We start from the raw sequence: 40,817 nt of genomic DNA, 5'->3' as shown, positions 1-40,817 counted from the left end.
AATGAAACGTTTTTTCATTCACGTCTTGCTTGTTCAGTTTTCAAGGTTCATTTTTATATCATCGTCGCATCTATCAGAAGCAACTTTTATATAATATCATGTCGTGCTTTTTAAGTCAACTACTTTTTTAAAAAAGTTTTTTAAGAAAGAATTACTTATGCATCGCAGCGACTTAATAAATAATATCAAACATTTCACATAAGGTCAATACTTTTTCAAAAAAATATTAAAGCAATTACGCTAAGGCGTAATTGCTCAGTAAACATTACTTAATCATCCGCCTTTGTAATAACACGTGATATATAGAAAGAACGTACTGTTGCTAGATCAATAATTTCACCAGTGCTTGTAATTTTCACTAATGGTCTTGTCGGTGCATACTTATTAATAAACATTACTTCCGCCCGCTCTTTATTGGATAACTCCACTCTAGTACCAATTGGCAATTCAGCTACAATCGCTATTAAAGCATTCACAACTTTTATATCAAACTTTCCAAACTCGGATTCTTTAATCATCTCTATTACTTGAAACGTTGCTTTTTTCTCACTATATAGTCGCTCACTCGTCATTGCATGATAGACATCGGCGACTGCAATAATTTGTGAGAAAATAGAAATATCTTCACTCTTAATACCCTTTGGATAACCACTACCATTTAATCTTTCATGGTGTTGGAAAATGGCCTTCTTCATTTCTCCCTTTAATGCACCTAAATCTTTTACCATGACATAGCTATGAACAGGATGCTGACGAATTTCTGCAAACTCATGTGCTGTCAGCTTACTTGTCTTATCGCGAATTCTAGCTGGAATTTTAGCCATTCCAGAGTCTGCTAAAGTTCCAGCAATTGCCATCTGGATACAAATTCCTTTTTCATAGCCCAATTTTTGCGCCATAATCGAAGCAATTAAGCCCGTTGCTATACAATGATGATATAAATAATCTTGTGGATTTGAATAACTGTTTAAATCAAATATATATGAGCGATTTTCAAGCACTTGCTCAATTAGAGGAATTGCCATCCCACGTATTTTAGTCATATCAATTTTCGCACCAGATTCCCAATTGAAAAATTCCTTTTTAAATTGTTGAATTGCATTTGCATAGGATTTTTCAAAGGAAGCTACTTTTTCTGCGAGTTGTATAGAATGACTTTCAACAGCATCTGTTGCTTTACTTTTCCCTGAAAGCTGTTGATAAACAGGAATTGATTTAATATTGAATACATTAAGTATATGTAGATGTTCATATGTGACTTTTGTGTCTTTATAAATAATCGGAAATTGTGTATTTGCAAATATGTTATCTGCTATAGTTTGTCCTACATTTAATTCCGCAACATTTACCTGAGTAGTCTCCAATCTAAAAACCACCTTTATATGTGTACTTTTCTTTTCATTGTATCGTAACAATTTTTATAAATATAGTAGTAATTACATCTTAGTTAATTTTTATTCATATTATTCCAAATATATAAAAATAGCTACATGTACTTACAAATCAAAACAATTAAAAATTGTCGAAAAAGGACTGTCTGAAAGAGGAATTACCTTTTCAGACAGCCCTAAACCTATATCTGTGCTTCTGTAGTTATTCGTCACCAAGGACGTGTCTCAAAATGTCTTTTCAGACAGTATCTTTTACAACTCAAAAAACTTATTCGTTTTCTTCGATATCTTCATCATCTACGATATCTTTTTCCACTTTTGCTACAGTCGCAACATATTCTTCTTCAGCTAAACGGATTAAACGGACACCTTGTGTACTACGGCCAATCACAGAAATATCTTGTACATCCATGCGAATCAGCATGCCGTTAATTGTAATAAGCATAATATCCTCTGTACCATCGACCGCTTTAACTGCGCACATCTTTCCGTTTTTCTCTGTAATTTGCATTGTTTTTAAGCCGACACCACCTCGGCTTTGTAAACGATACTCCTGCTCAGGTGTACGTTTTCCATAGCCTTTTTCTGTAACAACTAAAATTTCTTGGCCAGGCTCAATGATTTCCATACCTACTACATAGTCCCCATCACGCAATTTAATACCGCGCACACCAGCAGCTGTACGTCCCATTGAACGAATATCTTCCTCTTGGAAACGAACGAGCATACCATCTTGTGTCCCGATAATAATTTGCTTCTTGCCATCTGTTAAACGTACAGAAATTAAATCATCATCCTCGCGTAAGCTAATTGCAATTAAACCATTTGTACGTATATTAGCGAATTGAGACACTGGCGTACGTTTTGTAATACCTGTTTTCGTTGTAAAGATAAAGTAAGCATCCTCATCGAATGATTCAACACGAATCATCGCTGTTACTTTTTCATCTTTTTCAATATTTAGTAAGTTAACGATCGGTAAACCTTTTGCTGTACGCCCAAATTCAGGAATTTCATAACCTTTTGCTCGGAATACTTTCCCTTTTGACGTGAAGAATAAAATTGTATCATGCGTTGATGTAAATAATAAATGCTCTACAAAGTCGTCCTCATTAGTCCCCATACCTTGCACACCGCGACCACCACGTTTTTGCGAGCGGTATGTATTTGCGGCTAAACGCTTAATATAACCATTATGCGTTAATGTCAGAACCGAGTTTTCACGTGGAATTAAATCCTCATCCTCGATCATTTCAAGACCACCAGCCGTAATTTCTGTGCGGCGTTTATCGTTATAACGCTCTTTAATCTCAAGCATCTCTTTACGAATAATTTCAACTATTTTTGTTTCATCTGCTAAAATTGCTTTTAATTCAGCAATTAATCTTTGGAGCTCTTGATATTCAGCTTCAATTTTTTCACGCTCTAAACCGCTTAAACGAACAAGACGCATATCAAGAATTGCCTGTGCTTGACGCTCACTCAATGTAAAGCGCTCCATTAATACAGGCTTTGCTTCATCACCGCTACGTGAACCTCGAATAATCGCAATAATTTCATCGATATGGTCAAGCGCGATACGTAAGCCCTCTAAAATATGTGCGCGTTCCTCCGCTTTGCGTAACTCAAATGCTGTACGACGCGTAATTACGACTTTTTGGTGCTCTAAATAATGATATAGTGCTTCTTTTAAGCTTAAAATTTTTGGCTGACCATCTACTAATGCGAGCATATTGACACCAAAGCTTGATTGCATTGCTGTTTGTTTAAATAAATTGTTCAATACGACATTGGCATTTGCATCACGTCGTACTTCAATCACAACACGCATCCCACGACGATCCGATTCATCGTTTAATTTTGTAATGCCGTCAATTTTTTTATCACGTACAAGCTCCGCAATTTTTTCGATGAGTTTTGCTTTATTTACTTGATAAGGTAACTCATGAATTAAAATGGTTTCCTTCCCGTTACTGCTTTGCTCAATTTCTACCTTTGCTCGAATAATAATGGAGCCACGACCTGTTTCATAAGCTCGGCGAATGCCAGAACGTCCCATAATTAAACCACCTGTTGGGAAGTCTGGTCCTGGCATAATTTCCATTAGCTCTTCTGTCGTAATAGCAGGATTTTCCGACAAAGCAAGCACAGCATCAATCGTTTCGCCTAATTGATGCGGTGGAATATTTGTCGCCATCCCTACGGCAATACCGGAAGTACCGTTGACAAGTAAGTTAGGATAACGAGATGGTAATACCTTTGGTTCATGTTCACTACCATCATAGTTTGGTTCATAATCAATTGTATCTTTATTGATATCACGTAACATTTCCATTGCGATTTTTGACATACGCGATTCTGTATAACGCATCGCGGCTGCACCATCACCATCAACAGAGCCGAAGTTTCCGTGCCCATCTACTAGCATGTAGCGATAGCTGAAATCCTGTGCCATACGCACCATTGCATCATAAATAGAAGAGTCACCATGTGGATGGTACTTACCCATTACGTCCCCTACAATACGGGCACTTTTCTTATATGGCTTATCTGATGTATTGCCTAGTTCTTGCATCCCATATAAAATACGACGGTGTACAGGCTTTAAGCCATCACGTACATCTGGTAAAGCACGCGCTGTAATAACACTCATTGCATAGTTTAAAAATGATGTTTTAATTTCAGTCGTAATATTATTTCTTTGAATATTTCCATGTTCGATCTCAGACAAAATATAGACCTCCCTTCCAAACGGCTAAATATCTAAATCTGCATAAACAGCGTTTTCTTCAATAAAATGACGGCGTGGTTCAACGTCATCACCCATCAATTGATCAAAAATTCGATCCGCCTCAATCGCATCATCTAATTCTACACGGATTAATGTGCGGTGCGCTGGGTCCATTGTTGTATCCCATAATTGATCTGCGTTCATTTCACCTAAACCTTTATAACGCTGAACGTTTGGCTTTGGTACACTTGATAATCGCTTTAAAATTTCGCTTAGCTCTTCATCAGAATAGCAATATTCTACATGCTTCCCTTGCTTCACTTGATATAATGGTGGCTTCGCTGCGTATACGTAACCTGCCTCAATTAATGGGCGCATGAAGCGGAATAAAAATGTTAATAACAGCACACGGATATGTGCACCATCAACATCGGCATCCGTCATAATAACAATTTTATGATAACGCGCTTTTTCTAAATTGAATTCTTCTCCAATTCCTGTCCCGAAAGCCGTAATCATGGCACGAATTTCAGTGTTTGAAAGAATGCGATCTAAACGTGCTTTTTCTACGTTTAAAATTTTCCCACGTAAAGGGAGAATTGCTTGGAAATGACGGTCACGACCACTTTTTGCAGAACCACCGGCAGAATCACCCTCAACGATGTAAATTTCACATTCAGCTGGATTTGTAGAAGAACAGTCTGCTAACTTCCCTGGTAAGCTTGATACTTCTAATGCTGATTTGCGACGTGTGAATTCACGTGCCTTTTTCGCTGCCACACGTGCACGAGCCGCCATTAAGCCCTTTTCAACTACTTGACGTGCAACAGTGGGGTTTTCTAGCATAAAACGTTCAAAGCCTTCTGAAAACAGTGAATTCGTAATTTGGCTCACTTCAGAGTTACCTAATTTCGTTTTCGTTTGTCCTTCAAATTGTGGGTCTGGATGTTTAACAGATACGATTGCGACTAAGCCTTCACGCACATCTTCTCCTGTTAAATTGGCATCTGCCTCTTTAAGCAAACCGTTTTTACGCGCATAATCATTAATCACACGTGTCAAAGCTGTTTTAAAGCCCGATTCATGTGTACCACCTTCATACGTATTAATGTTATTGGCAAACGACATGATTGTAGAAGAAAAGCCTGCATTATATTGCATTGCAATTTCAATAGAAATGCCATCTTTTTCTCCATTTACATCAATTGGATCATGGAGTGGCTCTTTATTTGCATTTAAATGCTCCACATATGAGCGTATACCACCTTCATAGTGATATGTAACGGAACGCACTTCCTCTTCACGTTCGTCTGCAATCGTGATACGAATGCCACGATTTAAATAAGCTAATTCACGTACACGTGTAGCTAAAATATCGTATTCATAAACAGTCGTTTCCGTAAAAATTTCCGCATCTGCTTTAAAACGTGTCGTTGTTCCTGTTTCAGTCGTATCACCAATTACAGAAAGTGGCTGTATTGTACGTCCACGCTCAAATTTTATGCTGTGTACATGGCCATCTCGCTTTACATAAACTTCTGTTTCAATCGATAAGGCATTCACAACAGACGCACCTACACCATGCAATCCTCCTGATACTTTATAACCGCCACCGCCAAATTTCCCTCCAGCATGTAGCACAGTCATAATAACCTCAACAGCAGGTATACCCATTTTCTCTTGCGTACTTACAGGAATACCACGCCCATTATCTTCAACGCGAATCCAATTATCCTTTTCAATCGCTACTGTGATATCTGTACAAAAACCAGCAAGTGCCTCATCAATACTGTTATCTACGATTTCCCATACTAAATGGTGTAGACCTTTGGAACTTGTAGAACCAATATACATCCCTGGACGTTTACGAACTGCTTCCAAGCCCTCTAATACTTGTATTTGATCAGCATCATATGCCTGCTGCTGAACGTCTTTTTCTTCTAAAGACACTATGTTCACCCACTCTTTCTTCAAACTCTATATGTCCATTATTCCACAAAAGCTTTATTATTTTACAATATCCCCTTGTTTCACATGGAACAATCTAGCCTGTTCAATCGTTTCATGGTGAATACCTTCAACACTTGTTGTTGTAACAAATGTTTGCACTTCACCTTGAATTGTATTTAATAAATGTGATTGTCTATAATCATCTAGCTCCGATAACACGTCATCTAATAATAAGATGGGTGTTTCTTTCGTTTCTTGTTTAATTAATTCAATTTCAGCAAGCTTTAAAGATAAAGCTGTTGTGCGCTGCTGCCCTTGTGAACCATATGTTTGAACATCATAATCATTAACAAAAAATTGCAAATCATCTCGATGTGGTCCTACTAATGTTACACCGCGCTCCAACTCCCTTTTTCTCGCCTCTAATAGTTTTTGCTCTAAATGTGCCGCCATTTGCTCTGCGCTTTGATCTGCTGCTAGCCCTGAAATCGGTCGATATTTTATGACCAGCTTTTCTAAGCCACGCGAAATCCCAGCATGAATTGGCTCAGCCCATGCCTGTAGTAGCTCCATAAATTGAAATCTTTTACGAATAATTTGAACAGATGCTTGAATGTATTGCTCTGTATAAACATCAAACATCACATCATTTAATGCGTGGCGACCCTGATTGCTTTTTAAAATGTGGTTGCGCTGCTTTAATATTTTTTGGAATGTTAATAAATCATGTAAATATACAGGAGATATTTGACCAATTTCCATATCAATAAAGCGTCGCCGCAATTGAGGGCTTCCTTTCACAACGTGCAAATCCTCCGGCGCAAACATCACGACATTCATTTGTCCGATATAATCACTAAGGCGTGTTTGCTCAAGGTGATTTATTTTACCTTTTTTACCTTTTTTTGATATTGTCAGTTCAATAGGAAGACTGCCATAACGCTTTTGCACAACACCTTCTATTTTACCATAGTCTGCATCCCAACGTATTAATTCTTTATCATTCGATGTACGATGAGATTTGGCCATTGCTAAAACATAGATGGATTCCATCACATTTGTTTTCCCTTGTGCATTTTCCCCAATAAAAACATTGATTTTAGGAGAAAAATCAAGCATTAATGACGCATAATTCCGGTAGTTTACCAGCTTTAATTGCTCAATATTCATTCAGTCGCACCGTTCTCAACAATACGGAAGCGGCCGACACCTGGAATATTGACTACATCACCATTACGTATTTTACGTCCACGGCGATCTTCTACCTCCCCATTGACATAAACCACGTGCTCACTTAAAAACCATTTAGCCATTCCACCGGAGCTTATTGCATCCGTCATTTTTAATACTTGTCCTAATGTTATAAACTCTGCATCAATAAAAATATCCTGCATGCTTGTTCATCCTCCGCTAAATGAAATCTATCTTTCTATCATACCAAAAAATAAGCTTCTGCGTAAGAGAAGCGATTTTAGCTGGAATAGTTCAACTGAACAATCCATTTTCGAGCAAATCATAGTTAATCCAAAACCAACAGATTCTGTGGCATCTATTGAATCAAGATAAAGAAAAGCCTAGAAAATTCTAACGTATAGAACTTTCCAGGCTTTTTAAATTAGTAAGTACGAACAGGTAAAATAAGCTGCAAAATTGCATCATCATGAATTGAACGTAAAATAAATGGACGCATTGTACCAGTAAATTGAATAATAACATCTTGTCCATCAATCGCTCGAAGTGCTTCCATCATGTATTTCGCACTGAAGGAAATTTTCAGCGACTCGCCTTCAAGATTTCCCACAGAAATTTGCTCTTCTACTTTTCCAATTTCCGGTGAGTTAGAAGAAATTTCTACTGTGCTGTTTTCCAATGTTTCAAAACGTACAACATTATTGCGGTCTTCACGTGCTAAAAGTGATGCACGATCAATCGCTTGTAGTAATGCTTTACCATTAATCGTCACATTTGTTTTATATTCTTCTGGGATTAAGCGTGACGTATCTGGGTAATTGCCTTCTAGGAGACGTGAGAAAAATAATACATCATCCGTTTTAAATAAAACGTGATAATTCGTTAAGGCAATTTGCACAAGATCTGTTGTGTCTTCTAAAATTTTATTTAATTCGTTTAAACTTTTACCAGGAATGACAACACTATTAATTTCAGCTGGTAATTGTTCTAGTTGAATTTTGCGACGAGCTAAACGGTGACTATCCGTTGCAACGCATATTAATTCATTATCCAATATCCTCCAGTTTACACCTGTCAACACGGGTCTGCTTTCAGATGTTGCAACAGCAAACACCGTTTCACGTATAACAGATTTTAATAAGTCTGCTGGTATTGAGAATTGGCGATCTTCTGCTACTTCTGGTAACAAAGGATATTCTGAAGCATCAAGTCCAATTAAATGGAATTCAGACTTACCTGAGCGAATATTTGTTGCAAAACCTGTTGATACCTCAATTTCGACCTCGTTTGTAGGAAGCTTTCTAACGATTTCGTTAAACATACGAGCTTGTAATACGATAGAGCCCGTTGCACTAACATTCATCAATTGCTCCCCATCTTCTTCAACTGGGATAAAAGTTTGGATTGTAATATCTGCATCACTACCAGTTAAACGTAAACCTTCATGTGTTACGTCAATTTTAATACCAGTTAAAATTGGAATGGTTGTTTTTGAACTTACTGCTTTCATGACGTCGTTTAATCCAGCTAAAAGCCGGTCACGCATAATATCAAATTTCATGTCGTACCCCCATATATAATGTTATTAAAATAATAAAAGAATAAATAGATATAGTAGTAGGCGCTGTGGATTTGTGGATAAGTGCCTTTTTAACAAGTAAAATCAGTCTATCCACATGTAGATAGACTGTGTATAAGTTTGTACAAAAAATGATAAGTTATCCACATGCAAAAAGTACAGTTATTTACCTAGCATGCTGCGGATTTGTTTAATATCTTGTTGAAGCCCTTGATCATTTTTAAGTTGAGTAGAGATTTTTTCGTGTGCATGAATAACTGTTGTATGATCGCGTCCACCAAATTCTTCGCCAATTTTCGGCAATGAAAAATCAGTTAGCTCACGTGACAAATACATAGCAACCTGTCTAGGGAAAGCGATCGATTTTGTACGTTTTTTAGCAGAAAAATCTTCCAAACGAATATTAAAATGCTCTCCAACTGCATTTTGAATGTCTAAAATGGAAATCATGCGCGGCTTGGCATTTGGAATAATATCCTTTAAAGCAGCGGCTGCAAGTTCTGGTGTTACATCTTCTTTGACAAGTGAAGAATAAGCAACAACGCGGATTAAAGCGCCCTCTAATTCACGAATATTGGAATCGATTTGATTCGCAATATAGAGCATAACTTCATTAGGAATGTCTAAATGGTCAGCCTTCGCCTTTTTGCGCAAAATCGCAATTCTCGTTTCTAAATCTGGCGGTGCAATATCCGTAATTAGGCCCCATTCAAAGCGCGAACGTAAGCGATCTTCTAACGTCGGGATCTCTTTTGGCGGTCTATCACTTGAAATGACAATTTGCTTCGATTCCTCATGCAATGTGTTAAATGTATGGAAAAATTCCTCTTGTGTAGACTCTTTTCCAGCTAAAAATTGAATATCATCAATCAATAAAACATCGACATTACGATATTTATTGCGGAAATCAATCGCTTTATTATCGCGGATTGAGTTAATAAATTCATTCGTAAATTTTTCCGATGATAAGTAGACAACCTTTGCTGAAGGATTATGCTCCAGCACATAGTGCCCAATGGCATGCATTAAGTGTGTTTTGCCGAGTCCTACACCCCCATAAATAAAGAAGGGGTTGTATGCTTTTGCTGGCGCTTCTGCAACGGCAAGAGAAGCTGCATGTGCAAAGCGATTACCAGAGCCGATAACGAATGTATCAAATGTATATTTCGGGTTTAACATGCCAGGTGAAATTTCTTGGTGATCTTGATTGTGCCCGTTAATTCTAGGTGCTGGTAGCTCAAAATCGTCCTCATCCTGCTCGTTTAGAACTTCAAATTTAATGACCAAATCTTCTCCTACTAATTCGTTTAAACTACCTGTCAAAAGATGCATATAATGCTTTTCTAGCCATTCACTTGCAAAAGTATTTGGTGCAGAAAGCGTTATTGTTGTGCCGTCAAAAGCTAAAATTTTCGTAGGTTTTAGCCATGTATCGAAGCTTGGTTTGGCAATTTTTCGTTCTACTTGAGCAAGGACATTATTCCATAATTCTTCTAAATGGTCCAAGCCAATACGTCCTTTCGTTCGAAATTTTATATTAAAATTATTTGTGTTCTCTTAAAAAATAAAGCTATAAATTAATTTATTTCAGCAAATATATAATAGACATACACATAGTCACAGCCTGTGGATAATTGCTATCCAAAGCCTATGTATAATATTGTCCACAGATTATCAACAACTGTGGATAAAATATTTCCCAAGAAAATCGTCCACAAAAGAAAACACATTTATCGTATCAAAAAAAATGAGCAATTACAATACTTTAACAAACTTATCCACATAGTGCAAACTGTTCACAAAAAAGTTGTCCACATGCTATTAGTTTGTGAAAAAGCTGTCAATAACTGATGTGGATAATTTTAAAAGCGAAAAAACTTATTCACATAGTTATTTTCATGAAAGTAGTTTAACTTGTGGATAAGTAAGAAAAAATAGAGGCGTATTTGATTTTCATTAAGGGATTGACAAATAGGAAGGTTTATATATATAATATCCAAGTCTGTATGTCGAAAAAGATAAATAGCAAACTCTCATTAATAGGAGGTGTAATATAAAATGAAACGCACATATCAACCAAAAAAGCGTAAGCACAGCAAAGTACACGGTTTCCGCGCACGTATGAGCACGAAAAACGGTCGTAAAGTATTAGCTGCACGTCGTCGTAAAGGAAGAAAAGTATTATCAGCATAAGTCCACTGAGCCACATCAGTGGTCTTTTTTTTCTATATAATTGGTGAAATGAGTAGATGGAGCTGGTGAAGGAATGAATAAACGCCAAAGAATTAAAAAAAACGAAGACTTTCAAAAGGTGTTTAAGAAAGGAAGATCCTTTGCAAATCGCCAATTTGTCGTTTACTGCTTGACAAAGGAGGCGCAAGAGGAGTTTCGTATTGGCTTATCTGTAAGCAAGAAAATAGGAAAAGCCGTAACACGTAACCAAATAAAGCGCTATATCCGTCAAACATTTCTTGAACTAAAAGATGAAGTAAGACAGGATATGGACTATGTTATTATCGCCCGGCATCAGGCGGCCACTTTAGATTTCCACGAAACGAAAAAAAGCTTACAGCATGTATTAAAAGTTGCAAAAGTTTTGAAGCAGCCGAAGTGATGCTACAAAATAGTGGAGTGCAGATGCCTCTGCATGTTAGAATATCTTCATGACACAAATGAATAAATAGAGTAGTTGATCTAGGGGGAAGAAAGTTGAAAAAAAGACTTTGGATCGTTCTGACACTTGTTGCAGCAACATTATTGCTGTCAGGCTGTACAGAATTTAACGAGCCGATTTCGTCTGAAAGCAAAGGCTTTTGGAATGAGTTCATCGTTTGGCCGTTAGTTTCAGTCATTCAATATTTTGCTGAATTGCTAGGTACGTATGGCTTAGGTATTATCGTTGTAACGATTATTATTCGAACTGCTATTTTACCGTTGACAGTTAAGCAAATTAAAAGTTCTAAAAAAATGCAGGAATTACAGCCAAAGCTAAAGGAGCTACAACAAAAATATAGTTCTAAAGATGCGGCAACACAGCAGCAATATCAAAAAGAAATGATGGCATTAATGCAATCATCAGGTGCCAATCCTTTAATGGGCTGTTTACCTATATTAATTCAAATGCCAATTTTAATTGGTTTCTATCATGCGATTAGCCGTATGAATGCAACACCAACAATTGATTTAGGTACATTTTTAATTTTCCCATTAGCTGAGCCTAGTGTGGTACTAGCGATTGTTGCAGGTTTATTCCAATTTGTCGTATTAATGACAGGTCCAGCAATTGATAACCCACAAATGAAAATGATGATGTACATCATGCCTGTAATGATTATGGGCTTCGGTATGTTTTTACCAGCAGCACTATCATTATATTGGGTAATCGGGAATATTTTCTCTGTGTCTCAAAACCTTGTGATTTATAAGCCTTGGAATAAAGATAAACAAGAAGCTACTACAGGAGGAGCGAAAAAGTGAAGCAAATTACGCAAATAGGCGCAACGGTACAAGAAGCGATCTCATTAGCGTTACAACAGCTTGGCAAAACCCGCGAACAAGTAGATGTTGAAGTTTTACAAGAAGGTAAAAAAGGATTTTTAGGCTTTGGTGCACGCCCTGCTGAAGTGCGTGTAACGATAAAAGAAGAGCAGATAGTTGTAAAAGAGGTACAAATTCAAGAATCACTGGTGGCAACACCAGCTGAGGAAGTTTTCGGGGAGCAAGTTCAAACTGATGACGTGAGTGAAGAGCTGATTCAACCAGCAGAAGAGCAACTAAATGTAGACCCTATACAAGAAGCAAAAGCGTATATTGAAAGCGTAGCAGAAAGTATGGGTATTAATGATTTACACATAAAGCACAAAACAGAGGGCAAGTACACAACATTTAATTTAGAGAGTGAAAAGGCAGCGCTTCTAATTGGAAAACGTGGACAAACATTAAACGCATTACAGCAGCTAACACAGCTTGTGTTAAATAAAAGTGCAAAATCTTTTATGCTTGTAAAGATTGATGTAGAGGATTACCGTGAGCGTCGTCGCATAGCATTGGAGCAACTAGCAGAGCGTATGGCAGATAAAGCAGTTCGCACTGGCAAACAAGTAGAGCTTGAGCCGATGCCATCATATGAGCGAAAAATAATCCATCACGCTTTAACAAATCGTCTGGATATTGAAACATATTCAGAGGGCGTAGAGCCAAATCGCTATTTAGTGATTGAATCAACTAATAACTAATCTAAATGCATACAGATCAATAAAAGCTGTTCGAAAAGCAGGCTAATGCACTGCTTTTCGGACAGCTTTTGCTATTTTTGCAATGCTATTATCACCTTGCTTGTTCCCTTCGTGAAGAATCTGTCTTGAAAGGACTTTTCAGATGGTTTCTCCCTTTATACTTTAGATTTTGCTGAAAATATGTTAATCTAAGTTGTTAGGAAATATCGTTCGGCTACGTTATCCACATGTGGATAATTTTGTTTTGTAAAAGTTATAAACAAGATGAAGTCAGGAGGCATTTTGATGGATTTTGATACAATTGCTGCGATATCCACACCGATGGGGGAAGGCGCTATTGCCATCGTTCGTTTGAGTGGGGATGAAGCAATCGCAATCGCAGATAAAATATTTCAGGCACCAAATGGAAAAAAATTAGCTGAGCAAGCGACACATACGATTCACTATGGGCATTTAATCGACCCAACGACAGGGGAAGTAGTGGAAGAGGTCATGTTATCGTTAATGCGAGGACCGAAAACATTCACACGTGAGGACGTTGTGGAGATCAACTGTCATGGTGGGCTTGTATCAGTGAACCGCGTGTTACAATTGGTGTTGCGTTATGGGGCTAGGCTAGCAGAGCCAGGCGAATTTACGAAGCGTGCATTTTTAAATGGACGGATCGACTTGTCACAGGCAGAGGCAGTCATGGATTTAATTCGTGCAAAAACAGATCGCGCAATGAATGTTGCGTTAACACAAATGGATGGCAAGCTATCGCGTTTAATTGGACAGTTAAGACAAGCATTGCTTGAAACGCTAGCACAAGTAGAAGTAAATATTGATTATCCAGAATATGATGACGTGGAAGAAATGACCGTGCCTGTGTTGCTTGAAAAATGCAGTTGGGTACGTGATGAAATCGATAAATTACTAACCACATCTTCGCAAGGTAAAATTTTACGTGAAGGTTTATCAACAGTTATTTTAGGAAGACCGAATGTAGGGAAGTCTTCTTTGTTAAATAGTTTAGTACATGAAAACAAAGCGATTGTCACTAATATTGCTGGGACAACGCGTGATATTATAGAGGAATATGTCAATGTGCGCGGTGTGCCACTACGTTTAGTAGATACAGCAGGTATTCGTGAAACGGAAGACATCGTTGAGCGCATAGGGGTAGAAAGATCAAGAGAGGCTTTAAAAGGAGCCGATTTAATATTGCTCGTATTAAATGGTGCTGAAAGCTTATCGCCCGAAGATGAGCGTTTATTTGAGACAATTGAGCATATGGATTATATCGTTGTCATCAATAAAACGGATTTACAGCAACAGATCGACTTGCAGCGTGTGAAAGAATTAGCGGGAGCGCACCGCATCGTCACAACTTCGTTACTACAGGAAGAGGGCGTAGCAGAGCTAGAAGAAGCGATTGCTGCCTTATTCTTTGAAGGACAAGTGGAAGGCGGAGATATGACCTATGTTTCCAATGCACGTCACATTGCCCTATTGCATCAGGCAAGAAAAACGGTGGAAGACGCATTAAACGCAGCAGAAGCAGGTGTGCCAGTCGATATGGTTCAAATAGATGTTACACGTACATGGGAAATTCTTGGTGAAATTGTCGGTGATACAGTACAGGAAAGCTTAATCAATCAATTATTCTCACAGTTCTGTTTAGGAAAATAAAAAACGAAAGGAAGTTACATCATGCCTACACAATATGAAGCAGGTACATTTGATGTCATTGTTATTGGTGCTGGACATGCAGGGGCAGAAGCAGCTTATGCCGCAGCAAAAATGGGTGCAAACACATTAATGTTAACGATTAACCTCGATATGATTGCCTTTATGCCATGTAATCCATCAGTGGGTGGACCAGCAAAAGGGATTGTCGTACGTGAAATCGATGCATTAGGCGGTTTAATGGGGAAAGTTATCGATAAAACGCATATTCAAATGCGTATGTTAAATACAGGGAAAGGTCCTGCTGTGCGTGCATTGCGTGCGCAGGCAGACAAAGTACTTTACCAACAGGAAGTAAAGCGCCTATTAGAGGAGCAAGAAAACCTTCAAATTCATCAAGCGATGGTGGAAGAATTAATCGTAGAAGATGATGAAATAAAAGGTGTTATTACACAAATCGGCGGTATTTACCGTGCGAAATCAGTCATTATTACGACGGGCACATTCCTGCGTGGTGAAATTATTCTTGGTGATTTAAAATATTCAAGTGGTCCTAATAATCAGCAACCATCCATCAAACTTGCTGATAATTTAAAAGAGCTAGGCTTTGAAATTATTCGCTTTAAAACAGGTACACCACCACGTGTCAACAACCGAACAATTGATTATTCAAAAACGGAAATTCAACCGGGTGACGATGTACCACGCGCGTTTAGCTTTGAAACGACAGAATTTATTATGGACCAGCTACCATGCTGGTTAACATACACAAGTCCAATGACGCACCAAATTATCGAAGAAAATTTACATTTATCACCGATGTACTCTGGTATGATTAAAGGAACGGGTCCACGTTACTGTCCATCGATTGAAGATAAGGTCGTGCGTTTTAACGATAAGCCACGCCACCAAATTTTCTTAGAGCCAGAGGGACGTAATACGCGTGAAGTTTATGTGCAAGGCTTATCAACAAGTTTGCCAGAGCACGTGCAAAAGAAATTACTTGCCTCAATACCAGGGCTAGAGCAAGCGGAAATGATGCGTGCAGGCTATGCCATAGAGTATGATGCGGTTGTGCCAACACAACTATGGCCAACGCTTGAAACGAAGCGCATTAAAAATTTATATACAGCAGGTCAAATTAATGGTACTTCAGGTTATGAGGAAGCTGCAGCACAAGGGTTGATGGCAGGAATTAATGCTGCTTCTAAAGTGCTGGACAAAGAAGAAACGATTTTAAGTCGTTCAGATGCATATATTGGTGTATTAATTGATGATTTAGTAACAAAAGGTACAAATGAACCGTACCGTTTACTAACATCACGCGCGGAATACCGCTTATTATTACGTCACGATAATGCGGATATACGCTTACTAGATATCGGCTATAAAGCAGGGATGATTTCAGAGGAACGCTATGCTAAATTTACAGCTAAGCGAGCACAAATCGAACAAGAAATTACACGTTTACGTGAAATCATTGTTAAGCCAAATGCAGAAACACAGGCGGCGATTCGCTCTGTAGGTGGGGCAGAATTAAAGGATGGCATTCGTGGGGCGGATTTATTAAAGCGTCCTGAAATGCATTATGACTTAGTTGCTTCTTTAATACCTTCAGAAATAGAGCTTTCAGAGGAAGTAAAAGAGCAAATTGAAATTCAATTGAAATATGAGGGCTATATTCAAAAGGCGTTACAGCAAGTAGAACGTTTACGCAAAATGGAAGATAAAAAAATTCCAGATAACATCGATTATGAGGCAATTTCAGGCTTAGCAACAGAAGCTCGTCAAAAATTAAAATCTGTTCGACCGTTATCGATTGCACAAGCATCTCGAATTTCAGGCGTCAATCCAGCAGATATTTCAATTTTACTCGTTTATATTGAACAAGGGAAAATTGCCCGCGTAGTAAATGATTAATACAAGAAAGAGCGCTCCATAGTGGGCGCTCTTTAACTAAAGGAGAATGGCAGTGAACGAGCAACAATTTATTGAAGCATTGAAGGAAAAGGGCATTGAGCTGACAGATGTCCAAATTGCCCAATTTAAGAAATATTATGCGTTACTTGTTGAGTGGAATGAAAAAATGAATTTAACGGCAATCACTGACTTAGAAGGTGTGTATTTAAAGCATTTTTATGATTCCATTAGCGCTAGCTTCTATTTTGATTTTACAAAAGCGACAACTGTTTGTGATGTAGGTGCAGGAGCAGGCTTCCCTAGCTTACCAATTAAAATTTGCTTCCCTCATTTGCATATCACAATTGTTGATTCGTTAAATAAGCGCATTACGTTTTTAAATCATTTAAGCGAAGAGCTAGGCTTAGATAATGTAGAATTTGTTCATGCACGCGCAGAGGAATTTGGCCAAAATGCGAAGTATCGTGAAAGATTCGATGTTGTAACAGCTCGTGCAGTGGCTAGACTTTCTGTTTTAGCAGAGCTATGTGTACCACTTGTGAAAGTAGGCGGGCAGTTTGTCGCATTAAAAGCTGCAGCTGGTAAGCAGGAGCTAGCAGATGCGAAAAAAGCAATCACAACGCTTGGTACAGCACTCCAACAAGAATTTTTATTTGAGCTACCAGTAGAGCAGAGCGAGCGAACTTTATATGTGTTCAATAAAATCAAGCTGACACCAAAGAAGTACCCACGCAAACCAGGTGTTCCAAATAAAACACCAATCCAATAATCAATTGTAAGAGCTCTAATTTTGGAACTGTCTAGAAAGTTAAAAATAACGAAAAATTTATTTTAAAAGGTTGAACCCTGTGATTTCAACCTTTTAAAAGGAGTAACCATTTTCCAAACAAGGTATGTTTCCATAAAAGCAATCTTTTATGTATCCAAAATGAGGTATAAATCATTGTCTGAAAAGTAGCGTGTTTGACTATTTTTTAGACAAACTCAAGTGAAATCTCGCAAGTAATTTGTATATTTGATAGATATTTTATCGTTTTTAAGCATACATAATGATAGTAGGCATGAAATAATGATAAAATACGAAGATATGTAATTGATTCCAAACTATGTACATTTCAACTTGAATAATCAATAATATTGATAGTGAGTAAGAAGTTTCTTAAAGGTGGTGCCACTCGGATGAAAAGTCCTTTTTCACGTTTTTTTGGAGGCGGAAAAGAGTCTGAAGTAAAAAGTGAAGTAGCAGCTATAGAAGAAAAAAAGGCTACAGAAGAAGTAGTGAAAATTCCTATTGAAAAAATCATACCGAATCGTTTTCAACCTCGTACTGTATTTGATGATGAAAAGATTGAAGAATTATCAAGAACGATTCATATACATGGTGTTATTCAACCAATCGTAGTACGCAAGCGTGGTAGTGAGGACGAATATGAAATTATTGCAGGTGAGCGACGTTATCGTGCGATGAAAAAGCTACAATGGGCGGAAGTACCAGCCATTGTACGTCAACTAAGCGATAAAGAAACAGCATCAATTGCATTAATTGAAAACCTACAGCGTGAAGAGCTAACAGCAGTTGAAGAAGCACTTGCCTACCAGCAGTTACTTGAACTGCATTCGTTAACACAGGAGGCGCTTGCACAGCGATTAGGGAAAAGTCAATCAACGGTAGCGAATAAGCTACGTTTATTGAAGCTCCCTCAATTTGTACAAGAGTCTATTTTGAAGCGTGAAATTACGGAACGCCATGCTCGCGCACTTATTGCTGTGAAGGATGAGCAACTTCAACTACAGCTTATTGCAGCGGTTAAGGAATATGACTGGAATGTGCGTCAGCTTGAAGAACAAATTCAACAAATATTATCACCCTCTATTGAGGAAGAAGAGCCAGCAAAAAAGGAAAAGCCGAAACGTAAAGCAATTAGCAAAGACGTGCGTATCGCCTTGAATACAATTAAGCAATCTTTAACAATGGTGACGAAAAGTGGTATTCAATTAAAAACAGAGGAAGAGGACACTGAGGAATACTATCAAATCACTGTGAAGATTCCGAAGAAAAAATAGTATTGTAAATAACTATTCATATAGAATTGTAGCTATCTAGAAAGGTATTACCTTTTTAGATAGCTTTTTTTATTAGAATAGTAGGATAACTTTAGGAACTACGCGTAAATTTTGATAGAATACTTTTAAAGAGTATTTACTATATTTGATATTGAATTGTGGGAAGTAGGTGGAATTATGGGGAAAGTAATAGCAATTGCCAATCAAAAAGGTGGTGTTGGTAAGACGACAACATCTGTTAACTTAAGTGCTTGTTTAGCTTATTTAGGAAAAAGAGTGCTATTAATTGATATTGATCCACAAGGCAATGCAACGAGTGGCGTAGGCATAAATAAGGCAGATGTACAAAGCTGTATTTACGATGTCATTATTGATGATGAGGATATTACAGCAACAATTTTACAAGCAAAAGTAGAAAATTTATTCGTTGTACCTGCAACGATTTCATTAGCTGGCGCAGAAATTGAACTTGTATCTGCTATTTCACGTGAAGGAAAATTAAAAAATGCATTACAACCAATACGACAAGACTATGATTACATAATTATTGATTGTCCACCATCACTTGGTTTACTAACAATTAATGCTTTAACAGCATCGGATTCAATTATTATTCCTGTCCAATGCGAGTATTACGCATTAGAAGGCTTAAGCCAGTTATTATCAACTGTTCGTCTTGTACAAAAGCACTTAAATCCACAGCTTATGATAGAAGGGGTTCTTTTAACAATGCTTGATGCACGGACAAATTTAGGACTACAAGTAATCGAGGAAGTAAAAAAGTATTTTCAAGATAAAGTATATAAAACAATTATTCCACGTAATATTCGTTTAGGAGAAGCACCTAGTCACGGAAAGCCAATCATTGTATATGATGCAAAATCTAGAGGCGCAGAAATGTATGTAGAGCTAGCAAGGGAAGTGATTAAGAATGGTTAAAGGTTTAGGAAAAGGTATCGGCGCACTATTTCCTGGAGAAGCAGTACAACAGGAAGGAAATATACAGCAAATCGCTTTGGATAAGCTTATAGCAAACCCATTTCAGCCGCGTAAGCTTTTTCAGGACGAGGCATTAGAAGAGCTTGCACAATCAATTAAAGAGCATGGTATTATCCAGCCAATTATTGCACGAAAAAAAGGGCGTAAATATGAGATTATTGCAGGGGAACGTCGATGGCGTGCAGCGAAGTTAGCAGGTTTAGAGGAAATTTCTGTACTTGTTAAAGAAATGACTGAGCAACAAATGATGGAAGTCGCTATTTTGGAAAACTTACAGCGTGAAGATTTAACACCAATTGAAGAAGCTGAAGCGTATAGCAGCTTAATTGAGCAATTGAACTTCACACAGGAAGATTTAGCAAGTCGACTTGGAAAAAGTAGACCGCATATCGCCAACCATATTCGTCTATTACAGCTACCAGAAGAAGTGCGCGTATTAGTCAATGATGGCTCCTTAACAATGGGGCATGGTCGTACATTACTTGGATTAAAAAACAAACGACAAATTGCAGAAGTCGCAAAAAAGGTAATTGCTCAGCAACTAAATGTGCGACAACTAGAAGCACTTGTTCAATCCTTAAATGAAAATGTTTCACGTGAAACAAAAACACCATCGCGTGATATTTTTGTACAAGCTACAGAAGCTCAGCTTCGAGACTATTTCGGTACAAGTGTACAAATAAAAAAACAAAAAGATAAAGGCAAAATCGAAATCGAATTTTACTCAGACGAGGATTTAGAGCGTATTTTAGAAATTTTACGATTAGAGCGCACTGAATAGAGAGAAGGTAAAAATGGTTTTATTAGGTTCATTAATAAATGCCTTGCTTATTATAGTAGGCGCATTTATTGGAAGACTGTTTCGCAATATTCCAGAGAAAATGAAAGAAACAGTCATGCTGATTATTGGTTTGGCTGTAGCCGTTCTCGGTATTCAAATGGGCTTTGCAAGTAGTAATTTCGTTATTGTTATTATTAGTCTTGTTGTTGGAACGATGATTGGTGAATGGCTTGATTTAGAAAAATGGTTTAATCGTTTTGGCAAATGGGTAGAATCATTATTTGGGAAAAATAGTAGTGGTACGATTGCTGAAGGCTTTGTAACAGCCTCGCTCATTTTCGTTATTGGTTCTATGGGAATATTAGGTGCACTTGATAGTGGGCTACGAAATGATCATAGTATTTTAATTACGAAAGGTATTATTGATGGTTTTATGTCTATTATTTTAGCGTCAACTTTAGGAATTGGCGTAATATTGTCTGCGGTACCTGTCTTGATTTATCAAGGATTGATTGCTATTTGTGCCGGCGCAATTAGCAAATATATCCCACAGGAGGCACTTGATTTATTTATTCAAGAAATGACTGCAACTGGTGGCATTATGATTTTAGCGATTGGTTTAAATATTACGGGTTTAACGAAAATTCGAGTAGCCAATTTGCTGCCAAGTATTTTGTGTGTGATGGTTATTATAGCTGGTATTTTTATTTTGCAATAAATGACGTTGCCAGGCTAGCTGTAAAGAGCGAGCAATTTTTTCACTCATATTATACGTTAAATGAAGACGAGTGTTTTGTAATACTTGTGCTTCCATAAAGCCTCCAATGTTGACGACGCCTTTAATGGAAATGTCACCAATTGGAGGTAATTGTTTTTTTACAGCCTTTCCTGGGAACAATGGTCCACTTTCTACTATAATATTTCCTATACGACTTTTCTCGCTCAAGCAAGCATCGATTGCTACAATAAATGGAGACTCATCTTGTGCTTGTAAATCATTAAATGTATCAAGTAAATTTAATGCATGCAATGGTTCCTCTAATGTCCCAACAACATCAAAAGGGAATGCATAGCTTTTCACTAACTGGCTACCAATCAATGGTCCGAGTGCATCACCTGTTGAGCGATCTGTCCCAATACAACAAAAGACGAGTTGGTTATGCTCAAAGGGAATCATTTGTAAAAAAATATCACTTAGTTTCCATACTGCGCTTGATGCTTCATAATGAATAGATTGATTATTCATTTATTTCACTCACTTTCTAAAGGTACGTTATATTAGTGAAGTATAATCAGTTTATTAGTTTGTTATACAAGGAGTGAAAAAATGCAATTAAATTATTTAACAGCAGTAATAGATTCACGTGGAATCGCACGTATTACGCAAAAAACGTGGGATTATGTGACAAGTGAAGAATTATGGGATTTTATTTTAGTCGCTTCCATAAAAATAATTGCGATTATGACAGCATCCTATTTAGCTGTCCGTATTGGAAAGAAAATTATTGAGAAAATATTTCTTGTACGTCTGCGCTCGCCAATTAATCATTCTGAGCGTCGTCAAAAAACAATATTAAAATTATTGCAAAGTGTTTTATCTTATTTAGTGTACTTTTCTGCTATTATGGGCGTTCTATCTGCACTTGATATTCAAATTGCCGGGCTACTTGCAGGAGCTGGGATAGCAGGTTTAGCAATCGGTTTTGGTGCACAAAGCTTAGTAAAGGACGTTATTACAGGGTTCTTTATTATTTTTGAAGATCAGTTTGGTGTAGGGGACTATATTCAAGTTAGTGGTGCAGAGGGAACAGTAATGGAAATCGGTTTGCGCACAACGAAAATAAAGGGCAATGCGGGTGAGCAGTTTATTATCCCAAACGGTTCCATTACAAATGTAAAAAACTACTCCATCAACCATTCGAAATTTATGATTGATATGCAGCTAAATATAGATGCTGATATTGAAAAGGCAGAAAAAATGATTACTGCTTATTTAGATGAGCTGCCGCAAAAGCATCCAACATTGACGAATACACCTGTCTTTTTAGGTGTTCAAAATATGGCTGATAGCGAAGTAACGGTCCGTATTATCGCAGAAACGTTACCATTAAAGCAGTGGGAGATTGCACGAACAATTCGCCAAGAAGTGAAGGAGCTTTTAGAGCAAAATGGAATTGTGACTGAGTACCCTAAAATGATGTTATATGATCGAGTAATGGGACGAGAAATTGAAGGGAGAGAGTAAAACTGGAAGCTAAAGCATTTGAGTTAAACGATATTGTGGAAATGAAAAAGCAACATCCATGTGGAACAAACGCATGGAAAATCATTCGACTAGGTGCAGATATTCGTATTAAATGTGAAGGATGTGGGCATAGTGTCATGATTCCTCGTCGAGAATTTGAGAAAAAGATGAAAAAAGTAATTCAAAAAGCGAATGCACAATAATGCGGTTAGACTTTTAAACGCATAATCAATATAATAGAAAAGGCTATCAAAATATAACAACGAATTGAACATAGAAAGGTTGTGTCTTAAATGGCATTAACGGCTGGAATCGTTGGTTTACCAAACGTCGGAAAATCAACATTATTCAATGCTATTACAAAAGCAGGCGCACTTGCTGCTAACTACCCGTTCGCAACGATTGATCCGAACGTAGGTATCGTAGAAGTACCCGATGCACGTTTGAATAAATTAACAGAATTAGTAGAACCGAAAAAAACTGTACCAACAGCATTTGAATTTACGGACATTGCAGGGATCGTAAAGGGAGCTTCAAAAGGTGAAGGGCTAGGTAACAAATTTTTAGCACATATTCGTGAAGTAGATGCAATTTGCCAAGTAGTACGTTGCTTTGAGGACGAAAATATTACGCACGTAGCAGGTACAGTCAATCCAATCGATGATATTGAGGTCATCAATTTAGAGTTGATTTTGGCGGATATGGAATCTGTAGACAAACGCTTGCAACGCGTTGCAAAAATGGCGAAGCAAAAAGATAAAGAGGCACTTATCGAAGAGCCAATTTTAGTAAAGATAAAAGATGTGCTAGAGGCAGAAAAACCTGCACGCGCGGCAGACCTTTCAGAGGATGAGCTAAAAATCATCAAAGGGCTTCATTTATTAACAATTAAGCCGATGCTTTATGTTGCCAATGTATCTGAGGACGAAGTAGCAGATGCAGACAGTAATAAATATGTGCAAATGGTACGTGAATTTGCCGCAGCAGAAGGTGCACAAGTGATTACAATTTGTGCAAAAATCGAAGAAGAAATTTCAGGTTTTGATGATGAAGAAAAAGCGATGTTTTTAGAGGAACTAGGCATTCAAGAATCAGGCTTAGACCAATTAATTCGCGCTTCTTATAATTTATTAGGACTTGCTACATACTTTACGGCTGGCGTACAAGAAGTACGTGCATGGACGTTCCGTAAAGGTATGAAAGCACCACAATGTGCAGGCGTAATCCACACGGACTTTGAGCGTGGCTTTATTCGTGCAGAAACAGTTGCCTACGAGGATTTAGTAGAATTCGGCTCTATGTCAGCAGCGAAGGAAGCTGGTAAAGTACGTCTAGAAGGTAAAGAATATATCGTACAAGATGGCGATATTATGCTGTTTAGATTTAATGTTTAATTGAAAAGCTGTATGAAAGTGTGAAGTTCACATTTTTCATACAGCTTTTGTGTTCTTGTTGAAGACTAATTACTAAACTAGTTTGCTCTCATTTTCATATACTTAACAAGAAAGAGAAGTTGATGAATTTAGAACAATGGCATACATTTCATGAATACTTGCGAATTTGAATGGAGAAACTTCATCTATAAAGAAACACACCTAGCAAACAAATCTGACGAGGCAGAAAGTAGTTATATTTTATACGGATTTATATCTCGTTTGGGCTATATTCTATTTGGGTGTGTAGCTTTTTATTAGTTAATATACATACAGCTTTGGTAATTCAGGATCATCTTTAATAAGAGCATCCTTTGGAAATTTGCGTAATTCCTTATACATCACAAAATCGCCAATAGCACCTGCGATTAACAAGGCACCTACAATAACGAATGCAATACTTTCGATATAAAACCCTAGAAACGTTGGACAAACCCCAGTCGTCCAAAATGGCAACAATAGAGCCTTTTTCATTGCCCTATTAGGTAACGGTTTAACCGTTGTTGCATAAGCGACACCAAGCTTCAAATTAACCCCGTAATTCAATTCTTTATACTTTGCTCCGCCAAAAATCATAAAGCCAATTAAATGAAAGGCTTCATGTAAGACAATCAAAATAATATACAAAATAGCTATTATTAGTATTGATAAAAATGAAAAATTCGTTTGTCCATACATGATTTTATAAACGATAGTAAAGGCAATCACTAAGATAATTGATAGCCAAATATTTTGTTTCGCTATCTTTTGCATATTTAACTCAACGACTTGAGGTTGTTGCATTTTCAAAAAGAGTACCTCCTAAATATATTAATAAAAGGGTGGAAATTTATTATTTTATATTTGCTAAATTAAGATAAATGACTCGTGAAAAAAGATGGTTTTTAATTTAAAATAAGAACGTATATTCTGTTTGTAGGATTGATTTAATTCAATTTTAACAAAAAATAGAACACTAAAGTGGATTTTTAACTTAATTCAACAATGTTTTATGTACCGAAAGCAAAGATTTTCTGTGCGAGAGCGAAGCGGCAGGTGCAGATAAAGAAGTCCTTCACTTTCATAAGCGATGGGATGAATGTAATAAAAATAATTGATATATTGCATATGCTTTTGAAACATGCTATAATTCACAGTTGTGAGTAATACAAGTTACTTACTCCTTGCTCCCTATAATAATAGGAGAGCCCAAGTCCATAAGGAGGTGCAAAACAAAGATGAGAAAGTATGAATTAATGTACATCATTCGCCCGAACATTGAAGAAGAAGCGAAGAAAGCTGTAGTAGAGCGTTTCAACGAAATCTTAACTTCAAACGGTGCTGAAATCGTCGAAGCAAAAGACTGGGGTAAACGCCGTCTAGCTTATGAAATCAACGACTTCCGCGAAGGTTTCTACCAAATCGTGAAAGTAAACGCTGGTACAGAAGCAATCAACGAATACACTCGTTTAGCTAACATCAGCGAAGACATTATCCGTCACATCGCTGTTCGTGAAGAAGAAAAATAATTTTTAACCATAATGCTGAAAAAGGAGGCTGTATACCGATGATTAACCGTGTCGTACTCGTAGGAAGACTGACAAAAGATCCAGAGCTTCGCTATACACCAAGTGGAGTTCCAATGGCTCGTTTTACAGTTGCTGTAAATCGTACATTTTCGAACCAACAAGGTGATCGTGAAGCTGACTTCATAGGCTGTATTGCTTGGCGCAAACAAGCTGAAAATTTAGCGAACTTTATGCGTAAAGGGAGCTTGATTGGCGTTGAAGGGCGCATTCAAACAGGTAGCTATGAAGGACAAGATGGAAAGCGCGTTTACACAACAGATGTTGTGGCAGATGCAGTGCAGTTCTTAGAACCACGTAGCGGTGGCGCATCACAAGGTATGCAAAACCAACAACCATATGGTGGTGGGAACAATTATGGTGGGGGACAACCAAACTATAATAACCAAAATAACCAGCAATATGGCGGTGGTGCACCTGCGCAAGATTCATTCGGTTCTTATCAGCAGCCACCACAAAATCAGCAAAATTATACACGTATGGATGAGGACCCATTTGCAAATAGCAAAGGGCCAATCGAAGTATCAGAGGACGATTTACCGTTCTAATGCTTCACATTCACTAGAAAAATAAATTAAAGGAGGACAACGCTAATGGCAGGACAACGTCGCGGAGGCCGCAAACGCCGTAAAGTTTGTTACTTCACTTCTAATAACATTACGCACATCGATTACAAAGATGTAGATCTTTTAAAGAAATTCATCTCTGAGCGCGGTAAAATTTTACCACGTCGCGTAACTGGTACAAGTGCAAAGTATCAACGTAAATTAACTTCAGCTATCAAAGTATCTCGTATCATGGGATTACTTCCATTCGTAGCAGAAGATAAATAAGATAATGAAAAGTACAACATTGGTTGCAAAGCCTTTGTTGTACTTTTTTTATTCTTCTAAAGTTGAAAGAAGTGGGTTGAGCTTCATTTTATATATCAAATTCTAGAAGAACTTTTGGAATAATTCAAAAAAATCCCTGTGGAAATTCACAGGGATTTCATTGGCAGAAGTGTTTTGCAACAACGTAGAAAACTCGCGCTTTTGATAGTGATTAAGGGAGCTGGATAGTTGCTGTTAATACATTGTTGCCTGAACCTAGACGTAATCTGATATTTGCTGTTGAGGCTGTGACAGTTGGATTAATCCGCATCATTATTGTTTTAGTAGCTGTCCCACTGCTATCAGCCGTTAAATTCCCTACATTAAAGTAGCCATAGGAAGATGGCCAAGAACCATCGGCATTTTGAATTTGAGAAATGCCTGTCCCGTTGCTCAAATAAAATTGAACTTGCGCGTTTGTAATTGTAGTGTTGGCCGCCAATTGTTCTATCCCTACTTGTACTGGAAACGCTTCTCCATTTGCTGGAAGTATGGCTGGCAAAATGAATTTGTAGTTACCATTTGTCAATGTTTGTGTTTCTTCAGTTGGTGGCTCAGGGTCTACAGGTGTTTCAGGTGTGCCAAGTAATACGGATTGTGTAATTAAATTCGTTCCATCTGCTGCTCGTAAACGAATAGTTGCGTTTGTTTCTGTAATATTTGGGTTGAGACGCATACGAACAGTTGTAGTTGCAATGCCATTATGATTAGCAGTAATAGTTCCAATCTCTTGATATCCATAGCCTGAAGGCCAAGAACCATTTTGGTTTTGAATTTGAGAAATAGCTGTCCCACCTGATAGATACACTTGCATTCTTAAACCTGTTACCGTTTCATTAGGTGCTAAGCCACTGATAGCCACAGTTACATCAAATGGATTGCCAGTAGTATCTAATACAGTAGGTGTAACTAAAGTATACGTTAAAGTTGCTGGTGGGCTAATGGATGAGCCATACGAACCAGCAGCAAATGTTGATTGGTCATACCATAAATAACCCGATGTTGGTAAGCGCCAAGGCTCAAAAGCAGGTTCTGTAGAATTTGCTGGCAACTCCATTGGTAACAACGGTGTGACAGCATCAAGCGTAACTGTTGTATCTGCTAATGTGTGATAGCTTTCTTGGGTAGCGAGCCAATGAATAATATTAACAAGTAATGTAGCATTATCATCTGCGATAAAACCGTCATACGTTCTTTTCAGAGCACCTGTTTCTTCATTGCGGTATTTAGGTGTGATATCTTCCACAGGTGAAGAATCGCCAATAAATGCAGCTTTACCATTTAATTTTTTACTGATGGCAACAAATGGACCTTCTGCAATGCCTCCGTTGGCATAAACGCCTTGGTCAATCGCATTGTTCCATCTATTTGCTGTTGGTGTTAGGCCAGTAGGTAAATAAGCAATCCCTTTGGCAAGCGATGGATTGGTAATCGCTAATGTAGAGCCAGCATGAATTGATACGGCCGATACACCTGTTGTAATATCGAATGATTCATATGACGGAACGATTACGTTAGCTTTTGTATGATCTAACGCGTTATAGCGAAACTCTACACCGAACTCATTGCTTAGCCATTGTGAACTTGTAACACCAGCCATTGCACTAATCTCAGATGCAGACATATTTAATGTAGGGTCATTATATGCACCACGACGCCAGCCATTCATAATTTCACTTGAATCCCAGCGATTTAAATTACGGTCAGCATTATAGTGATCGGAAATAAAGAATACACCACCACCTGCTTCAGCAAAATCGACAATCGCTTGTTGTTCCGTTGCCTTAAATGGAATTTGTGCCTCTGGTATAACGAAGACATCGTAATCCGCTAAATCAGCCAATGTTAATGGCGACGTGCTTCTATGCTCTTTTACAACATAACCTTCATTTGCTAGCGCATTCGCAAAATCTGAAAAAGCGCCGTCAATTACCCAATCCGATTGACCAGCCGTTTGTCCGTGACTGTTGTCAAATAGCACCTTCATGCCGTTTGGATTTGCTGGATAAATAATAGGAGCAGGGTCATTTGGTCCCTCTGCTGTTACATAGCTTAAATCTGCGTAAAGAAAGACAATCAATCCAGTGAAAATAAGTAAAGACTTTACAAAATTTTTCATGTTTCTCCTCCTTGTTAGCTGTAGATGGATACTGCAAAAAAGCTATAGTAAGTACGGCATCACCCCTTTACAAGTTTGTTGCGAATTTTATTTGATAAAAACTCGATAAATAAGATGAGTATCATCAAACCAATTAAAATTGAGCCAACTTCTGCCCATTTATAGCCATTCATAGCGAAAATAAGCGGTGCCCCAATACCGCCAGCACCAACTAATCCTAAAACGGCAGCATCTCGTAAATTCATATCAAATCGATAAATGACAATAGATATAAACATAGCGGATAGCTGTGGGATAATACCATAACGAATTTTTTCATAAGTAGTGCAGCCCATTGATTCCAGTGATTCTAAAATGCTAGTTTCTAAATTCTCGATAACATCGACATATAACTTAGATAGCATACCAACTGATACTAAAGCCATTGTCAGCACACCTGCGAAAGGACCAGGCCCTGTTACACGAATAAACATTAAACCATAAACAATTGCAGGAACTGTTCGTATAACGATTAGTATCAATCTAACAAGAAAAGCAATTGGCTTTGCTACGATATTAGATGCCGATAAAAAAGCAAGCGGTACAGCTAAAATCGCACCGACAATCGTTCCTAGAAAGGCAATCGCCATTGTTTCTAACAGTAAGTACGGTACACCGTTTGTGCTCCATGTAAATAATAGCTCGGTATTCGGTGATAAAATCCCAAGCATAATATTTTTAGCAATCATGAATCCATTTTCCGTCATATTGGAAAGATTGATAGCGGATAAAGACCATAGCAGAAACGCAGCTAAAATCATAATAGAGATGATGCTTTTCGTTGTGTATTTTGGTTCATTGATGAGCTGTTTTTCAATTGCATTCAAAGCACTCACCCCCTACATTAATTTCTTTCTGAAATGTTCACTAAGTGTTTCAATACAAAAGACTGTTACTGCAAGCAGCAGCAAAATCATGCCAACATTTGCATAGTTGCGCCATCCTAGGCTTTCATTTAACAGTAAGCCGATACCACCAGCACCGACATAGCCTAAAATAGCAGCGTAGCGTACATTCCCTTCAAAGCAAAACAGCGCGGTTGAAATATAGTTAGGCAAAATTTGAGGTAATATTGCATAACGGAATGCTGAAAATGTAGAGTGCCCCATTGAATGCATCGCTTCAAAAGCCTTTAAATCTGTATTTTCAATTTGTTCATATAAAAGTTTGCCAACATAAGCGACGGTAAATATAAAAATCGCGACCGTACCTGCCATCGTACCAATACCAAAAATGAATGTAGCGATTAAAGCGGCTACTAATGTAGGTAGCGTGCGTAATAGGCTTAAGAATAACTTGCTGGCTACAACAAGCCATGTGCTTTTTACCATATTAGAAGAGGCTAAAAAAGCGATTGGTAATGCACAGACTGCTCCGAGAAGCGAGCCAAGCAAGGACATTTTAATGGTGTCAAATAACGGTTGCCATAATCGGTCTAAATAAGACCAGTTTGGTGGTATCATCTCCCCAACAATTTTCCAAAATTGATAGATACGTTCAATCAGAACAACGATACTAAAGCCTGTAATTTGAATTGAAAAGTACAAGGCAAAGAGCAATAGAAGCGCAATCCATGGCGCTTTGGAGCGTTTAAATGTGACCGTTTTCCCATTGCCCAGTGTCATTGATTTTGTCTTTATGATGTTCAAACCATCGTCAGCTCCTCTTTCAATTTGCCGTTATAAATGTGGTTCAATACGTTTTCTGTTACAGCGCTTGCAGGGCCGTCATAGACAATTTCTCCATTGCGAATACCAATAACTCTTGTTGCATATTCGAGTGCTAACTCTACATGATGAATGTTCATAATAATCGTCATATTCAGCTCTTCATTAATTCGTTGAAAATCAGACATCACTTGTTGCGCTGTGACTGGATCAAGTGAGGCAACAGGTTCATCTGCCAAAATAATCTGTGGTTTCTGTGCAAGCGTACGTGCTAAGGCGACACGCTGCTGCTGTCCACCTGATAATTGATCGACACGCGTAAATGACTTATCTAAAATCTTCATTTGATCAAGTGCTTCAAGTGCTTCTATTTTTTGCTGCTTTGTAAATATGCCGAGCGCCTTTCGCCAGAAGGGCATGTCTGGCACAAATGATACAAGGACATTCTTTAGTGCCGACATGCGCGATACGAGATTAAAAGATTGAAAAATCATGCCGATGCCTCTGCGCAATGTACGTATTTCTTGTCCTTTCAATGTGGATACTTCTACCCCATTGACTTGTAATGAACCATCCGTAATGTCGTGCATTCGATTAATGCAGCGAATCAGTGTCGATTTACCAGCACCAGATAAGCCAATGACAGCTACATATTCCCCTTGCTCAATTTTAAGGTTAATATCCTTTAATGCGATAAACCCGTTATTATAGCTTTTATGTACATGTTGAAATTCAATCATTGTGTTACACCTACCTTTAGATAAAAATAGGGAACATACTAGTATGTTCCCTGCTATTGTGACAGCATTAATTGCTTAATTGTTGGACTAATTGCTGTGCTTTGCGTTCATTATCATAGTCTGAATCTTTGGCGATTTGATAGCCTTCATGACTGTAAATCGCGATAACTTCTTTGCCAGCATCTGAGTTAGCAATATTAATAAAGGCCTGTTGTAGCGCAGCTTTTAAGTTGTCATCCATAATTTTGGAATGTTTACTTACGCTAATCGTATCGTTATAAATTGCTGGCATAACACCAAGCACATCTGTTTCATCCCAAATGCTTGCAGAACGTTCAAGATCCGTTGTCCATACACCTTCGAAATCACGACGAGCATCTGCATATGTGACAAGTACATCTGTTTGACCAGCAGCTAGACGAGCAAAGGCATTCCCATAAGAATCTGCTTGTACGACTTTAGATAAATCTGTAATTGTTTTTTCAAACTTTTCATTTAGCCATAGTGCTGGATAAATATAGCCAGCAGGTGATGAGGAAGACATGACATTCCAGTTTGCATCATTTAAGTCCTCAAATGTTAAGTCCTCGCCATTGTTGACTTTAGTAGCAAGCTCTCGTCCTTTAGCTGATGGGCCAGCTATTAATAATGCACGATAAGATGTTGCTTGATCGGCTGTTGCTGTTGTTGGCTTATTTTTATTCCATTCTGTTGGATCATCTGAATTATTGTTTAAGCCAGAACGCGTTGCAGTTAAAATGACTTCAGCGCCATCATCATAAAGCACATATGTACCACCAGGAATTAAGCCAATATCTGTTGTACCTGCAGATAATGCTTCCCCGACAGCTTCATAATTTGTACCTACCGTAATGTCAACCTTATCAACGTCATAGCCTAATGTAGCAAGCTCTGCTGTTAACAATTCTTTTAATGGCTCCGTAGCAGTAATAATTTCCTGTGGGTCACGTGATGGTACGAAGGCAATTGATAGTTTTTCTAATTTTTTTGCAGTTTCTTCTGTTGCCTGTGTATTATCTGTTGTAGAAGCATTTGTATTAGCATCATCTGTTGTAGATGATCCATCCTCCTCATTGCCATTACAAGCAACAAGTATCATACTGATTGCAAGTATACATACCAACCAAAACATTTTTTTCATAAATTTTCCTCCTAAAATTAATGTGCTACTCGATTATAAAAGATGAATGTAAATGAGATATTAAGGAATTACAAAGATTTAAATTTTCAAAAAGTGGAAGAAAAGATTAAAATGTAGCTAATTAAGAAATGAGGTGTTTGTATGAAAAAGATTTCTGTTTTGGTGACGAGTGATATTCATGGCTATGTGATGCCGACAGACTTTTCAAGCAAGTCAGTGTTGCCAATGGGGCTAGGTAAGCTTATGACCATTATCGAGGAGGAGCGTAAGCATAATGCAGTATTGCTAATCGATAATGGTGATTTTATACAAGGCAGTCCAATGACTTATTATGAACAAAAAGTTGAACCACATGGTCATAACCAAATGATACAAGTAGCAAATGCAATGCAATATGATGCCGCAATTTTTGGTAATCATGAATTTAATTATGGTTTACATACGGTTAAGACCATCGTCGAACAATCACAATTTCCATGGCTTGCAGCAAATATTAAAGATGAGAAAGGGCATTACTTTACACAGCCTTCTATGATTAAGGAGATTGAAGGGGTAAAGGTTGCTGTTGTTGGGATTACGACACAGTTTGTGCCTTATTGGGAGGAACCAGCCCATATTGCAGGGCTTATTTTTGAGGATGCTTTTACATCGGCTCAACAGGAGATAGCCAATCTACGTGAAAAATTCGCAATAGACGTAATGATTGTCGCATATCATGGTGGCTTTGAAGCAGATGTACAGACAGGTGCACGCTTAGAGGAATCACGAGAAAATATCGGCTATCAGCTTTGTCAAGAACTAGAAGGAGTAGATGTTGTCATTACTGGCCATCAGCACAGGGAGCTAGCATTACATTTATTTGGTAAAGCCGTTGTACAACCAGGAACGAAAGGGATTTGCCTTGGAAAAGTGGAGCTGCTATTCAATGATGAAGGCATTTTACAACACACATCACCTAGCCTAATTTATTTAGATGAGACGATTCCATTGAATGTAGAGGTTCAAAATATCATTACCCCTCTATATGAAAAAACGGAGAAATGGTTAGATCAGCGCATTGGTAAAATCACAGGGGATTTAGTTATCCACGACACATTTGAAGCGCGTCTCAAGGGACATTCTTACGTGGAATTGGTTAATCGGGTGCAAATGGAAGTAACGAGTGCCTCGATTTCTTGCGCCTCGATTTTTAATGATACATGCGCAGGCTTTCAAAACGATGTGACGATGCGCGATATTGTCACAAACTATATTTATCCAAATACATTAAAGGTTTTGTCGATTGAAGGCAGGCATATTGTCGCGGCATTAGAGCAATCCGCTACCTATTTTACGATGGAAAATGGCAAGCCTGCTATTAGTGAAGCATTTAAATATCCTAAGGAGCAGCCCTATAATTATGATCTGTGGAGCGGTATCGACTACACAATTGATTTAACACAGCCTGCTGGTCAGCGTGTTGTTTCTGTGATTTTCCAAGGTCAGCCATTGCAATTGAGCCAACACTATCATGTTGTTATGAATAGTTACCGAGCGACAGGAGCAGGAAATTTTGATTATTTTAAAACGTGCCCAGTTGTCAAAGACATCCAAACGGATATGACAGAGCTACTTGCGGACTATTTCACAAAGCACGGCACGGTGGAAGCGAAAACGATGACGAATATGCATCTGATTTATCCTGATTCAGCAGAAGACTCCTTCCTCAGTAGGTAGGGGATGAATGCCTATTTTTGCTCAGTTCAGAGGGTGTCTAAAAACTTACTGAACCAAGATAAAATCTGAACACAGTTACACCAAGGCACAATTGATTTGAAAATTAATTGTGCCTTATGTTAGGTTATCGGTTTACGAACAAACCCAATTGTACTAGTGAATTGTTAACCTACCTTAATTATAACGGTAGCTGACATACTTTTGATTTTGTACAAAATTTCCTAGATGAGTTCAAATAGGTTTTCTTATTGCTTCACACCAACCAGCAAAACACTGAAAGAATCAACAATTTTCCTATTTCTAATCATTGAATTTCACATTTCTATTTAGTGCATGGAAATCGTAATATTCCATCAATTCTCTCCTTTAACCCAATCACCTGTTCGCTTTCGAACTTTGTTTGTAGCATAAAAAAATGATACAATAGAATAATGAGAAAGTAAGTAGCGTTTTGACTTACATATTGACAAAGTTTTAAAAGATAAAAGGAAGGTTCTTCATGCCCAATAATCAAACAAGAAAATTAGTACACAGCAGTGTGGTAATAGTTCTATTTACAATTATTATGCTTATCGCTTTTTATGTACCGCTTGTAAGTATAGTGGCAATGGGATTTGCACTATTACCGATTGCGTGGCTTGCAGCAACGTATGATCGAGCTAATGCTATTGTTGTTGCGATCATTGCAAGCAGTGTTACATTTATCTATGGTGGTATTATTATGTTACTGACAGCGATAGTATTTGCAGTAGCAGGTTTAGTTATAGGTGACGCAATACGCAATAAGAAAAGTAAAATCTATTTGCTCATGTCGACAGGTTTAGCATTGTTATTTACCTTTTCGATTTTGTATATAGCGCTCATCAAATTTTTAAATTTAGATTTTGTGAAGATTAGTCAGGAAATCGCTAAAACAAGTTATGAGCAATCGATTAAAATGGCGGAACAGTTTCCGTTGCAACGACCTGTCACAAGAGAAAGCATAGATGAAGCATTCCGATTAATGGAGGCAGCATTACCATCTACAATTATCATAGCTGCCTTTCTTTTAGCGTTTGTATTAATTTCAATTAACTTACCATTGTTAAAGCGTTTCAAAATCGATGCACCGAAATTTGCGCCATTTAAACAGATGCGCTTACCTAGAGCGGTGCTTTGGTATTATTTAATTGCGCTTTCGATTAGCTTATTTGTTCAGCCAGAAATAGGTTCCCTTTTATATGTAGCCACGCTTAATGCATCACTCATATTATGGTTACTACTCACATTACAAGGTTTATCCTTTATCTTTTTCTTATTGGATGAATATAAATCACCGGGTTTTTTAAAAGGTTTAATTGTGATTATTGCAATCCCGCTTTACTCATTTATTATTTTGCTTGGTATTATCGACTTAGGCTTTAATTTACGTGAGTATGTGAAGGATAAAATCCATAAAAAATAAGGAGCTGTTCATACTATGGATATGTTTAGAAAGCGTGTAATTCGCTATCCACTTTTTCTTATATCTCTGTTAGTGCTAGTGGCAGCTATTTTCTTATTTTTATGGAATATATGGCTTGCCATTGGCTATACACTAGCAGCGCTTGGTGGGTTATTTTATGTCTGGAAAATCGAAAAGGCAGCGTATATTGAAACAGAAAAGCATATTGAAAAGCTTTCCTTTCGGATGAAAAAAGTCGGAGAAGAAGCCTTTTTGGAATTGTCAATAGGGATTATACTCATTAACAATGATTATCATATTGAATGGGCAAATCCTTTTATGCTGAATATTTTAGATACCGAATCACTAATCGGAGAAGAATTATTTACTATTTCTGAGGATTTATTTAGTGTTATGCATCCAGAAGAAAAGCGAGAGCTAACGGTAACGATTGGTGAACGTAAATATCGAACATATTATAAAGAAACAGAAAAGCTATTATATTTCTTCGATGTGACAGAGCAAGTAGAAATCGAAACACAATATTTTGCTGACCGTACAGTCTTGGCAGTGTTATTTATTGATAACTACGATGAACTAACACAGGCAATGGATGATCAAACACGCAGTTTAACGAATACGATGGTCACATCTATTGTCAATGAGTGGGCAGCATGCTACGGTATTTATGTGAAGCGTATATCCTCGGATCGCTTTTTAGCTGTGTTAAATGAATCGATTTTAGCTGAGTTAGAAGTAAAGAAATTTGAGATTTTAGATATGATTCGAGAGCGCACTTTACAAAAAAATATGTCGTTAACCTTGAGTATTGGCGTTGGGGCAGGCTCATCATCACTCGTCGAGCTAGGAGAGCTGGCTCAATCTAGCTTAGACTTAGTGCTAGGGCGTGGTGGCGACCAAGTAGCGATTAAGCAGCCAAGTGGGAAATTACGTTTTTATGGGGGGAAAACAAACCCTGTTGAAAAGCGTACACGCGTAAGAGCACGTGTTATTTCACATGCGTTAAGAGATTTAATTCAAGAAAGCGATCAAGTATTTGTTATGGGGCATAAGCGGCCTGATATGGATGCCATTGGTGCAGCAATCGGTGTACGGAAAATGGCACAAATGAATAAAGTTGATGGCTATATCATTGTAGATTTTGAAGATTTACATGGTAGTGTACAACGACTTATGGCGGAAATTGAAGATAAATCGGATTTTTATCAACGCTTCATTTCCCCAGAGGAAGCATTGGCAAAAATGACATCGAAATCCTTATTAATCATTGTGGATACGCATAAGCCAAGCCTTACGATTGATGAGCGTTTATTCAATAAAGTAGATAAAGTCGTCATCATTGACCATCATCGTCGTGGCGAGGAATTTGTAGTGAACCCGACGCTTGTTTACATGGAGCCATATGCATCGTCAACTGCCGAACTTGTAACAGAATTGCTGGAATACCAGCCGAAAAACGAAAAAATTACACCGTTAGAGGCTACAGCATTACTATCAGGTATTATTGTTGATACGAAAAGCTTTACACTGCGAACGGGTGCCCGTACGTTTGAGGCTGCCTCTTACTTGAGAACACATGGTGCGGATACAATATTAGTCCAGCAGCTATTAAAAGAGGATGTCGACACGTATATTGAGCGTTCGAAAATCGTGCAAACGGTGAAGTTCGCTTTTCCAGGAATCGCGATTGCTCATGGAGAAGATGGACGTGTCTATGATTCAGTTATCATCGCTCAAACAGCGGATATTTTATTAACGATGAAGGATGTATCCGCCTCGTTTGTTATTGCACATCGAGCAGATGGTTTAATCGGTATTAGTGCGAGGTCTTTAGGTGAAACGAATGTCCAACTCGTTATGGAAAAACTCGGTGGTGGTGGACACTTAACGAATGCAGCTACACAAATAGAGGCACATTCGATAGATGAAGCAAAAAAATATTTAATCGATGCGATTACAGAAGTAGTTGAAGGGAGTAATGAATAATGAAAGTTGTATTTTTAAAGGATGTAAAAGGAAAAGGTAAAAAAGGTGAAATTAAAAATGTGGCGGATGGTTACGCACAAAACTTTCTAATTAAAAATGGTTATGCAGTAGAGGCTAATAATCAAGCATTAAGCCAATTAGACGGTCAAAAGAAATTAGAGGAAAAAAATGCGGCTGCTGAGCTGCAAGCTGCAAAGGATTTAAAAGACAAAATTGAGGCATTGGAAGTTGTCATTAAAGCAAAATCAGGAGAAGGCGGCCGCTTATTTGGCTCTGTATCAACAAAGCAAATTGCAGATGAATTACAAAAAACACATGGTATTAAAATTGATAAACGCAAAATGGAGTGTAACGACGGTATCCGTTCTTTAGGTTATACGAATGTGCCAACTAAGCTTCACCAAGAAGTAAAGGCTACATTAAAAGTACATGTTATTGCTGAATAAGGAGAGCATATAGATGAGTGAATCTATGATAGACCGTGTGCCACCGCATAATCATGAAGCAGAGCAATCGGTTATTGGTGCGATATTTCTTGAGCCACAGGCACTGATTACAGCATCCGAAATTTTAATACCGGAAGATTTTTATCGTCGTGCACATCAAATTATTTTCCAAACGCTGCTGACATTAAGCGACCAAGGAAAAGCGATTGATGTCGTTACTGTTACAGAAGAGCTTTCCGTAAAAAAAGAGCTAGAGGATGTCGGTGGTCTATCGTATATTTCTGAGCTAGCAAACGCTGTACCAACCGCTGCTAATATTGCGCATTATGCAAAAATTGTAGAAGAGAAGGCATTATTACGTCGTTTAATCAGTGTTGCAACGAAAATCGTCCAAGACGGCTATACACGCGAAGACGAGGTAGAAGCATTATTAGCTGAAGCCGAGAAAAAAATGATGGAAGTGGCCAACCGTAAAAATGCAGGCGACTTCAAGCACGTAAAGGATGTTCTTGTTGATACTTTTGATAATATCGAGAAGCTACAATCAAGACAAGGTGATGTTACAGGTATTCCAACAGGCTTCCGTGATTTAGATAACATTACAGCTGGCTTCCAGCGCAATGATTTAATCATCGTAGCGGCTCGTCCATCGGTAGGGAAAACAGCCTTTGCTTTAAACGTCGCACAAAGCGTCGCTGTACAAGCACGTGAAAATGTGGCGATATTCTCATTAGAGATGGGTGCAGATCAGCTCGTTATGCGTATGCTCTGTGCAGAGGGCAATATCGATGCGCAAGCTCTGCGTACAGGCGCTTTGTCAGCGGAGGACTGGGGCAAGTTAACGATGGCGATGGGGAGCCTTTCAAGCTCGGGTATTTTTATTGATGATACACCAGGTGTACGTATTAATGAAATTCGAGCGAAATGTCGCCGCTTAGCACAGGAGCATGGACTCGGTATGATTTTAATTGACTACTTACAGTTGATTCAAGGTAGTGGACGTCCTGGAGAAAACCGTCAACAAGAAGTATCGGAAATATCTCGTTCTTTAAAGGGACTTGCACGTGAATTAAAAGTGCCAGTCATTGCACTATCACAGCTATCGCGCGGTGTAGAGCAACGTCAAGATAAACGCCCAATGATGAGTGACTTGCGTGAATCTGGTTCGATTGAGCAAGATGCCGATATTGTTGCGTTCTTATATCGTGATGATTACTATGACCGAGAATCTGAAAGTAAAAATATGATTGAAATTATTATTGCCAAGCAACGTAACGGTCCAACAGGGACGGTGACATTAGCGTTTAAAAAAGAGTTCAATAAATTCCTTAACGTAGACTGGTCTCAGTATGAAGCACCACCAGAATACTAAAAATAGTAAATAATAGAATCTAAACGCGAACATTCACAGTATAATATTGTAATAGTGTTCGTGTTTTTGTTTGACATTAACTAGCAAACACTGCTACAATTATTCTGCTTATAATAAGGGACGCAAGTAAGTGTCTAACGGAGGTGCTCGTAACATGACATCAGTAGTAGTTGTGGGAACACAGTGGGGAGACGAAGGAAAAGGTAAAATTACCGATTTTTTATCGAAGCAGGCGGATATTATTGCACGCTTTGCAGGTGGAGATAATGCAGGGCATACAATAAAAATTGCAGGCGAAACATACAAGCTACATTTAATTCCTTCAGGTATATTTTATAAGGAAAAAACATCAGTTATTGGTAATGGATTAGTTGTCAATCCTAAATCGCTTGTAACGGAATTACAAGGTTTACAGGCACGTGGAATCGATACGTCTAATTTGCGTATTTCGAATCGTGCGCATGTTATTTTACCGTACCATATCCATCAAGATATTGTAGAAGAAGAAAGTCGCGGAGATCAAAAAATTGGTACAACTGCTAAAGGAATCGGGCCTTGCTATCAAGACAAGGTTGCACGTATCGGTATTCGTATGGCCGATTTATTGGATAAGGAAATTTTCGAACAAAAGCTACGTGACAATATTGCCTTGAAAAATCGCTTGTTTGAGAAGTTTTATGAAGTAGATGGTGTAAACTTTGATGATATTTTTGAGGCGTATTATGCGTATGGCCAAGAGTTAGCACAATATGTAACAGATACATCGAAAATTTTAAATGACGTGTTAGATGAAGGTGGCAAAGTATTATTTGAAGGTGCGCAAGGGGTTATGCTCGACATTGACCAAGGTACATATCCATATGTTACATCATCAAACCCAGTTGCAGGCGGTGTAGCAATTGGCGCTGGTGTAGGTCCTAACTATGTATCACGTGTTGTAGGTGTATGTAAAGCTTATACTTCTCGCGTTGGTGATGGTCCTTTCCCAACAGAGCTACATGATGAAATTGGTCAGCGCATTCGTGATGTTGGTCGTGAATATGGTACAACAACAGGTCGTCCACGTCGTGTTGGCTGGTTTGACTCAGTAGTTGTACGTCACTCTCGTCGTGTGAGTGGTATTACAGACTTAGCTTTAAATTCAATCGACGTATTATCTGGCTTAGAAACAGTGAAAATCTGTACGGCCTATGATTATAATGGCGAAATTATCACAGAGTATCCAGCTAATCTGCATATCATTGAACAATGTAAACCAATCTATGAGGAATTACCTGGTTGGCCAGAAGATATTACAGCTGTGCGTACATTAGAGGAACTACCAGAAAACGCTCGCCGCTATATCGATCGCATTCTTGAATTAACAGGTATTAATCTAATGACATTTTCTGTAGGTCCAGCACGTGAGCAAACAAATATTGTAGCGAATATTTGGGAATAAATTTAATTTGATTCAGCAATGTTTTCTGCGCGAAAGCGAAGCGGCAGATACAGAAGTCCCC

37 protein-coding genes are annotated in these 40,817 nt (G+C 38.1%); 23 read left to right on the top strand and 14 right to left on the bottom strand.

Annotated elements, in window-relative coordinates:
- Window positions 1-269 precede the first annotated feature (269 nt).
- From C9J34_RS04640 to dnaA, 7 genes are all read right to left on the bottom strand, one after another.
- The gene (locus C9J34_RS04640; protein ID WP_107838695.1) at window positions 270-1,364 is read right to left on the bottom strand and encodes an HD-GYP domain-containing protein; all 1,095 of its coding nucleotides are present in this window, start codon (window positions 1,362-1,364) and stop codon (window positions 270-272) included.
- A gap of 295 nt (window positions 1,365-1,659) precedes the next feature.
- On the bottom strand, window positions 1,660-4,122 hold the full coding sequence (gene gyrA, locus C9J34_RS04635) for a DNA gyrase subunit A (RefSeq protein ID WP_107838694.1): 2,463 nt from the start codon (window positions 4,120-4,122) through the stop codon (window positions 1,660-1,662).
- A 24-nt stretch (window positions 4,123-4,146) separates the two neighbouring features.
- A complete protein-coding gene (gene gyrB / locus C9J34_RS04630; protein ID WP_107838693.1) occupies window positions 4,147-6,072 on the bottom strand; it encodes a DNA topoisomerase (ATP-hydrolyzing) subunit B in 1,926 nt (641 codons plus the stop codon).
- Window positions 6,073-6,129: 57 nt separating this feature from the next.
- Entirely contained in the window at window positions 6,130-7,242 is a 1,113-nt protein-coding gene (gene recF, locus C9J34_RS04620; protein ID WP_107838692.1) for a DNA replication/repair protein RecF, read from the bottom strand.
- On the bottom strand, window positions 7,239-7,466 hold the full coding sequence (gene yaaA, locus C9J34_RS04615) for a S4 domain-containing protein YaaA (protein ID WP_107838691.1): 228 nt from the start codon (window positions 7,464-7,466) through the stop codon (window positions 7,239-7,241). The genes recF and yaaA overlap by 4 nt, the downstream gene beginning before the upstream one ends.
- Window positions 7,467-7,687: 221 nt before the next feature.
- A complete protein-coding gene (gene dnaN, locus C9J34_RS04610) occupies window positions 7,688-8,824 on the bottom strand; it encodes a DNA polymerase III subunit beta (RefSeq protein WP_107838690.1) in 1,137 nt (378 codons plus the stop codon).
- Between the two features lie 180 nt (window positions 8,825-9,004).
- Window positions 9,005-10,348: a chromosomal replication initiator protein DnaA gene (dnaA, locus tag C9J34_RS04605; RefSeq protein ID WP_107838689.1), complete on the bottom strand. Its 1,344-nt coding sequence runs from the start codon at window positions 10,346-10,348 to the stop codon at window positions 9,005-9,007.
- 552 nt (window positions 10,349-10,900) lie between these two features.
- Between dnaA and rpmH the strand changes: the two genes are divergently transcribed.
- From rpmH to C9J34_RS04550, 11 genes are all read left to right on the top strand, one after another.
- Window positions 10,901-11,035, top strand: a complete 135-nt coding sequence (gene rpmH, locus C9J34_RS04600) for a 50S ribosomal protein L34 (RefSeq protein WP_004233310.1) — start codon at window positions 10,901-10,903, stop codon at window positions 11,033-11,035.
- Between the two features lie 73 nt (window positions 11,036-11,108).
- Window positions 11,109-11,456, top strand: a complete 348-nt coding sequence (gene rnpA, locus C9J34_RS04595; protein WP_107838688.1) for a ribonuclease P protein component — start codon at window positions 11,109-11,111, stop codon at window positions 11,454-11,456.
- Window positions 11,457-11,551: 95 nt separating this feature from the next.
- Window positions 11,552-12,319: a membrane protein insertase YidC gene (yidC, locus tag C9J34_RS04590; RefSeq protein WP_107838687.1), complete on the top strand. Its 768-nt coding sequence runs from the start codon at window positions 11,552-11,554 to the stop codon at window positions 12,317-12,319.
- Window positions 12,316-13,077, top strand: a complete 762-nt coding sequence (gene jag / locus C9J34_RS04585) for an RNA-binding cell elongation regulator Jag/EloR (RefSeq protein ID WP_107838686.1) — start codon at window positions 12,316-12,318, stop codon at window positions 13,075-13,077. Before yidC ends, jag begins: the two co-directional genes overlap by 4 nt.
- Before the next feature lie 285 nt (window positions 13,078-13,362).
- Window positions 13,363-14,748, top strand: a complete 1,386-nt coding sequence (gene mnmE / locus C9J34_RS04580; RefSeq protein WP_107838685.1) for a tRNA uridine-5-carboxymethylaminomethyl(34) synthesis GTPase MnmE — start codon at window positions 13,363-13,365, stop codon at window positions 14,746-14,748.
- A gap of 21 nt (window positions 14,749-14,769) precedes the next feature.
- On the top strand, window positions 14,770-16,665 hold the full coding sequence (mnmG, locus tag C9J34_RS04575; RefSeq protein WP_107838684.1) for a tRNA uridine-5-carboxymethylaminomethyl(34) synthesis enzyme MnmG: 1,896 nt from the start codon (window positions 14,770-14,772) through the stop codon (window positions 16,663-16,665).
- A gap of 52 nt (window positions 16,666-16,717) precedes the next feature.
- Window positions 16,718-17,434, top strand: a complete 717-nt coding sequence (rsmG, locus tag C9J34_RS04570) for a 16S rRNA (guanine(527)-N(7))-methyltransferase RsmG (RefSeq protein WP_107838683.1) — start codon at window positions 16,718-16,720, stop codon at window positions 17,432-17,434.
- Window positions 17,435-17,844: 410 nt separating this feature from the next.
- Window positions 17,845-18,729, top strand: coding sequence for a nucleoid occlusion protein (gene noc, locus C9J34_RS04565; RefSeq protein ID WP_107838682.1), 885 nt, complete (start codon window positions 17,845-17,847; stop codon window positions 18,727-18,729).
- A 177-nt stretch (window positions 18,730-18,906) separates the two neighbouring features.
- On the top strand, window positions 18,907-19,668 hold the full coding sequence (locus tag C9J34_RS04560; RefSeq protein WP_107838681.1) for a ParA family protein: 762 nt from the start codon (window positions 18,907-18,909) through the stop codon (window positions 19,666-19,668).
- Window positions 19,661-20,509, top strand: a complete 849-nt coding sequence (locus tag C9J34_RS04555) for a ParB/RepB/Spo0J family partition protein (protein WP_107838680.1) — start codon at window positions 19,661-19,663, stop codon at window positions 20,507-20,509. The genes C9J34_RS04560 and C9J34_RS04555 overlap by 8 nt, the downstream gene beginning before the upstream one ends.
- 13 nt (window positions 20,510-20,522) lie before the next feature.
- Window positions 20,523-21,227, top strand: a complete 705-nt coding sequence (locus C9J34_RS04550) for a DUF554 domain-containing protein (protein ID WP_107838679.1) — start codon at window positions 20,523-20,525, stop codon at window positions 21,225-21,227.
- On the opposite strand, the gene yyaC is transcribed toward C9J34_RS04550, so the two are convergent.
- Window positions 21,144-21,755 (bottom strand): spore protease YyaC, encoded by a 612-nt coding sequence (yyaC, locus tag C9J34_RS04545; protein WP_107838678.1) that lies wholly within the window; start codon window positions 21,753-21,755, stop codon window positions 21,144-21,146. The two genes, C9J34_RS04550 and yyaC, sit on opposite strands and share 84 nt — an antisense overlap.
- Window positions 21,756-21,836: 81 nt before the next feature.
- Between yyaC and C9J34_RS04540 the strand changes: the two genes are divergently transcribed.
- From C9J34_RS04540 to ychF, 3 genes are all read left to right on the top strand, one after another.
- Complete coding sequence (locus C9J34_RS04540; protein WP_107838677.1) at window positions 21,837-22,754, top strand: mechanosensitive ion channel family protein; 918 nt, start codon at window positions 21,837-21,839, stop codon at window positions 22,752-22,754.
- Between the two features lie 2 nt (window positions 22,755-22,756).
- A complete protein-coding gene (locus tag C9J34_RS04535; protein ID WP_107838676.1) occupies window positions 22,757-22,957 on the top strand; it encodes a DUF951 domain-containing protein in 201 nt (66 codons plus the stop codon).
- 90 nt (window positions 22,958-23,047) lie between these two features.
- Window positions 23,048-24,148 carry a redox-regulated ATPase YchF gene (gene ychF, locus C9J34_RS04530; RefSeq protein WP_107838675.1) on the top strand — a complete coding sequence of 367 codons (1,101 nt, stop codon included), beginning with the start codon at window positions 23,048-23,050 and terminating at the stop codon, window positions 24,146-24,148.
- 300 nt (window positions 24,149-24,448) lie between these two features.
- Here the strand turns inward: ychF and C9J34_RS04525 are convergent, their stop codons facing one another.
- The gene (locus C9J34_RS04525) at window positions 24,449-24,970 is read right to left on the bottom strand and encodes a DUF3267 domain-containing protein (protein ID WP_107838697.1); all 522 of its coding nucleotides are present in this window, start codon (window positions 24,968-24,970) and stop codon (window positions 24,449-24,451) included.
- Between the two features lie 434 nt (window positions 24,971-25,404).
- Here C9J34_RS04525 and rpsF point away from each other — a divergent pair, with 434 nt between their 5' ends.
- Genes rpsF through rpsR form a run of 3 tightly spaced genes read left to right on the top strand, consistent with a single transcriptional unit; the run spans window position 25,405 to window position 26,585 of the window.
- Window positions 25,405-25,695: a 30S ribosomal protein S6 gene (gene rpsF, locus C9J34_RS04520; protein ID WP_107838674.1), complete on the top strand. Its 291-nt coding sequence runs from the start codon at window positions 25,405-25,407 to the stop codon at window positions 25,693-25,695.
- Between the two features lie 38 nt (window positions 25,696-25,733).
- Window positions 25,734-26,300: a single-stranded DNA-binding protein gene (gene ssb, locus C9J34_RS04515; RefSeq protein ID WP_107838673.1), complete on the top strand. Its 567-nt coding sequence runs from the start codon at window positions 25,734-25,736 to the stop codon at window positions 26,298-26,300.
- Between the two features lie 45 nt (window positions 26,301-26,345).
- Window positions 26,346-26,585 carry a 30S ribosomal protein S18 gene (gene rpsR, locus C9J34_RS04510; protein WP_107838672.1) on the top strand — a complete coding sequence of 80 codons (240 nt, stop codon included), beginning with the start codon at window positions 26,346-26,348 and terminating at the stop codon, window positions 26,583-26,585.
- A gap of 211 nt (window positions 26,586-26,796) precedes the next feature.
- Here the strand turns inward: rpsR and C9J34_RS04505 are convergent, their stop codons facing one another.
- From C9J34_RS04505 to C9J34_RS04485, 5 genes are all read right to left on the bottom strand, one after another.
- Window positions 26,797-28,743, bottom strand: coding sequence for a DNA-binding protein (locus C9J34_RS04505; RefSeq protein WP_193768889.1), 1,947 nt, complete (start codon window positions 28,741-28,743; stop codon window positions 26,797-26,799).
- Window positions 28,744-28,802: 59 nt separating this feature from the next.
- Complete coding sequence (gene phnE, locus C9J34_RS04500) at window positions 28,803-29,609, bottom strand: phosphonate ABC transporter, permease protein PhnE (RefSeq protein WP_107838671.1); 807 nt, start codon at window positions 29,607-29,609, stop codon at window positions 28,803-28,805.
- 12 nt (window positions 29,610-29,621) lie between these two features.
- A complete protein-coding gene (gene phnE, locus C9J34_RS04495) occupies window positions 29,622-30,407 on the bottom strand; it encodes a phosphonate ABC transporter, permease protein PhnE (protein ID WP_107838696.1) in 786 nt (261 codons plus the stop codon).
- A gap of 20 nt (window positions 30,408-30,427) precedes the next feature.
- Complete coding sequence (gene phnC / locus C9J34_RS04490) at window positions 30,428-31,189, bottom strand: phosphonate ABC transporter ATP-binding protein (protein ID WP_107838670.1); 762 nt, start codon at window positions 31,187-31,189, stop codon at window positions 30,428-30,430.
- 67 nt (window positions 31,190-31,256) lie between these two features.
- On the bottom strand, window positions 31,257-32,351 hold the full coding sequence (locus C9J34_RS04485; RefSeq protein ID WP_107838669.1) for a phosphate/phosphite/phosphonate ABC transporter substrate-binding protein: 1,095 nt from the start codon (window positions 32,349-32,351) through the stop codon (window positions 31,257-31,259).
- A gap of 141 nt (window positions 32,352-32,492) precedes the next feature.
- Here C9J34_RS04485 and C9J34_RS04480 point away from each other — a divergent pair, with 141 nt between their 5' ends.
- The 6 genes from C9J34_RS04480 (at window position 32,493) to C9J34_RS04455 (ending at window position 40,756) form a co-directional block, all read left to right on the top strand.
- Window positions 32,493-34,067: a bifunctional metallophosphatase/5'-nucleotidase gene (locus tag C9J34_RS04480; protein WP_107838668.1), complete on the top strand. Its 1,575-nt coding sequence runs from the start codon at window positions 32,493-32,495 to the stop codon at window positions 34,065-34,067.
- A gap of 499 nt (window positions 34,068-34,566) precedes the next feature.
- Window positions 34,567-35,511: a YybS family protein gene (locus C9J34_RS04475; protein ID WP_107838667.1), complete on the top strand. Its 945-nt coding sequence runs from the start codon at window positions 34,567-34,569 to the stop codon at window positions 35,509-35,511.
- A gap of 15 nt (window positions 35,512-35,526) precedes the next feature.
- A complete protein-coding gene (locus C9J34_RS04470; protein WP_107838666.1) occupies window positions 35,527-37,497 on the top strand; it encodes a DHH family phosphoesterase in 1,971 nt (656 codons plus the stop codon).
- Window positions 37,497-37,943 carry a 50S ribosomal protein L9 gene (gene rplI, locus C9J34_RS04465; RefSeq protein ID WP_107838665.1) on the top strand — a complete coding sequence of 149 codons (447 nt, stop codon included), beginning with the start codon at window positions 37,497-37,499 and terminating at the stop codon, window positions 37,941-37,943. Before C9J34_RS04470 ends, rplI begins: the two co-directional genes overlap by 1 nt.
- A gap of 13 nt (window positions 37,944-37,956) precedes the next feature.
- The gene (gene dnaB / locus C9J34_RS04460; protein WP_107838664.1) at window positions 37,957-39,315 is read left to right on the top strand and encodes a replicative DNA helicase; all 1,359 of its coding nucleotides are present in this window, start codon (window positions 37,957-37,959) and stop codon (window positions 39,313-39,315) included.
- A 154-nt stretch (window positions 39,316-39,469) separates the two neighbouring features.
- Window positions 39,470-40,756 (top strand): adenylosuccinate synthase, encoded by a 1,287-nt coding sequence (locus C9J34_RS04455; RefSeq protein WP_107838663.1) that lies wholly within the window; start codon window positions 39,470-39,472, stop codon window positions 40,754-40,756.
- Window positions 40,757-40,817: the final 61 nt, after the last annotated feature.

This window comes from Metasolibacillus meyeri (assembly GCF_003049505.1).
GTDB lineage: Bacteria > Bacillota > Bacilli > Bacillales_A > Planococcaceae > Metasolibacillus > Metasolibacillus meyeri.
This window is presented reverse-complemented; position numbering and strand designations above follow the sequence as displayed.

Excerpts from the sequence above, each read along its gene's own strand:
- yyaC (WP_107838678.1), bottom strand. The coding sequence starts at position 21,755 with ATGAATAATCAATCTATTCATTATGAAGCATCAAGCGCAGTATGGAAA.
- C9J34_RS04475 (WP_107838667.1), top strand. The coding sequence starts at position 34,567 with ATGCCCAATAATCAAACAAGAAAATTAGTACACAGCAGTGTGGTAATA.
- rpmH (WP_004233310.1), top strand. The coding sequence starts at position 10,901 with ATGAAACGCACATATCAACCAAAAAAGCGTAAGCACAGCAAAGTACAC.
- phnE (WP_107838696.1), bottom strand. The coding sequence starts at position 30,407 with ATGACACTGGGCAATGGGAAAACGGTCACATTTAAACGCTCCAAAGCG.
- C9J34_RS04480 (WP_107838668.1), top strand. The coding sequence starts at position 32,493 with ATGAAAAAGATTTCTGTTTTGGTGACGAGTGATATTCATGGCTATGTG.
- C9J34_RS04560 (WP_107838681.1), top strand. The coding sequence starts at position 18,907 with ATGGGGAAAGTAATAGCAATTGCCAATCAAAAAGGTGGTGTTGGTAAG.
- C9J34_RS04470 (WP_107838666.1), top strand. The coding sequence starts at position 35,527 with ATGGATATGTTTAGAAAGCGTGTAATTCGCTATCCACTTTTTCTTATA.
- C9J34_RS04505 (WP_193768889.1), bottom strand. The coding sequence starts at position 28,743 with ATGAAAAATTTTGTAAAGTCTTTACTTATTTTCACTGGATTGATTGTC.
- phnC (WP_107838670.1), bottom strand. The coding sequence starts at position 31,189 with ATGATTGAATTTCAACATGTACATAAAAGCTATAATAACGGGTTTATC.
- rpsF (WP_107838674.1), top strand. The coding sequence starts at position 25,405 with ATGAGAAAGTATGAATTAATGTACATCATTCGCCCGAACATTGAAGAA.
- C9J34_RS04555 (WP_107838680.1), top strand. The coding sequence starts at position 19,661 with ATGGTTAAAGGTTTAGGAAAAGGTATCGGCGCACTATTTCCTGGAGAA.
- C9J34_RS04540 (WP_107838677.1), top strand. The coding sequence starts at position 21,837 with ATGCAATTAAATTATTTAACAGCAGTAATAGATTCACGTGGAATCGCA.
- ychF (WP_107838675.1), top strand. The coding sequence starts at position 23,048 with ATGGCATTAACGGCTGGAATCGTTGGTTTACCAAACGTCGGAAAATCA.
- yaaA (WP_107838691.1), bottom strand. The coding sequence starts at position 7,466 with ATGCAGGATATTTTTATTGATGCAGAGTTTATAACATTAGGACAAGTA.
- rpsR (WP_107838672.1), top strand. The coding sequence starts at position 26,346 with ATGGCAGGACAACGTCGCGGAGGCCGCAAACGCCGTAAAGTTTGTTAC.
- mnmG (WP_107838684.1), top strand. The coding sequence starts at position 14,770 with ATGCCTACACAATATGAAGCAGGTACATTTGATGTCATTGTTATTGGT.
- rnpA (WP_107838688.1), top strand. The coding sequence starts at position 11,109 with ATGAATAAACGCCAAAGAATTAAAAAAAACGAAGACTTTCAAAAGGTG.
- dnaN (WP_107838690.1), bottom strand. The coding sequence starts at position 8,824 with ATGAAATTTGATATTATGCGTGACCGGCTTTTAGCTGGATTAAACGAC.
- mnmE (WP_107838685.1), top strand. The coding sequence starts at position 13,363 with ATGGATTTTGATACAATTGCTGCGATATCCACACCGATGGGGGAAGGC.
- noc (WP_107838682.1), top strand. The coding sequence starts at position 17,845 with ATGAAAAGTCCTTTTTCACGTTTTTTTGGAGGCGGAAAAGAGTCTGAA.
- dnaB (WP_107838664.1), top strand. The coding sequence starts at position 37,957 with ATGAGTGAATCTATGATAGACCGTGTGCCACCGCATAATCATGAAGCA.
- C9J34_RS04525 (WP_107838697.1), bottom strand. The coding sequence starts at position 24,970 with ATGCAACAACCTCAAGTCGTTGAGTTAAATATGCAAAAGATAGCGAAA.
- C9J34_RS04455 (WP_107838663.1), top strand. The coding sequence starts at position 39,470 with ATGACATCAGTAGTAGTTGTGGGAACACAGTGGGGAGACGAAGGAAAA.
- rplI (WP_107838665.1), top strand. The coding sequence starts at position 37,497 with ATGAAAGTTGTATTTTTAAAGGATGTAAAAGGAAAAGGTAAAAAAGGT.
- C9J34_RS04550 (WP_107838679.1), top strand. The coding sequence starts at position 20,523 with ATGGTTTTATTAGGTTCATTAATAAATGCCTTGCTTATTATAGTAGGC.
- C9J34_RS04485 (WP_107838669.1), bottom strand. The coding sequence starts at position 32,351 with ATGAAAAAAATGTTTTGGTTGGTATGTATACTTGCAATCAGTATGATA.
- recF (WP_107838692.1), bottom strand. The coding sequence starts at position 7,242 with ATGAATATTGAGCAATTAAAGCTGGTAAACTACCGGAATTATGCGTCA.
- ssb (WP_107838673.1), top strand. The coding sequence starts at position 25,734 with ATGATTAACCGTGTCGTACTCGTAGGAAGACTGACAAAAGATCCAGAG.